This is a genomic window from Streptococcus dentiloxodontae (assembly GCF_053206925.1).
The window spans coordinates 57,672-103,563 of record NZ_JBRUHR010000005.1; the positions used below are offsets into that span (position 1 = coordinate 57,672).

Annotated in this window: 45 protein-coding genes and 3 tRNA genes (1 of these 48 running past the window's edge); 47 read left to right on the forward strand and 1 reads right to left on the reverse strand. The window is 40.9% G+C overall.

What is annotated here, in order from left to right:
- From ACVRZ8_RS04390 to ACVRZ8_RS04545, 32 genes are all read left to right on the forward strand, one after another.
- A protein-coding gene (locus tag ACVRZ8_RS04390; RefSeq protein ID WP_447448100.1) for a glutathione S-transferase C-terminal domain-containing protein crosses the window boundary here: on the forward strand, window positions 1-468 show its 3' end. It extends 582 nt beyond the left edge of the window; 468 of the gene's 1,050 nt are visible here — the last part of the coding sequence; its start codon lies beyond the left edge, outside the window; it ends in the stop codon at window positions 466-468.
- 22 nt (window positions 469-490) lie between these two features.
- The gene (locus tag ACVRZ8_RS04395) at window positions 491-1,630 is read left to right on the forward strand and encodes an amidohydrolase (RefSeq protein ID WP_447448101.1); all 1,140 of its coding nucleotides are present in this window, start codon (window positions 491-493) and stop codon (window positions 1,628-1,630) included.
- A 6-nt stretch (window positions 1,631-1,636) separates the two neighbouring features.
- Complete coding sequence (locus ACVRZ8_RS04400) at window positions 1,637-2,689, forward strand: iron-containing alcohol dehydrogenase family protein (RefSeq protein ID WP_447448102.1); 1,053 nt, start codon at window positions 1,637-1,639, stop codon at window positions 2,687-2,689.
- A 3-nt stretch (window positions 2,690-2,692) separates the two neighbouring features.
- The gene (locus ACVRZ8_RS04405; RefSeq protein ID WP_447448103.1) at window positions 2,693-3,868 is read left to right on the forward strand and encodes an aminotransferase class I/II-fold pyridoxal phosphate-dependent enzyme; all 1,176 of its coding nucleotides are present in this window, start codon (window positions 2,693-2,695) and stop codon (window positions 3,866-3,868) included.
- Window positions 3,868-5,172: an MmgE/PrpD family protein gene (locus tag ACVRZ8_RS04410; protein WP_447448104.1), complete on the forward strand. Its 1,305-nt coding sequence runs from the start codon at window positions 3,868-3,870 to the stop codon at window positions 5,170-5,172. The genes ACVRZ8_RS04405 and ACVRZ8_RS04410 overlap by 1 nt, the downstream gene beginning before the upstream one ends.
- Before the next feature lie 11 nt (window positions 5,173-5,183).
- On the forward strand, window positions 5,184-5,735 hold the full coding sequence (locus tag ACVRZ8_RS04415) for a GNAT family N-acetyltransferase (RefSeq protein WP_447448105.1): 552 nt from the start codon (window positions 5,184-5,186) through the stop codon (window positions 5,733-5,735).
- Window positions 5,725-6,414 carry an amino acid ABC transporter permease gene (locus tag ACVRZ8_RS04420; RefSeq protein ID WP_447448106.1) on the forward strand — a complete coding sequence of 230 codons (690 nt, stop codon included), beginning with the start codon at window positions 5,725-5,727 and terminating at the stop codon, window positions 6,412-6,414. Before ACVRZ8_RS04415 ends, ACVRZ8_RS04420 begins: the two co-directional genes overlap by 11 nt.
- Window positions 6,401-7,168 carry an amino acid ABC transporter ATP-binding protein gene (locus tag ACVRZ8_RS04425; protein WP_447448107.1) on the forward strand — a complete coding sequence of 256 codons (768 nt, stop codon included), beginning with the start codon at window positions 6,401-6,403 and terminating at the stop codon, window positions 7,166-7,168. Before ACVRZ8_RS04420 ends, ACVRZ8_RS04425 begins: the two co-directional genes overlap by 14 nt.
- 9 nt (window positions 7,169-7,177) lie before the next feature.
- Window positions 7,178-8,527, forward strand: coding sequence for a class-II fumarase/aspartase family protein (locus ACVRZ8_RS04430; protein ID WP_447448108.1), 1,350 nt, complete (start codon window positions 7,178-7,180; stop codon window positions 8,525-8,527).
- Between the two features lie 27 nt (window positions 8,528-8,554).
- Window positions 8,555-9,358, forward strand: coding sequence for a transporter substrate-binding domain-containing protein (locus tag ACVRZ8_RS04435; RefSeq protein ID WP_447448109.1), 804 nt, complete (start codon window positions 8,555-8,557; stop codon window positions 9,356-9,358).
- A 97-nt stretch (window positions 9,359-9,455) separates the two neighbouring features.
- The gene (locus ACVRZ8_RS04440; protein ID WP_447448110.1) at window positions 9,456-10,403 is read left to right on the forward strand and encodes a competence protein CoiA; all 948 of its coding nucleotides are present in this window, start codon (window positions 9,456-9,458) and stop codon (window positions 10,401-10,403) included.
- A gap of 16 nt (window positions 10,404-10,419) precedes the next feature.
- Window positions 10,420-12,222, forward strand: coding sequence for an oligoendopeptidase F (pepF, locus tag ACVRZ8_RS04445; RefSeq protein WP_447448111.1), 1,803 nt, complete (start codon window positions 10,420-10,422; stop codon window positions 12,220-12,222).
- Between the two features lie 118 nt (window positions 12,223-12,340).
- Window positions 12,341-13,048: an O-methyltransferase gene (locus ACVRZ8_RS04450; RefSeq protein ID WP_447448112.1), complete on the forward strand. Its 708-nt coding sequence runs from the start codon at window positions 12,341-12,343 to the stop codon at window positions 13,046-13,048.
- Window positions 13,049-13,126: 78 nt separating this feature from the next.
- Window positions 13,127-14,338: a peptidyl-prolyl cis-trans isomerase gene (locus ACVRZ8_RS04455; RefSeq protein ID WP_447448113.1), complete on the forward strand. Its 1,212-nt coding sequence runs from the start codon at window positions 13,127-13,129 to the stop codon at window positions 14,336-14,338.
- Window positions 14,339-14,598: 260 nt separating this feature from the next.
- Entirely contained in the window at window positions 14,599-15,099 is a 501-nt protein-coding gene (locus ACVRZ8_RS04460) for an LURP-one-related/scramblase family protein (protein WP_447448114.1), read from the forward strand.
- A gap of 158 nt (window positions 15,100-15,257) precedes the next feature.
- Window positions 15,258-17,876 (forward strand): alanine--tRNA ligase, encoded by a 2,619-nt coding sequence (alaS, locus tag ACVRZ8_RS04465; RefSeq protein WP_447448146.1) that lies wholly within the window; start codon window positions 15,258-15,260, stop codon window positions 17,874-17,876.
- Window positions 17,877-18,226: 350 nt separating this feature from the next.
- A complete protein-coding gene (locus tag ACVRZ8_RS04470; protein ID WP_447448115.1) occupies window positions 18,227-18,703 on the forward strand; it encodes a ferrous iron transport protein A in 477 nt (158 codons plus the stop codon).
- Window positions 18,700-20,838, forward strand: coding sequence for a ferrous iron transport protein B (feoB, locus tag ACVRZ8_RS04475; protein WP_447448116.1), 2,139 nt, complete (start codon window positions 18,700-18,702; stop codon window positions 20,836-20,838). Before ACVRZ8_RS04470 ends, feoB begins: the two co-directional genes overlap by 4 nt.
- Window positions 20,839-20,850: 12 nt before the next feature.
- Entirely contained in the window at window positions 20,851-20,997 is a 147-nt protein-coding gene (locus ACVRZ8_RS04480) for a FeoB-associated Cys-rich membrane protein (RefSeq protein ID WP_447448117.1), read from the forward strand.
- Between the two features lie 132 nt (window positions 20,998-21,129).
- Window positions 21,130-21,912: a carbon-nitrogen family hydrolase gene (locus ACVRZ8_RS04485; protein ID WP_447448118.1), complete on the forward strand. Its 783-nt coding sequence runs from the start codon at window positions 21,130-21,132 to the stop codon at window positions 21,910-21,912.
- Between the two features lie 11 nt (window positions 21,913-21,923).
- The gene (locus ACVRZ8_RS04490) at window positions 21,924-23,099 is read left to right on the forward strand and encodes a pyridoxal phosphate-dependent aminotransferase (RefSeq protein ID WP_447448119.1); all 1,176 of its coding nucleotides are present in this window, start codon (window positions 21,924-21,926) and stop codon (window positions 23,097-23,099) included.
- 197 nt (window positions 23,100-23,296) lie between these two features.
- Window positions 23,297-23,470: a hypothetical protein gene (locus tag ACVRZ8_RS04495; RefSeq protein WP_447448120.1), complete on the forward strand. Its 174-nt coding sequence runs from the start codon at window positions 23,297-23,299 to the stop codon at window positions 23,468-23,470.
- Between the two features lie 15 nt (window positions 23,471-23,485).
- Entirely contained in the window at window positions 23,486-23,698 is a 213-nt protein-coding gene (locus tag ACVRZ8_RS04500; RefSeq protein WP_447448121.1) for a helix-turn-helix transcriptional regulator, read from the forward strand.
- Window positions 23,695-24,462 carry a DUF3169 family protein gene (locus ACVRZ8_RS04505; RefSeq protein ID WP_447448122.1) on the forward strand — a complete coding sequence of 256 codons (768 nt, stop codon included), beginning with the start codon at window positions 23,695-23,697 and terminating at the stop codon, window positions 24,460-24,462. Before ACVRZ8_RS04500 ends, ACVRZ8_RS04505 begins: the two co-directional genes overlap by 4 nt.
- A 16-nt stretch (window positions 24,463-24,478) precedes the next feature.
- Complete coding sequence (locus ACVRZ8_RS04510; RefSeq protein WP_447448123.1) at window positions 24,479-24,646, forward strand: hypothetical protein; 168 nt, start codon at window positions 24,479-24,481, stop codon at window positions 24,644-24,646.
- A 71-nt stretch (window positions 24,647-24,717) separates the two neighbouring features.
- A complete protein-coding gene (locus tag ACVRZ8_RS04515) occupies window positions 24,718-25,407 on the forward strand; it encodes a CPBP family intramembrane glutamic endopeptidase (RefSeq protein ID WP_447448124.1) in 690 nt (229 codons plus the stop codon).
- 165 nt (window positions 25,408-25,572) lie between these two features.
- The gene (gene argC / locus ACVRZ8_RS04520) at window positions 25,573-26,595 is read left to right on the forward strand and encodes an N-acetyl-gamma-glutamyl-phosphate reductase (protein WP_447448125.1); all 1,023 of its coding nucleotides are present in this window, start codon (window positions 25,573-25,575) and stop codon (window positions 26,593-26,595) included.
- Window positions 26,596-26,877: 282 nt separating this feature from the next.
- Window positions 26,878-28,071, forward strand: a complete 1,194-nt coding sequence (gene argJ / locus ACVRZ8_RS04525) for a bifunctional glutamate N-acetyltransferase/amino-acid acetyltransferase ArgJ (RefSeq protein WP_447448126.1) — start codon at window positions 26,878-26,880, stop codon at window positions 28,069-28,071.
- 51 nt (window positions 28,072-28,122) lie between these two features.
- Complete coding sequence (argB, locus tag ACVRZ8_RS04530; protein WP_447448127.1) at window positions 28,123-28,854, forward strand: acetylglutamate kinase; 732 nt, start codon at window positions 28,123-28,125, stop codon at window positions 28,852-28,854.
- Window positions 28,855-28,910: 56 nt separating this feature from the next.
- Window positions 28,911-30,053 carry an acetylornithine transaminase gene (locus ACVRZ8_RS04535; protein WP_447448128.1) on the forward strand — a complete coding sequence of 381 codons (1,143 nt, stop codon included), beginning with the start codon at window positions 28,911-28,913 and terminating at the stop codon, window positions 30,051-30,053.
- Between the two features lie 140 nt (window positions 30,054-30,193).
- Window positions 30,194-30,448: a DUF1912 family protein gene (locus ACVRZ8_RS04540; protein ID WP_447448129.1), complete on the forward strand. Its 255-nt coding sequence runs from the start codon at window positions 30,194-30,196 to the stop codon at window positions 30,446-30,448.
- A 41-nt stretch (window positions 30,449-30,489) separates the two neighbouring features.
- Window positions 30,490-30,825: a helix-hairpin-helix domain-containing protein gene (locus ACVRZ8_RS04545; RefSeq protein ID WP_447448130.1), complete on the forward strand. Its 336-nt coding sequence runs from the start codon at window positions 30,490-30,492 to the stop codon at window positions 30,823-30,825.
- A 90-nt stretch (window positions 30,826-30,915) separates the two neighbouring features.
- Here the strand turns inward: ACVRZ8_RS04545 and plsY are convergent, their stop codons facing one another.
- A complete protein-coding gene (gene plsY / locus ACVRZ8_RS04550) occupies window positions 30,916-31,566 on the reverse strand; it encodes a glycerol-3-phosphate 1-O-acyltransferase PlsY (protein ID WP_447448131.1) in 651 nt (216 codons plus the stop codon).
- Window positions 31,567-31,701: 135 nt separating this feature from the next.
- Between plsY and parE the strand changes: the two genes are divergently transcribed.
- The 15 genes from parE (at window position 31,702) to ACVRZ8_RS04625 (ending at window position 45,732) form a co-directional block, all read left to right on the forward strand.
- Window positions 31,702-33,651, forward strand: coding sequence for a DNA topoisomerase IV subunit B (gene parE / locus ACVRZ8_RS04555; RefSeq protein ID WP_447448132.1), 1,950 nt, complete (start codon window positions 31,702-31,704; stop codon window positions 33,649-33,651).
- 36 nt (window positions 33,652-33,687) lie between these two features.
- Complete coding sequence (locus ACVRZ8_RS04560) at window positions 33,688-34,689, forward strand: DNA cytosine methyltransferase (RefSeq protein ID WP_447448133.1); 1,002 nt, start codon at window positions 33,688-33,690, stop codon at window positions 34,687-34,689.
- Window positions 34,686-35,501 (forward strand): Eco47II family restriction endonuclease, encoded by an 816-nt coding sequence (locus ACVRZ8_RS04565; protein WP_447448134.1) that lies wholly within the window; start codon window positions 34,686-34,688, stop codon window positions 35,499-35,501. Before ACVRZ8_RS04560 ends, ACVRZ8_RS04565 begins: the two co-directional genes overlap by 4 nt.
- Before the next feature lie 269 nt (window positions 35,502-35,770).
- Window positions 35,771-36,508, forward strand: a complete 738-nt coding sequence (locus tag ACVRZ8_RS04570; protein ID WP_447448135.1) for a DUF6261 family protein — start codon at window positions 35,771-35,773, stop codon at window positions 36,506-36,508.
- Window positions 36,509-36,511: 3 nt separating this feature from the next.
- Window positions 36,512-37,321, forward strand: coding sequence for a phosphate ABC transporter ATPase (locus tag ACVRZ8_RS04575; RefSeq protein WP_447448136.1), 810 nt, complete (start codon window positions 36,512-36,514; stop codon window positions 37,319-37,321).
- Window positions 37,322-37,336: 15 nt separating this feature from the next.
- Window positions 37,337-37,942, forward strand: a complete 606-nt coding sequence (gene fic, locus ACVRZ8_RS04580) for a protein adenylyltransferase Fic (protein WP_447448137.1) — start codon at window positions 37,337-37,339, stop codon at window positions 37,940-37,942.
- A 107-nt stretch (window positions 37,943-38,049) separates the two neighbouring features.
- On the forward strand, window positions 38,050-38,583 hold the full coding sequence (locus ACVRZ8_RS04585; RefSeq protein WP_447448138.1) for a hypothetical protein: 534 nt from the start codon (window positions 38,050-38,052) through the stop codon (window positions 38,581-38,583).
- Between the two features lie 632 nt (window positions 38,584-39,215).
- The gene (parC, locus tag ACVRZ8_RS04590; protein ID WP_447448139.1) at window positions 39,216-41,669 is read left to right on the forward strand and encodes a DNA topoisomerase IV subunit A; all 2,454 of its coding nucleotides are present in this window, start codon (window positions 39,216-39,218) and stop codon (window positions 41,667-41,669) included.
- Between the two features lie 442 nt (window positions 41,670-42,111).
- A complete protein-coding gene (locus tag ACVRZ8_RS04595; protein ID WP_447448140.1) occupies window positions 42,112-42,327 on the forward strand; it encodes a YqaE/Pmp3 family membrane protein in 216 nt (71 codons plus the stop codon).
- Window positions 42,328-42,490: 163 nt separating this feature from the next.
- Window positions 42,491-43,543 carry a branched-chain amino acid aminotransferase gene (locus ACVRZ8_RS04600; RefSeq protein WP_447448147.1) on the forward strand — a complete coding sequence of 351 codons (1,053 nt, stop codon included), beginning with the start codon at window positions 42,491-42,493 and terminating at the stop codon, window positions 43,541-43,543.
- Window positions 43,544-43,659: 116 nt separating this feature from the next.
- On the forward strand, window positions 43,660-43,890 hold the full coding sequence (locus ACVRZ8_RS04605) for a DUF2969 domain-containing protein (protein ID WP_447448141.1): 231 nt from the start codon (window positions 43,660-43,662) through the stop codon (window positions 43,888-43,890).
- Between the two features lie 51 nt (window positions 43,891-43,941).
- Window positions 43,942-44,022, forward strand: a tRNA-Tyr gene (locus tag ACVRZ8_RS04610).
- Window positions 44,023-44,181: 159 nt separating this feature from the next.
- Window positions 44,182-44,253, forward strand: a tRNA-Gln gene (locus ACVRZ8_RS04615).
- A 123-nt stretch (window positions 44,254-44,376) separates the two neighbouring features.
- Window positions 44,377-45,576 (forward strand): 30S ribosomal protein S1, encoded by a 1,200-nt coding sequence (rpsA, locus tag ACVRZ8_RS04620; protein ID WP_447448142.1) that lies wholly within the window; start codon window positions 44,377-44,379, stop codon window positions 45,574-45,576.
- 84 nt (window positions 45,577-45,660) lie between these two features.
- Window positions 45,661-45,732, forward strand: a tRNA-Arg gene (locus ACVRZ8_RS04625).
- Window positions 45,733-45,892: the final 160 nt, after the last annotated feature.

The window sequence follows — 45,892 nt, forward strand, 5'->3', positions numbered from 1 at the left end:
CCTTTTGTCAATAACGGCGTCTATCGCATGATGTTCGCCCAGTCTCTGCTTGCTTACAATGAAGCCTTTGACGATTTTTACAATACTTTAGATATTTTTGAAAAACGTTTGGCTACTAACCGATTTTTATTTGGCGATTATGTGACGGATTCTGATATTCGTTTCTTTGTGACACTGGCGCGGTTTGATACTCATTATTATCGCAATTTAGGTCCCATCAAAAACCGTATCGCAGATTATCCCAATATCTGGGCTTATGCTCGTGATTTATACGAAATTCCAGCTTTTAAAAACAATACGTATTTCCATGATATTGCGCGTGGCTGGGACAAGAAAAAAGAAAAACTATTTGTTGATTTCAATTCACGTTTTGCCGATGCTATCGATTTTGATGCGATTTGGTCGCAGCCCCAAAATCGTAAGTATTTGTCAAAAACACCAGACCAAAAGTTTTTAATTCGCAACTAAATCAAATCAAAAAGGAGCTGCTATGACACAGACATTTTACGATAAATTAGCTAAGGTCCGCCATTATATTCATGAGCGCCCAGAAGTTTCTGAACATGAATTTGAGACGACTGACTATATCAAAAATTACCTCAAAGATTTGGGGATTGAACCTCTAAACTATCCTTTGAAAACAGGCGTGATTGCTGAAATTGGCTCAGGCCAGCCTATTATTGCTTTGCGGGCTGATATTGATGCTCTGCCTATTATTGAGAAAACAGGGCTTGATTATGCTAGCAGCAATGGTGCTATGCATGCCTGTGGCCATGATTTTCATCAGACCAGCCTTCTGGGAGCTGCTGAGCTTTTAAAAGCGAAAGAAGCAGAACTGAAAGGGACGGTTCGTCTCATTTTTCAGCCAGCTGAGGAGAATTTCCAAGGTGGCTATCAGGTTATTGAGGCCGGCGGAATTGAAGGAGTGTCTGCTATTGTTGGTTATCATAACAATCCGCATTTGAAACCGGGCCAACTTGGCCTGCGTTCGGGAGCTATCATGGCGGGGGTCGAACAGTTTGAAGTGACGATTGAAGGCGTCAGCGCTCATGCAGCACGTCCTGACTTGGGAGTAGATACGGTTCTGGTCACAACGACCATCGTCAATAATTTGCAAAATATTGTGGCTCGTACCGTGTCACCATTTGAATCAGCTGTTCTATCGGTAACTCATATTGATGTTGGCAGTACTTGGAATGTGCTGCCGGCTCAAGGTTTCTTTGAAGGAACTATTCGTACTTTTGATCCGGAAATTCGCCTGTCTGTTATCGATAAGTTTATCAAGGTTGTTGAAAATACGGCTGCGCAGTTTGGCGCAAAAGTATCTATTAAGTGGGGCAATTCTCCCAAAGTCACCTTTAATGACGCTGTTATCACTCCAATTATTTTTGAGAATAGCAAATCCTTTGCTGAGGTCATTGAGACCTTACCATCAACAGGAGGGGAGGATTTTGCCGCTTATCAGGAAAAAATCCCTGGTGTCTTTGCTTTTGTTGGTTCAAACGGTGCAAAAAATGCTCCCGACTGGCACCATGACGATTTTATCGTCAAAGATGAGGCCTTGCCGGTTGCTGTCAATTATTTTGTGGAAAGCGCTGTGCGTTTATTGGCTTACTACGGAGAGGAATAAGAGGCCATGGCAAAACGTATTATTCGCATGAGTCCAGCAGAATACATTAATGAAAAAGGAATATTAAAAACCTTACCCGATTTGCTGGTTCAGCGCGGGATTCAAAATCCTGTTATTTTAACAGATGAGACGGTTTATGAGGTGATTAAACCTTATTTGCCAGATGGCTTTCTTGAAGAAAATCCTCTTGTGTTTTTTGGGGGAGCTTGTACTTTTGGTGAAATTGAACGTTTGACGGAAGTATTTCAAGGCTATGATGCCCTTTTAGCTTTTGGCGGTGGTCAATTAATTGATACTGCAAAGGTAGTGGCAGATCGGTTGGCTATTAAAACTGTTAATAGTCAGACAGTGCCATCTAATTGCGCAGCGATTACCACAAAGAGCATTATTTATTCTGATGAGCATGAGAAAATTGATAATGTTCGTCATAAAAAGGCTGTTGATTTAGTTCTTCTTGAACCTGAGATTCTTTTAAATGCTCCTTATGAGTATGTTTTATCAGGAATTGGGGATACGCTGGCTAAATTTTATGAAATACGCAGACGCCTGACAGATGACAAAGCAGGGCTTGTTTCAGTTCAAATCGGGCAGTCTTATATTGACATTTGCCGCAGAGAAATGCTGAAAGTGACCGATATTTTTAGTCTATCAGAAGAAGAAATTATCAACCTCTTTGATACTATTTTCCTTGTGGCCGCTTCGGTTGATGGCATTGCAGATAATGATGGGCGCAGTGTCCTAGCTCATGCTTTTTACAATGCTTATGTCAAGGTGAAACCTGATTATATCAAGACTCATGGCGAGGTTGTAGCTTTAGGAAGCCTGATCCAGATTATCGCAGAAGGAGATGGCTCTCAAAAACTTCGTCAGGAAATTGAAAGCTATCATGCTCAGATTGGCTTACCTTTAACCCTAAAAGAGCTAGGACTAAATAAAGAGCAAGAGATTGATGCCTTAGCAGAATACATTGCCCGTCCTTCAGATGTTCGCGTACGATCTGTTTTTCCTGATTTGACAGCAGAATACATTCGTTCTGTCTTAGAAGAAGTTAGGGGTTAAGTTATGGAAATCTTAGCCTCAAACCGTGTTAAGTCACGGCAAAAGCATTTCACGTCGCAGCAGCAGGAGCAAATTAAAATCCTGAATGCTCATGGAAAGACCGTTATTAATTTGGGGCGGGGAAATCCTGATCAGGCGACTTTTCCTGCAATTCTTGAGACCTTTAAACAGGCAGCAGATCAAGTTTCTAATCAGGGTTACCCTCCTTACGGAGGAAAAGAGTCTTTAAAACAAGCGATTATACAATTCTACCAAGATGAGTATCATGTCAGTCTTGAAAAAGATGAGGTCACTGTTTTTAGCGGCTCTTTGTCAGCCTTAACAGCTTTGCCAATGGTTTTGGTTAATCCTAAAGAGATTGTTTTGACTCCAAATCCGGCCTTTTTTGGCTATGATGCTGGCATTAAAATGGCTGAAGGAATTGCTTATCCGCTACCCTTATTAGCAGAAAATCATTTTTTGCCGCAATATGACGATATTCCAAAGGAAATTTTGGAAAAGGCCAAGCTTTTATTTCTAAATTATCCTAACAATCCGACAGGAGCAGGGGCGACAAAAGAATTTTTTGATGAGACAGTAACTTTTGCGCGTGAGAATAACATTGTGGTGGCACATGATTTTGCTTATTCAGATATTAGCTTTAAGGGAAAATCACCGAGCTTTCTCCAAAGTTCAGGTGCCAAAGAAGTTGGTATTGAGATTTATACCTTATCTAAAACATTTAATATGGCAGGTTTTCGTTTAGCTTTTGCAGTTGGAAATAAGGAAGTCATTTCCTTGCTGAAAGGTTATATTCGTGCTTCTGTCGGCGGCAGTTTTGGTGCCAGCCAAGATGCAGCGGTTTATGGTCTTTTGCATTCTCAAAAAGAACGGGATAATCTCCGCAGAATCTATAAGGAACGTAAGGCTTTGGCCTATGACCTTTTGACAAATGCTGGTTTAGAAGTTGTTGATGCAGCAGGAACTTTTTTCTTATGGGTAAAATTGCCGCAGGCAATTAAAAATGAAGCTGCTTTTGTTAATGATTTGCTGCAGGAAAAGCAGGTTGCTGTCATTCCTGGTTCTACCTTTGGAAGCTCAGGCAAGGGCTATATACGTCTCAGTTTGGTTTCTGATAAGACAGAAATCAGAGAAGGCATTAAAAAAATAATTGCTTTTATCAGGGACAAGGAGTTGTGATGACAGAAACAGAACTTTTAGTGGACAAACTGTTACAGAAAGTCAGCGACAGAAAGGAAGATCAGCAGAGTCTGTATCTGGCCAGACTGGCTTTCAGCGATTATCTAGCCTGCCTTTATAAGGGATTGACTACTGCTAAAAATAGGGCGTTTATCGAAGATTTGGCTTTAAAATCCTCTGCAAAAATAAGTTTTACGCAACTGTCGACCAGCCCTGAACGTGCTGCTTTAGCTCAGGCTTACCTCGCACATTATGATGATTTTGATGATGTTCATGCCAATTTTAGAGGCCATCCCAGTGCCGTTATCTTTTCAGCTTTGCTGGCTGTTTCTGACAGCCAGACCAGCCTAAAAGATTTATTGTGGGCTTATGTTCAAGGACTTGAACTAGCTGGGCGTTTAGGTTTGCAATTTCAGCCTCAGCATGTTCAGGCAGGCTGGCATGCGACAGCAACGATAGGAACTGTAGGAGCCGCAGCAGCTATTGGAAATCTTAAACAATTATCTCCAGATGTTTTTTCGCAGTTTTTATCCTTAGCAAGTAATCAGGCTTCAGGTTTTCTCTATCAAGAAGGAACAGATGGCAAGCCTTTGAACGCAGGATTTGCTGCAAGAAATGCTGTTACGGCTTATCAATTGGTATCGTCACAGCTGACGGCTTATGCTGATCCTTTTTCCAGTCGAAAGGGCTGGGCTCAGATTATGCTGGGAGAGTCCTTGGATATTTCAAAATTATTGAATCAATGGCTTATGCCCAGCCAAATATCCAGCCCAGGTCTATGGTTTAAATGCTATCCTTTTTGTTCAGCGGCAGCAGCGGGTTTTGAAGCCAGTCTGCTAGCTCATAAGAGCGGTATAGTTCCCGAGCAGATTTTATCGCTCACTGCCCATTTTGCACCTAATGGGGATAAGGCTCTATCGCATCATTCTCCAAAGACAGGCTTGGAAGGGAAGTTTTCCATTGAATATATCGTTTGGTTAGGTTTAAAGCAGGGAAATGTTCATCTTCATAATTTTTCTGAGAAAGCAGTTCCTGAGGAATTCAAAGATTTTCTTCCTAAGGTGACCCGAAAGTCAGATTTGGAGACGGAACGTTCTAAACGTCCTGTCTTGCTTGAAATTAAGACAAAAAATAAGACGCAGTCGTTCTTAATTGAAGATCCTAAAGGCTCTCCAGACAATCCCTTGTCTGAGCAGGAAATAATAAGCAAGGCTCATGACTTATCAAAAGGACACTTGGACGAACTTTTAGTTCAGCTAAAAAATGAAGACATGCCACTTTCAGCACTGCCCTTGCTGCTGTAGAAAGGATACGGATGACATTAGAATATTTGCAGGAAAATCAACTGATTCAGGTGACCGAACTTTTTCACCAGGCCTATGCGGAAGATGAACGTTTAGGTATTCATTTTAAGGCAGCAACTATTTCGGTTGATGAAGTTAAAAAACATCACCAAACGCAGCCTATGTTTGTGACTAACATCAATGAGACAGTTGTCTCTACCGCTTCTTTGCGGCTGCCTTGGTCCTTGAATCCAAGTCCTTTTGCACTGCCGCATTTGGGATGGGTTGCGACGCACCCAGACTACCAAAAACGTTCGTTATCTAAAGCATTAATCACTGCAATTATTAATGATTATGCTGTCAAGGTCTTAAAAGCTCCAGCCCTGACTCTTGGAACGGCAAAAGAGCATCCTTGGCTGATTCGAGCCTATGAGAAATTAGGATTTGTCTATTTGGGAGAAAAGCAGCTCTTTAGCGACCATAAAACGGTTTATATGATAAAAGTATTGGATAAGGAAGCTTTGGCTTTCGTAAAGGATAATCGTTTACAAACCTTATTGAAAGAGAGACATTATGAATTTTAACTGGGAATATTTCTTTGAATTATTTGTTCAGCTGCCGGCCTACATTCCAGTAACCATTTTTATTGCTTTGGTGTCCATGGTTTTGGCAATATTGCTGGGAGCATTTCTGACCTGGCTTCAGCTGTCAGGCAGCAAAATTTTAAAATTTCTTGCGCAGGCTTACATCTCTCTTTTTAGAGGAATGCCAACTTTAGTGCAGCTTTTCTTAATTTTTTATGGATTACCGCAATTATTCCCTGTTTTTAAAGGGATGTCAGCTTTAACGGCAGCCCTTGTTGGTTTAGGTTTAAAAGAAGCTGCTTATCTGTCTGAAATTTTCCGTGCAGCTGTTAATTCTGTAGATAAAGGACAAATTGAAGCGGGTCAGGCTTTAAATATTCCTTCTTGGAAAATTTTTCTGCACGTTATCTTACCACAAGCCACGCTGAATGCTTTACCAGCTACTGGAAATACCTTTATTAGCTTGTTAAAGGAAACTTCTCTAGCTTTCACATTAGGGATTACCGAACTGTTTGGAAATGCCAAAATGGTTGCTGGGCAGTCATTCCGTTATTTTGAGACCTATTTGGCTGTAGGGCTCCTGTACTGGTTAATGATTGTCGTTTACACTTGGCTGCAGCGTTTATTTGAGAAAGAATTAGAGGCACCTTACAGGAGGAGTTCAGATGAGTCTCATTGAAATTAAGGATTTAGATGTGGTCATTGGCCGAAAACAGGTACTGAAAAATATTAACTTGGAGATCGAAGCGGGAACAGTAACAGCTTTTGTTGGACCGAGCGGTTCGGGGAAAACAACTCTGCTGCGTACGATCAACCTTTTACAAAACCCTAGCAGAGGAAGTTTGAAAGTAGGCGATGACCGAGTCGAAGCGGATAAAATATCAAAGAGTGATATCAGAAATATCCGTCAGCATTCGACCATGGTTTTTCAGCATTTCAATCTTTTTAAGAACTACACCGTTCTTGAAAATGTTTCCCAGCCCTTGGTTTTAAATGGAAAACACAGCAAAAAGGAAGCTCTGGAAATTGCCAAAGAAGCTTTGGCTAAAGTGGGTTTAGAAGCATTTTCAGATCAATATCCGGCTACTTTGTCGGGCGGGCAGCAACAGCGTGTCGCCATTGCCAGAGCTATTGCTTTTAAACCTGAAATTATTCTTTTTGACGAACCAACATCATCACTTGACCCTGAAATGGTCGAAAGTGTTTTACAGGTTATTGCTGCCTTGGCTAAAGAAAATACTTCCATGATTTTGGTGACTCATGAAATGGATTTTGCCCGAAAAATCGCTGATCAGGCAGTTTTTATTGAAGACGGAGAAGTTTTAACAAAAGGAGATGCAAAATTATTGCTTTCTAATGACAGCAGTCATGAGCGTGTGCGCTCCTTTGTCAATTCACTGTACCGCGGTGCAGCTGAAAGTGCTGAATTATAAGGAGATTATATGACGAGTGTATTGGATTCTATTTTAATGCAGAATAATTTTTCAACTCCAGCTATGCGTGCTGTTTGGACAGATACTAATAAGATTGCTCAGCAGCTGCGTGTCGAAGCAGCTCTAGCAAAAGTGGAAGGACAATTAGGCATTATTCCTCAGGAGGCTGCAGATGCTATCGTTGAAAAGGCCAAAGCTGATCATTTTGATTTTTTGGCCTTGCAAAAAGAGAGTGCTGAAAAACGCCATTCTTTGATCGCTCTGATTCATGCTCTTCAGGATTTGGTTGGCGGTAAAAACGGTGAATTTGTGCATTATGGTGTAACAACACAAGATATTGTTGACACAGGAATTATGCTTCAAACTAAAGAAGCTTACGAAATCTTACAGGAACATAGCAAGGCTTTGATTAAGGTTCTAGCTGCATTAACGAAAAAACATCGTGAGACACTGATGATGGGACGTACGCATGGTATCCATGCCATTCCAATTACCTTTGGTTTCAAGTTGGCCATTTGGCTGGATGAATTGCTGCGAAATCAGCGTCGGTTGGATCAGCTTCTTGAAAATAAGATCTTCGTGGGCAGTATCAGCGGTGCGGTTGGTTCTTATGCTGCCTTTGATGGCAGAGGCGTGGAAATTGAAAAGGCCACTCTAAATGAACTTGGTCTTGCCACTCCCAACATCTCTTGGCAGCCAGCGCGCGATCGTTTTTCAGAATTTGCCAGCGTGCTTGGCATTTATTCTGGAACGCTTGGGAAGATTGGGCGTGAACTGTTTACTCTGATGAAAACAGAGATTGATGAAATTCATGAGCCCTTTAAAAAGGGAGAAGTTGGTTCATCAACAATGCCGCAAAAACGCAATCCTGCTTTGATTGAGGGCTTGGCAAGTCTAACTCAGCCAGTATTTAAAGATGTTGATTTAATGTTTCAGTCGCTCTTAATTGATGGCGAACGCGATGCTATTCATTGGCGCAATGAGTGGGTGGCCTTACCAGAGATTACCAGTTATTTAGATGCACAGCTGGTTAATGCGGCCTACATCTTATCTGAACTTGATGTTAATGAAAAACAAATGCTGGCTAACGTTAAAAAACAGGGCGATTTACCTTATTCAGAACGCATTATGTTTGAACTTGGTAAGGTTATTGGTAAACAGACAGCTCATGAAGTCGTCTATGAAGCAGCTATGAGTGCAATTGAAAATCAGGTGGATTTTATTGAGACACTCTATGCAAATACTATCGTCAGGGATTCTTTTGACAGAACAGAAATTGAAACTTGGGTTATCCCAGAAAATAATATTGGCGAATGCCTTGCTAAAGTTGATTATGTTCTGTCTAAAGTTAATTTATAATTATTATTGATTAAGGAGAAAGTTGTTATGAAGAAAAAAACTTTATTTGGTCTTATTGTTCTTGTTGCTCTTGTGATTGTGGCTTATTTTGGCTATCAGTCCGTTTCAGGCAATAAGGCATCGCAGTCAGGTTCGTCAGACAAGAAAGTCTTACGTGTAGCGACAACTGGGGTGAGTTTTCCCGGGTCTTACAAAGATGATAATGGCAATCTGACAGGATTTGATGTTGAAGTTGCCAAAGCTGTTGCAGATAAGATTGGCTATGATATTGAGTTTACCACTACGAGTTTTGATGGGCTCTTTGGTCTTTTAACCAGCGGAAAAGCAGATGCTGTTGCAAGCAGTATCGCTATTACTGACGAACGTAAACAATCTTATGATTTCTCATCTCCATATGCAACTTTCAAATACGGTGTTGTAGTTCAGTCAAGTTCTGATTTAACTAATATTAATGAATTGAGCGGTAAGACATTAGCCGCAACAGTCGGCTCTAATCAAATCAATGTTATTAATAACTACGATCCAAGTATCACGATTCAAACATTTGATGACCGTGAAGCAGCCCTGACAGGTGTTGTTAATGGACAGGTAGATGGCTATTCAAATGCTAAAACAATTCTTGCTGCTATTATTAAGCAGAAAAATCTTGATTTGAAAATCCTTGATGGGGAACTCGGCGAGGAAAATATTGCTATTGCCTTTAACAAGGGTCAAAATGAAGACTTAAGAAAAAAGGTTGACAAGGCACTTGCAGAACTGCAAGCAGATGGTACCATTAAAAAACTCTCAGAAAAATTCTTCTCTGGTATCGATGCCTCTTACAAAAAATAAAGATGAAAAGAGATTGGGACAAACCACGATCTCTTTTTTTCTTCTTCTATTACGAATAGTAGCAATAGGAGCTGATTAATTTTTCAAAGGAGGATTTATGTTAATCGCAAAGGATAATCAAGGGCAGTTAATTTCTGCTCTTTGTAGACCCAATCGTCAAAAGAGCTATTTTTGTCCTGCATGTCAGCAGCCTGTTCGTCTAAAGATAGGGAAGGTTATGCAGCCTCATTTTGCTCATCTTAGCTTGCAGGATTGCCATTTTTTTCATGAAAATGAATCGGCTCAGCATCTTGGGCTCAAGGCAGCGCTTTATAGCAGTCTGTCTGAGAATCATCCGGTTACTGTTGAAAAAATATTACCGAAAATTGGCCAAATTGCGGATCTTTTTGTGGGCGAAAAGCTAGCGCTGGAAATTCAATGTTCCAGACTTTCTCAGGAACGCTTGAGAGAGCGAACTCAGGCATATATTTCTGCTGGCTATCAAGTTCGCTGGCTTTTAGGAAAAGAACTCTGGCTGAATCAGCGCTTAACAGCTCTGCAAAAAGATTTTCTCTATTTTAGTCAGAATATGGGCTTTCACCTTTGGGAACTGGATTTGGAGCGCCAGCAGCTGCGCTTGAAATATTTGATTTATGAAGATCTTTTTGGAAGGTCCCACTATCTCAGCAAGTCACTTTCTTTTGCTGAGGATTTACTGACTTTTTTGCGCCTGCCTTATGAAAAACAGGCTCTGATTTCTTATGAAGTTGCCTTGCATCAAAATATTGGCCGCCGTATTCAAAGACAGCTATTAGCACGCAATCCGCGCTGGATGCACGAGCAGTCTCTTGCTTATGAAGCGGGAGATAATCTATTGGTGAAGGCAGATGCCGATTTTTACCCGCAGGTGAGACCGCCTAAGTCTAAGACGGGTTTTGCGCAAATTCAACTAGATTTGCTGCCCTTTAACACTGCTTTTGAGCAATATTATCAAGAGCAAGAGATAAAGACGGTGCAAAGACTCTATCCGCCTGCATTTTATGGTAAAATGATAAAAGACAAATGAGATAAAGGAGAAAACTATGTCTAATAATCGCAGTCATCTGGATGAAAAATATACTTGGGATTTAAGCACAATTTATGCTGCAAACGAGGATTGGGAGGCGGATTTTGAAAGTCTGTCTGCGGATTTGGAACAAGCTAAAAATTATGCTGGGCGTCTGCTGGAAACGGCACAAACACTTTTGGAGGCAACCGATCTTTACATGGCGCTTATTCGTCGTTTGGAGAAAATTTATGTTTATGCTTCCATGAAAAATGATCAGGATACAACGGTTGCTCTCTACCAAGGTTATCAAGCTAAGGCAGCTAGCCTTTATTCGCAGTTCAATGAGAATTTCGCCTTTTTTGAACCTGAATTTATGGCGCTTGATGCTGAAAAATTGGCAGAGCTGACAGCACAGGAACCTCGGTTAAAACTGTATGCTCACTATTACGAACGGCTTTTAGCAGGAAAATCACATGTGCTGTCTCAGGAAGCTGAAGAGCTTCTGGCTGGCGCAGGAGAAATCTTCTCAAGCCCTTCTGAGACATTTAGCATGTTAGATAATGCTGATATTGCTTTTCCTTGGGTATCTGATGGTCAAGGGGAGGTCATTGAGCTGACACATGGGAATTTTATAACGTTTATGGAATCTAAAGACCGTGCTGTTCGCCAAGGAGCCTATGAGGCTATGTATGGTACCTACGAACAGTATCAGCACACTTACGCCAAAACGCTGCAGTCTCAGGTTAAGGTTCATAATTATAAAGCAAAAGTACGTCATTACAGTTCAGCCCGTGAAGCTGCTCTTGCGCCTAATTTTATTCCTGAATCGGTCTATGACACCTTACTGACGACCGTCAATAAACATTTGCCACTCTTACATCGTTATATGGCTTTGCGTCAGAAAGTGCTGAAACTGGATGATCTCAAAATGTATGATGTCTATACACCTCTTTCACAAACGGATATGGCGATAACTTATGATGAGGCTTTGAAAAAAGCAGAGCAAGTTTTATCCGTGTTTGGAGAAGATTACAGTCAGCGTGTGCACCGTGCTTTTACGGAGCGCTGGATTGATGTCTATAGTAATAAGGGAAAACGTTCGGGAGCTTATTCTGGTGGTTCTTATGACACAAATGCTTTTATGCTTTTGAATTGGCAGGATACCTTGGATAATTTATTTACTCTGGTACACGAAACTGGACACAGCCTGCATTCAACCTTTACGCGTGAAACTCAGCCTTATGTTTATGGCGATTATTCTCTCTTTATTGCAGAGATTGCTTCAACGACAAATGAAAATATTCTAACAGAGACCCTTTTGAAAGAAGTCAAAGACGAAAAAAGCCGCTTTGCTATTCTCAACCATTACTTGGACGGTTTCAAGGGAACAGTCTTTCGTCAGACTCAGTTTGCAGAATTTGAGCATGCTATTCATGAGGCGGATGCTGCCGGTCAAGTGCTGACAGCAGACTTTCTCAATAGCAGCTATGCCAATCTCAATGAAAAATATTACGGACTCAAAGCTGCAGATAATCCAGAGATTCAATACGAATGGGCACGTATTCCGCATTTTTACTTTAACTATTATGTCTACCAATACGCTACTGGTTTTGCAGCAGCCAGCTATTTAGCAGATAAGATTGTCCATGGCAGTCAGAAAGACAGGGACAAATACCTAGATTACCTCAAGGCTGGCAATTCAGATTATCCTTTGGAAGTCATCAAAAAAGCAGGTGTAGATATGACTGACAGTGCCTATCTTGAAACTGCTTTTAAGGTCTTTGAAGAGCGTTTGAGTGAACTCGAAGAACTGGTAGCAAAAGGAGCGCATTTATAAACAATAATAGGGCAAAGCTTGTTAATAGCAGTGCTGACGTTACCTATTCGTCTTAAGAATAAACAAAAAAGAAGTAACTCCGACAAAAAGCTCGGAGTTTTTTGATATAATAAAAGGCATGGTTAAATCTTACAGTAAAAACGCCAATCATAACATGCGCCGTCCCATCGTTAAGGATGAGCTTGTGCATTATATGCGTACCCGTCAGCAGCAAAATGAAGGACACTTAGCGGAGTTAGAAGCTTTTGCGCATCAGGAAAATATTCCGATCATTCAACATGAAGTGGTGGCTTATTTTCGTTTTCTTATGCAGACGTTACAGCCTCAAAATATTTTAGAAATCGGTACAGCTATTGGTTTTTCTGCTCTGCTTATGGCAGAATATGCACCGGATGCTAAAATTACAACAATTGATCGCAATGAAGAAATGACAGCCTACGCCAGAGAAAATTTTGCCCGTTATGACAAACGCTGTCAGATTAATCTGCTGGAGGGGGAAGCCGCAGATATCTTGAACAACTTGAAAGACGAGTATGACTTTGTCTTTATGGATTCGGCTAAATCTAAATATATTGTCTTTTTGCCAGAGGTACTGAAGCACCTGAAAGTCGGCGGTGTCATTGTTTTTGATGATGTATTTCAGGGCGGTGATATTGCTAAACCTATTGACGAAGTCCGCCGTGGGCAGCGAACTATTTATCGCGGCTTGCAACGTCTCTTCGATGCAACTTTGGATAATCCAGGTTTGACAGCCAGTCTCATCCCCCTTAGCGATGGCCTCTTAATCTTACGAAAAAATGCGGAGCAAATTGACCTAGGTATCTGAAATATATGATTAAGCACGTTTTAAGGAATTATGTTATAATAATCAAGTTAACGACAATTTAAGGAGTAATCTAAACTAATGACAAAAGATAAGAAAGACCTCAAAGACACAGCAGAAGATACTGTTGAAAAACAAGAGGAAAAAGCTGAAGACGTTAAAGATAAAAAGGATAAATCTGAAAAAGAATCCGAAGAAAGTATTGCTATTTCAAATGAAAAGGCTAAAGAGAAAGCAAAACAGAAGGCCAAAGATAAGAAAACTAAAAAAGAGTCCTCAGGTTCTGTTTTCCAAAGCAGTGCTTTTCGCAGCATCAGTTTAGTAGCTGTTTCAGCTCTTGTTGGCGCAGGGGTTACTTATTTGGTAACCAGTTCCAAGACCACTGAAGCAACAAATTTGGTTTCTATGAAGGGTGATACTATCACAGTTTCAGACCTTTATGACCGCATCAAAACAAGTTCAAATGCACGGCAAGGCGTCTTGTCCCTAACACTTGAAAAAGTTTTTGAAAAACAATATGGCGACAAGGTTTCCAATGATGACGTTGAAAAAGCCTACAATGAAATGGCTTCAACTTATGGCGAATCTTTCTCAAGTGTCCTTTCTGCTTATGGTTATACTGAGGAAGGTTATAAGGCTCAAATTCGTCTTGAAAAACTTATTGAATACGCTACTAAAAAAGAAGCTGAAAAGTATTTGACAGATGAAAATTATAAGGCGGCATACGATAAATACAACCCTGATACAAAGGTTCAAGTTATCTCTACAACAGATGAGAATGCCGCTAAGACAATTAAGGAAGCTGCTTCAGCAGATGGGGCTGATTTTGCAACTGCAGCCAAGGATAATGGAGCAGAGTCTAAAGATTATACCATTAATTCATCTTCTACAGAACTTCCAGATCAAGTTATGTCAGCAGCTTTTAATCAAGATGCAGGAACAGTATCTGACGTTGTTTCTGTCACAAATTCTTCAAACTACTCTACAACCTATTATGTTGTGAAGACAGTGTCTAAGGAAGAAAAAAATTCAGACTGGAAAACCTATAAGGAACAATTGAAAAAGGTCATCATTAATGGGAAGACCTCAGATACTAATTTCCAAAATTCAGTTATTGCAAAAGCATTGGACAAAGCAAATGTTAAGATTGTTGATAAGAGCTACAGTTCAATCCTTGACCAATATGCTACATCGTCCAGCTCAAGTTCGTCTAGCTCATCCAGCTCAGCTGCTTCAAGCAGCGAATCCTCTTCAGAGGCTTCATCAACCGAGAGCTCAGAAGCTGCTGAATAATTTATTGTGCATGGCCTTGATTTAAAACCGAAAAAACGATAAACTAAAGGAGCTGTTTATAGCTCAGACTGAGAATAGTTGTTCATCATTATCCGATACAGAAAAATGGCGGTAGCTGCGAGCCATGGACGATAAGAATAACTTGCTGCTCAGTTTTGCAATTAAAAAATAAAATGAAGAATGACAAGTTCATTGAATGAAGGTGGTACCGCGGTTTTTCGCCCTTCTTGCAGTGGACTTGTTTTTTTGGAGAAAAAGCTATGAAGAACTTTCAGATCAAACAAAAAATGTGGTCGCTTGGTGGTAAATTTACCATTACCGATGAGGCAGGCATGCCTTCTTATGAAGTAGTGGGGAGTTTCATGCAAATTCCCAAAACATTTACCATTTACGATATGCAGGGCAAGCAGATCAGTCAAATTCAAAAGAAAACCTGGGCTCTTCTTCCTAAGTTTTATGTGAATCTATATGATGGTTCTTCGTTTTTCTTGAAAAAAGATTTGTCATTTTTTAAACCTCATTACACCATTGAAAATTTGGGGATGGAAATTCAAGGTGATTTCTGGAATATGAATTTTCGTCTCCTGCAAAATGCTCAAGAGGTTGCCAGTATCTCTCAAGAATGGCTGCGCCTGACATCAACTTATAACATCGAAGTGTATGATGATCAGTACGCAGATTTGGTTATATCACTTGTCATTGCCATTGACTATGTTAAAGCAATGGAACATAGATCTAATGCTGGCAGCAGCTCCAACTAAAATTTTATAAAAACAAAGAAAGGAAAAAGGGCAGCGAGTTTAGTCAGATTTGAACTCGGTCTAAATGCTGTGTCAAAAAGATGAATCGGTTTGTGTCAGAAGACACATCACCGATTCCCTATTTTGACTTGGCATTTTACGCCCTTAGTATCATCATTATGAAACAATTAACAAGTGCACAAGTACGTCAAATGTGGCTAGATTTCTGGAAGTCAAAAGGTCACTCAGTAGAACCATCAGCTAATTTGGTTCCTGTCAATGATCCGACTCTCTTATGGATTAATTCAGGTGTTGCGACCTTGAAAAAATATTTTGACGGATCTGTCATTCCTGAAAATCCACGTATTACCAATGCGCAAAAGGCTATTCGTACCAACGATATTGAAAATGTCGGCAAAACGGCCCGCCACCACACCATGTTTGAAATGCTGGGAAATTTCTCAGTCGGCGACTACTTTCGTGATGATGCTATCAAGTGGGGCTTTGAACTTTTGACCAGTCCAGAATGGTTTGACTTACCAGTGGACAAGCTTTACATGACCTACTATCCAGATGATAAGGATTCTTATAACCGCTGGATTGAATGCGGTGTGGATCCAAGTCACCTCATTCCGATTGAAGATAATTTCTGGGAAATTGGCGCTGGGCCTTCTGGACCAGATACAGAGATTTTCTTTGACCGTGGGGAAGATTTTGACCCAGATCATATCGGTGTGCGTCTTTTGGCAGAAGATATTGAAAATGATCGCTATATCGAAATCTGGAATATTGTGCTTTCTCAGTTCAATGCAGATCCAACTGTGCCGCGTTCTGAATACAAGGAACTGCCTCACAAAAACATTGATACGGGCGCTGGTTTAGAGCGTTTGGTTGCGGTTATGCAAGGGGCAAAAACCAATTTTGAAACAGACCTCTTCATGCCTATTATCCGTGAAATTGAAAAATTATCTGGTAAAACCTATGATCAAGATGGTGACAATATGAGCTTCAAGGTCATTGCAGACCACATTCGCTCTTTGTCATTTGCTATTGGTGATGGTGCCCTTCCGGGAAATGAAGGCCGCGGTTACGTGCTTCGCCGTCTTCTCCGCCGTGCCGTTATGCATGGCCGCCGTCTGGGTATCAATGAATCTTTCTTATATAAATTAGTACCAACGGTTGGTAAGATTATGGAATCTTATTATCCAGAAGTGCTTGAAAAACAAGCTTTTATTGAAAAGATTGTCAAGCGTGAAGAAGAAACCTTCGCTCGCACCATTGATGCGGGTTCCAGCATGTTGGATGAACTCTTAGCAAACCTCAAGGCTGCAGGCAAAGATACGCTTGAAGGAAAAAATATTTTCAAACTTTATGACACTTACGGTTTCCCAGTTGAATTGACAGAAGAATTGGCTGAGGACCAAGGTTTCAAGATTGATCATGCAGGCTTCCAAGCTGCCATGAAAGAACAGCAAGAGCGTGCGCGTGCTAATGTTGTCAAAGGTGGATCCATGGGTATGCAAAATGAAACCCTGTCAAACATTAGGGAAACATCTGTTTTCAGCTACGAAAAAGAAGCACTTGACAGCAGCTTATCTGTCATCATTGCTGACAATGAACGCACAGAAGCTGTATCTGAAGGTCAAGCCCTGCTTGTTTTCGCTCAAACACCATTCTATGCTGAAATGGGTGGACAAGTAGCAGACCACGGTGTCATCAAGAACGACAAGGGAGACACCGTTGCTCGTGTGACAGACGTTCAAAAAGCACCAAATGGTCAAGCCCTGCACACGGTTGATGTCTTGGCTAGTTTGTCAGTAGGGACAACTTATCGCTTGGAAATTGATCATGAACGCCGCAATCGGGTCATGAAAAATCACACAGCTACCCATCTTCTCCATGCAGCTCTGCACAATGTTATTGGTAATCACGCTACTCAAGCTGGTTCACTCAATGAAGTCGAATTCCTGCGTTTTGACTTTACCCACTTTGAGGCTGTTACACCAGAAGAACTCCGCCGTATTGAAGAAGAAGTCAATGAGCAAATCTGGAAGGCTGTTCCTGTGACAACCATTGAAACAGACATTGATACCGCTAAGGGTATGGGTGCCATGGCTCTCTTTGGTGAAAAATACGGTAAAAATGTGCGTGTGGTTTCGATTGGGGACTATTCTATTGAACTCTGTGGCGGTACCCATCTTAAGAATACTTCTGAAATTGGCATCTTTAAGATTGTCAAAGAAGAAGGTATCGGTTCAGGAACGCGCCGTATCTTAGCTGTGACGAGTAAGGAAGCCTTTGAAGCCTATCGTCAAGAAGAAGATGCTCTAAAAGAAATTGCAGCAACCCTTAAGGCTCCTCAAATGAATCAGGTAGCTAACAAGGTGGCTTCACTGCAAGAACAATTGCATAAACTGCAAAAGGAAAATGCTGAGCTTAAAGAAAAAGCAGCCGCAGCTGCAGCTGGCGATATCTTTAAAGATGTTAAGGAAGCAAACGGTATCCGCTACATTGCAAGCCAAGTGGAAGTTGCTGATGCTGGTGCTCTCCGTACATTTGCGGATAAGTGGAAGCAAAAAGATTACTCAGACGTGCTTGTATTGGCGGCAGCTATTGGCGAAAAAGTCAATGTCCTCGTCGCCAGCAAATCTAAAGATGTTCATGCTGGCAATTTGATTAAAGTCTTGGCACCAATCGTCTCAGGTCGTGGTGGCGGTAAACCAGACATGGCCATGGCTGGTGGTTCAGATGCTTCAGCTATTAATACTCTCTTAGATGAAGTGGCAGAGAAATTGTAAAATGACTAAAATTTTTCTAAAATGCTCAATTGTCTTTATGTCCATTGCAGCGCTTGTTCAGCTTGGTATTTTTATCTTTAATTGGATAGAGACAGGTTTTAACTGGATGCAGGGGATAATGACTCTGATTTTATTCAGTCTTGTATGGACTCTGGTCAAGGACTATTGTAAATAAAAAGAGGACAGAACATCACTGCCCCTCAAAAAGTTGGATGCTGAAAGTCTAACTTTTTTGAGACAAGGTTTAGAAGTTCTGTCTTTTTGTAATGGCTCTGTTTAGGAAGGTATTCAGAATTATCTGAAATTTATGTTATAATGGACATACTAAATAAAGTGAAGAAGGCCAAGATATGCTTATAGAGGATGCAGATTTAAAAAAACCTTATCGGATTCTTGGGATTGATTTACCCAAAGAAAGTCTCAAGCACTTGTCAAATTTAGGAGTTCAGGTGGGAGAGAATTTAGAAATTGTTACCAAAACTAAAAATTCTGCCATCATTGTGGTGAAAGGAAGCCGTTTGGCATTTGACGGTTCCATCTTGGAAAAGATAGATATTACTCCGGCTGATGAGGAGCAGGAAAGTTTGCCTCTTTCTGAACTTCCGGTAGGCAGCTTTGCTATTGTCAATGATATTTTTGCAGTTAACGAAGCGAAACGCCGTCTTATGGACATGGGAATTACCAAGAGAACCAAGCTTTACCTGCGTAAGGTAGCCCCTCTAGGTGATCCTATTGAGATTAATTTACGTGGTTATGAACTAACCCTGCGCAAATCTGAAGCACAGATGATTAGCGTGATTCACTTGGATAAGGAGGAGAAAGCGTGACCGAAATCGCCTTAATTGGAAATCCTAATAGCGGAAAGACCAGTCTTTTTAACTTGGTAACGGGAACTAATCAGCGAGTTGGGAATTGGCCTGGAGTGACTGTTGAGCGCAAGAGCGGTCAGGTTAAAAGAGACAAAAACCTGATGCTGCAAGATTTGCCAGGTATCTATTCGATGTCTCCTTACAGTCCTGAGGAGAAAGTCGCTCGTGATTATTTACTCAGCCAGCAAGCCGACAGCATTCTCAATGTGGTTGATGCAACAAATTTGGAGCGTAATCTCTATTTGACAACTCAGCTGATTGAAACCGGAATTCCTGTGACCCTTGCCCTTAACATGAGCGATGTTCTCAAGTCTCAGGGAAAGAGTATTAGTGCTGATAAGCTTTCTTATCAATTAGGTGTGCCTGTTATTGCCACCAGTGCTGTAAAAAATACTGGGGTTGATAAGGCTGTTAAAAAAGCAGGGCAGATTACACGAGCGACAGTAGATGAAGTTGCTTTTCCAGAATATGACAGTAAGCTGGAATCAGCTATTGCCCAAATTATAGAAGTTCTGGGAAGCTCTGTGCCTGAACGTTCTGCTCGTTTTTACGCAATTAAATTGTTTGAGCGTGACAGTCTGGTTCAAAAAGATATTGCACTTTCAGTCTTTCAGCGCCAAGAAATTGACGAGATTATCAAAATCACAGAGGAAGTATTCACAGATGATGCTGAATCTATCGTTGTTAATGAACGTTATGCTTTTATTGAACGGGTCTGTCAGATGGCTCAAAAGCAAGACAGCACGTTCAAGCTGACCTTGTCTGATAAAATTGACAAAATCGTAACCAATCGGCTGTTGGCCTTGCCTATTTTTGCTCTTGCTATGTTCATTGTTTATTATTTGTCCATTCAAACGGTAGGAACCATTTGGACAGATTGGGTTAATGATGTTCTCTTTGGTGAGTATATTCCTAATTGGGTGACGGGAGCTTTGGAATATTTACAGGTTCAAAATTGGCTGCAGTCCTTGATTGTAGACGGGATTATTGCTGGTGTGGGAACCGTTCTTGGTTTTCTGCCTCAGATTTTTGTTCTCTTTATCTGTTTGGGAATCCTGGAAGATATTGGTTACATGAGCCGTATTGCTTTTGTTATGGATCGTATTTTCAGACGTTTTGGCCTATCTGGAAAGTCTTTTATCCCTATGTTAATTGCCACAGGCTGTGGGGTTCCTGCCATTATGTCCAGCCGAACAATTGAAAATGAACGTGACCGTCGTATCACCATTATGACATCAACTTTCATGCCTTGTTCAGCTAAACTGGAGATTATTGCTTTGATTGCAGGAGCATTCTTTCCTAATAACCCTTTTATTGCACCTAGCACTTATTTTATGGGCTTCTTTGCCATCATTTTATCAGGAATTGCTCTTAAAAAGACCAGTTTTTTAGGAGGCTTTACTAGTCCCTTTATTATGGAGCTGCCTGCTTACCATTGGCCTAAGGCTGTATCTGTTTTACGTTATGCTTTTGGCAAAGCTCTCAGTTTTGTCAAGCGTGCAGGAACGATTATTTTCAGTTTGACTGTCCTCATCTGGTTTATGTCATCCTACAATTTTGCTTTTCAAGCAGTAGATACCGAATACAGCATTTTGGCTTTCTTAGGAAAAGCTATCGCTTGGGTCTTTGCGCCGCTTGGATTTGGTAATTGGAGAGCCACTGTTGCTGCTGTGACAGGCCTTGCTGCTAAGGAAACTGTTGTAGCAACCTTTGGAATCCTTTACAATAATAGCAGCACTTCGGGTCTGTCAGAAGCTTTAACAGCTGACTACACAGCGCTTGCAGCCTATTCATTTTTGACGTTTAATTTACTTTGTGCTCCTTGTTTTGCGTCAATCGGGGCAATCAAACGAGAGATGAATAACTTTAAATGGACGATTGGTGCAGTTGCTTTTCAGACAGGTCTTGCTTATGTGGTAAGCCTTATCATTTATCAGTTTGGTTTAGTCTTATTCTATGGACATACAGTAACCGTCTGGACAGCTGTCGCGGTAGCTCTGCTATTAACTCTTATCTACTTTATCTTTAGAAAACCGCGTCAAACCAGAGAAAAAGTTATTACGCTGGATAATTTAGCAGAAAGCAGTTTTTAGAAAGGGGAGTATATGTCAACAATCATTATTGCAGTCATTGTTCTTGCCCTAGCAGGTTTAGGGTTGCGTCATTATGTCAAAGGAAAGGGCTCTTGCGGCGATTGCGATTGCAGCTGTCCTGTCAAAGATGAAATGCACAAGGCAGACAGTATCAAATAGAAAAAATGATGTTTGGTCATCATTTTTTTGATATCGGCAGCGCTTAAGTGTTTCATGTGTTTGAGAATAACATTTAGGAACACAGCCATTATGGCAGAATTATTTAAAATCTAATACAGAAAGTAGAATCATATGCGTATTTCCCTCATTCAAATGGATATTTTACACGGTCAGCCTGAACAAAATTGTGACCGGGTTTTGGATTTTTTGGAAAAGGCTATGCTGGAAAGCCCTGATGTCATTGTCCTGCCAGAAATGTGGAATACAGGCTATGCTCTGTCTGATCTGGCAGAACTTGCAGACACAGATGGACAAAAGACACAAAAACTGCTCAGCCAATTTGCCCAAAAACACGAGGTTGCTATCGTGGGGGGATCGGTTGCTGTCGCGAAGGATAATCAGTTTTTCAATACAACTTATGTCTATGATAGAACTGGTAAGCTCCTTGTTGATTACAGCAAGGTGCATCTCTTTGGACTCATGGCAGAGGATTGTTTTTTAGCGGCTGGTCATAAAAAAAGTCAGTTTGAACTGGATGGCGTAAAAGCTGCCAGCGCTATTTGCTATGATATTCGTTTTCCAGAATGGCTGCGCACACTAATGAGCGCCGGAGCCCAGCTTCTCTTTGTGGTGGCGCAGTGGCCTGAATCGCGCATTCAGCAGTGGGAAATTCTGCTCAGGGCGCGTGCGGTGGAAAACCAAGCCTTCGTAGTAGCTGTCAATCGTGTTGGAGACGGACCCGATGATCACTTTAACGGGCATTCAATGATTATCGATCCCTTGGGCAATATCATCTTGCAGGCAAGAGACGATGAGGAAGGCGTTTTTACCGCAAACATTGATCTCTCCCAAACAGCTGCAGTACGTGGCAGCATCCCTGTCTTTGAAGACAGAAGACCAGAACTCTATCACTAAAGGAGGCCGCTATGCAATTTGAAGAATCTCACATTTTAAAAGACCTTCCCAGCCAATTTTTTGCAGGTCTGGTGGCCAAGGTCAATGCCAAGATAGCTCAAGGCGCTGATGTTATTAATCTCGGTCAGGGCAATCCCGATCAGCCGACTTATGATTTTATCGTAGAGGCTTTAAGAGAGTCAGCTCAAAAGCCGGCTTCTCATAAATACTCACAGTTCAGAGGAAATCCTAATTTCAAAGCTGCCGCAGCTGCATTTTATCAGAAAAAATACGGCGTAGAGCTGGACAGTGAAACAGAAATTTGTGTCCTAGGCGGTGCCAAGATAGGCCTTGTCGAGTTGCCCCTAGCCTTGATGAACCCTGGTGAGCTCTTACTTTTGCCAGATCCTGGCTATCCGGATTATTTGTCAGGAGTTTCCTTGGCTCAGGTGGATTATGAAACCTTCGCGCTTTTACCAGAAAATAACTTTCGGCCAGATCTTTCTGCCATCCCTGAAGAAACAGCCCGCCGCGCCAAATTTATCTACCTCAATTATCCCAACAATCCGACAGGAGCCGTTGCGACGGTCGACTTTTATAAGCAAGTTGTGGCTTGGGCTAAAAAGTATAATGTCGGTGTCATTAGTGATTTTGCCTACGGCGCTCTAGGATACAGCGGCTTTGAAAATCCAAGTTTCTTGTCTGTCCCTGGTGCCAAGGAAGTCGGCATTGAGCTCTACACCTTTTCCAAAACCTTTAACATGGCCGGCTGGCGGTTAGCCTTTGCTGCTGGCAATGCTGACATGATCGAGGCTCTCAATCTCTTGCAGGACCATCTTTTTGTCAGTGTTTTTCCAGCTATTCAGGATGCAGGCGTTGCAGCTTTGTTGGACACCCGCGCAAGCGCGAAGATAGCAGAGCTAAATCGCATCTACGACCAAAGACGAGAAGCTTTTGTCACAGCCGCAGCTAAAATTGGCTGGCAGGCTTTTCCCTCAAAAGGATCTTTCTATGCTTGGATGCCTGTTCCTAAAGGCTATAACAGTGAAAGTTTTGCGGAGCTTTTGCTTGATCGGGCTCATGTAGCGGTCGCTCCGGGCAAGGGTTTTGGAGCAGGCGGAGATAGCTATGTCAGAATAGGACTTCTTGTTGAACCTGAGCGCCTCATTGAAGCTGTTAAGCGGGTTGAGGATCTGCAGTTATTTTGATGAGTTACAAAAAGTCAATACCTCTCTGCGGTTTTCGAAAGTTAATCCATGGCAATCAGCCGTTCTAAGTTAAATTTACCTATCTGAGATCATTTGGTCTCAGATTTTTTTGACAAAAATCATATCATTTTTGACCATTATCGTTGTCAAAAATAATATGATATGTTACACTATAAGTGGAAAAGGAGGACGGAAATATGAAAACAGAACAAATCATTAAAATTTCGGCTGCTTTGTTTGTTGCTGGTTTTCTTTTCGGAGTTTACTTTGGTTCAGACGGCAAAAGCAGTCCCTTGATGTTCCTTGCTTTACTGCCTAGTCTCTTTCTTCTGCTTTTTGGAAACAACGAGGAAAATAAAGATGAAGAATGAGGAGGTTTTCGTTTTATGCCAGAATTAAAAAATCGGCTTAAGGAACTAAGAGCCAGAGATGGTGTTAATCAGACTCAGCTAGCTAAATTAGCAGGCATTTCCAGACAGACTGTCAGCCTAATTGAGCGTAATGAATACACCCCTTCGGTTGTTATCGCTATGAAAATCGCTCAGGTTTTTAAAGAACCTGTTGAAAATGTCTTTCGTTTAGAGGAGGAAGAAGTATGAAGAAAGTGAAAAAACAAAACGGCATGATAGCGAGAATTCTAAAGCAGCTGCTCCTTGGCGGTGCTATAGGAGCAGTCCTCGGTTTTGCAGTCTTCTTTGGTATGGGCGTATTCAATATTCCTGAAGAAGGATTCCCTTTTTCACAAGAATCTGTTACTAATTTTTTTGTAATTGTTTTAAGGGGTGTGTACTTGATTGCTATGATCGTATCAATTATATACATTATTTCTGTTCGGAAAAACTATAAAATATACCAAACAATGAACGATGATGATTCAGAAGAGCTCTACCGTGTTATGAATCGTAAACATTCTTATGCAATCCTTTTTGATAATATCGCGATTGTTTTTGCTATGCTAAGTATGGCTTTATCTTATAAATTTACTTTTGATAGTGATAGTGTCCAAGCTTTTTTTCCAATCTTTGATTTTGTCTTCTTGATAATCTTTTCTTTTCTTCAGTCTTATATTTTTAAAGTTTATAATCGCATTCGCGGTATTAAAATGCCTCTAGTACCCACTGTAAAAGAACTAAAAAACAACATCATGCAAATGGACGAAGCAGAGCTGGAAGCTAATTACGAAATGTCTTTTGATATTGTCATGACCCTTAACAATATTATCCTGCCCGCTATCTACGTCGGTCTCTTTTTCTTGTCAATTATTCTTCAGAAAACTGAATTAGTAGGAATGCTAGTAGCTGGCGTTATCCATCTGTACATTTTGATTATGAATTTTAAGATGACTAATAAATACTATAGATAGACTGGAGGAAGAAAGCATGAAAATCATTTTGACCAGTCCAAATGTTCTAAGTTTCGTTTTGTCTTCCCTGTCTTGGGATGCTGTTATATTATTGCAGGGAGAAAATTATTTGGCAATGCCTGTCGAATGGGGAACAGGCTTGCTTTATCTGATTTTTGTTTTGGCTGTTATTGTATATGGGTAAAGATTTTACTGTATTTTAGCCGTAAATTTAAGAAAATAAAAAGATACTATAAATGAAATGGAGGACATAAAATGACATTTATCCTTAATAGCTTAAAAATATTTGGCTTGCTGATTTTATCGTTGATTTGTAATACCATCTCAATACTTCTTTTACAACATCAGGATGAGCTCTCGCTGAGTGTCAAATGGGGATTTGGTTTAGCTTATATAATTTTTATTGCCTTGGTGCTGTATTTCTTGTGGAAAGCGCATAAAAAGCATGAACCAAAAGAGGTAAGCGCTCAAAAGATGACTTCAAGAGATGTTGGAATTGATTTTCTCTTTTTCCTAGCGGCTAGAGCTGTTGCTATTATAGGGACTTTAGCCATTTGGTGGCTGTCTGGAAAAGCAAAGACAGCTAATGATGAAGAACTGCAAAGCATGGCGAATTTATTTAAACACGGATTTTTGCTCTATCCCCTTTTATACGTGGCCCTTGTTGGAGTAATAGGTCCCATTATAGAAGAATTATCTTACCGTGCCTTTCCAGATCATCTTTGGTTTAAGTACAGCCATAAAGTTTTAGCTGGTATCATTACCACAGCGATTTTTGCTCTGCCGCATTCAAGCACTGTCTTAGAGTTTCTTCTTTATGCGGGGCTTGGTACTGTCTTTTATTTGGCTTACCAACGTAGGGGCAATATCAAAGATTCAATATTAGTGCATATTTTTAATAATCTTCCTTTTGTTATCACTTTGCTAGTCAGTATTTTTTGGTAACAGTTCTATATAAAAATAAGATTGAGACTTATGATGTATCAGTCTTATTTTTTTCTTTTCGATAATATTTATGCAAATAATAGCAATTTTATTCTATTTTTCTCTTGACTTATGTATAAAAATACAGTAAACTATATTTTATATTTATTCAAGGAGTTGTATAAAATGAAAATCTCAATTGTTGGTATAACAGGTTACAGTGGTTTAGAACTTGTTAAAATTTTGAATAATCATAAAAAAATTGAAATAGTCTCTATCCATGCGACTAAAGAAATTGGCCGACGATTGTCTGAACTTTACCCATATCTTTTAGGTATTTGTGATTTGAAAATTGAAAATTTTGATGCACAGGCCATCATGAACCAGTCAGATTTAGTTTTCTTTGCGACTCCAAGCGGTATTGCCAGTCAGTTGGCTCAACCTTTTGTTGAAGCAGGTTTTCCTGTCATTGATTTATCAGGAGATCATCGATTGCCGGCAGCTTGTTATGAAAAATGGTATAAAAAGACACCAGCGGCAAAAAGCAGTTTGAATAAGTTTACCTATGGATTAGCTGAGTTTGCTGACCTAACTGGAAAAAAATTTATTGCCAATCCTGGTTGCTATGCTACAGCAGCAGAGCTGGCACTTATTCCGCTTGTTAAGGCGCAGGCTATTGAACTTAACAGTATCATTGTTGATGCCAAATCCGGCTTGACTGGTGCAGGAAAAGCACTGAGCGATTCCAGTCATTTTGTCAACGTGCACGATAATTATGTGACCTACAAGCTAAATCACCATCAGCATATCCCAGAGATTGTGCAAGAATTAAAGCTCTTTGATGACAATCTGGAATATTTCCAATTCTCAACTTCACTCTTGCCGGTCAATCGTGGGATTATGGCTACCGTTTATGCTAAGTTAAAAACAGGAGTCAGTGAAGCAGACATAGCAGCAGCTTTTGAACAGGCTTACGCCAATAAGCCTTTTGTCCGTCTTCAGAAGGAACTGCCTGAGCTGCATAATGTTATCGGTTCAAATTTTACGGACATCGGCTTTGCGTATAATGAAAAAACAAATGTGCTGACGGTCATCTCAGTTATTGATAACTTGATTAAGGGTGCAGCAGGACAGGCTGTGCAAAATCTCAATCTTATGCAAGGCTGGGCTGAAACAGAAGGATTCCCAATGGCACCAAATTACTTATAATTTTAGAATCTGCTATAAAAGGGCAGCAGAAATGGCATCAACTTTAAAAATATAAAACGAAAGGGAAAAATAGAATTTCTAAAAACGATTTTCATGAGCAATCTCAGCTTCCTCTTAAAATCAAAAGGAGGACAAAAAACGCAATATTTGAGCTAGCTGGAGTTTTTCTGACTTATAAGCATGGAAAGTTCGACCAGCTGGAGAGAAATCAGCCTTAAAAACACAGCATATGAGATGGCTCTCTTACTTTCAATCGTTTTCCCGGAATTCTTGGTATTAATTATGAAAATCATTGACGGAACGATTGCCAGTCCTCTAGGCTTTTCAGCTGATGGCTTGCATGCCGGTTTCAAAAAGAGAAAGATGGATTTTGGCTGGATTGTCTCTGAAAAGCCAGCCAGTGTGGCAGGTGTTTACACCACCAATAAAGTCATTGCTGCTCCGCTTATTGTCACCAAAAACGCAGTAGACAAGGCTCAAAAAATGAAAGCTGTGGTGGTGAATTCTGGTGTCGCCAATTCCTGTACGGGTGTTCAGGGCATAGAAGATGCTCAGACGATGCAGCAGTGGACAGCCGAAAAGCTAGGTGTTGAGCCGGATTTGGTTGGAGTAGCCTCAACAGGTATTATCGGCGAATTGCTGCCAATGGATACTTTGAAAAATGGTTTGGATAAAATCGTGGTTAATGGCAATGCAGATGACTTTGCTCAAGCTATTTTGACGACAGATACTTGCACAAAAACAGTTGCGGTGACAGAAACCTTCGGACGTGATGTGGTAACGATGGCCGGAGTGGCCAAAGGCTCGGGAATGATTCATCCTAATATGGCAACCATGCTGGCTTTCATTACTTGTGATGCCAACATAGCAAGCAGCACCCTCCAATTGGCTCTCAGTCAAAATACAGAAAAAACCTTCAATCAAATTACGGTTGATGGCGATACTTCTACCAATGATATGGTGCTTGTTTTATCCAATGGCTGTACACTCAACCAAGAGATCCTGCCAGACACGCCGGAGTTTGAAAAGTTTTCAGCTATGCTCAATTTCGTCATGCAGGAATTGGCTAAAAAGATTGCTAAGGATGGCGAAGGAGCTACCAAACTCATTCAGGTAGATGTCACCGGCGCTCCCGATTCCTTGGAAGCTCGCATGCTGGCCAAATCCGTTGTTGGTTCAAGTCTTGTTAAAACAGCTATATTTGGCGAAGATCCTAATTGGGGGAGGATTTTGGCAGCGATTGGCTACGCAGGTGTTGATATTCCAGTGGATAATATTGACATTAGACTTGATGGTCTTCCAGTCATGCTGGCTTCAAGTCCTGTTGATTTTGATGATGAAGAAATGAAAGATGTTATGCAGAATGATACCATTACCATTACCGTTGATCTCCACGCTGGCAATCAAAAAGGAACAGCTTGGGGGTGCGATCTGTCCTATGATTATGTTAAGATTAATGCTCTTTATCATACCTAATAAAGGCTTATGCAAGGGCTAACAGCTGACAGGCTGAATGAAAGGAAACTTATGTCAACTATTATCGTGATTAAAATTGGCGGGCTAGCCAGCCAAAAGCTGTCTCATGATTTTGTGAACCAGCTTAAGGACTGGCAAGCAGCTGGTCAACAGATTGTTATTGTACATGGCGGTGGCTTTGCCATTACAGAGACCTTGGAAGCTGCTGGTGTTGTCACAAGGAAAGTCAATGGTCTGCGCGTGACAGCCAAGGAGGATATGAACTTAATCAGTTACGCTCTGCTTGATCTCGTTGGTAAGGGAATTCTTGAAACTTTATCTGAAGCGGAGCTTGAAGCAAAACAGATTGATTTGCAGTCAACGGTTGAAGCAGTTTTTCTGGATCAGGCTGTTTACGGTTATGTTGGTCAAGTGAGTAAACTAAACCCTGAGGCGATCAAAGACAGTCTGAATCAAGGACAGATTCCTGTTTTAGCATCGCTGGGCTATTCAACTGAAGAGGAATTGTTGAATATTAACGCTGATTACTTGGCCACTGCAGTGGCAGTTGAGCTGGCAGCTTCAAAACTTATTCTCATGACAGATGTCAAAGGGGTTTTGGAAAATAATCGGGTACTAGCTCAGCTATCGACCAAAGATGCCGCTGAAAAAATAGCAGTTGGTGTTATAAGAGATGGCATGATACCTAAGATTGAATCAGCAGTTAAAACTGTAGAAGCAGGTGTCCAGCAAGTTGTGATAGGTGACAGTCTGACAGCAGGAACTAGCATTATACGAGAATAAAAGAGAAAGGAAACAGAGAGAAGGACATCCTTTGCTTTCTGTTTTTGGTATGTAACATGTCAAAATTATTTAGTAACTATAAAAGAGCTGCTGTTGAATTTGTCAAAGCTGATGGTAATTTTTTGATTGATACTAAGGGCAAGCGCTATTTGGATTTTTCAACAGGGATAGGGGTGACTAATTTAGGATTTCACCCACAAGTGACGGCTGCACTGCACCATCAAGCGGATGACATTTGGCATACGCCTAATCTCTACCAAAACAGCCTTCAAGAAGAAGTTGCAGAAAAGTTAATTGGCGATAAAGATTTTCTGGCTTTTTTTTGCAACAGCGGTGCAGAAGCCAACGAAGCTGCCATTAAAATTGCACGTAAAGCAACTGGCAAGCAGGAGATTATTACCTTTATCAATTCTTTTCACGGCAGAACTTTTGGTTCGATGTCGGCAACAGGCCAAGATAAAATCAAAGAAGGTTTTGGAGACACTGTACCGCATTTCAGCTATGCTGTTTTCAATGATATTGACAGTGTTAAAGAGCTGGTCAGTAATCAAACAGCAGCGGTGATGTTAGAGCTGGTTCAGGGAGAATCTGGTGTTCAGCCTGCCGATAAGACTTTTGTTGAACAGCTGGCGGTCTATTGTAAAGAGCAGAAAATCCTGCTGATTGTAGATGAAGTTCAGACAGGCATGGGCCGAACAGGAAAACTTTTTTCTTTTGAACATTACGGTATTGAGCCTGATATTTTCACGCTTGCTAAAGGTCTTGGAAATGGCGTGCCAGTTGGTGCCATGCTGGCTAAATCTAAATTAGGAGAAGCCTTTTCTTATGGCAGCCATGGTTCAACCTTTGGCGGTAATAAACTGGCAATGAGTGCTGCTTCAGCTACATTAGATGTCATGACTGCTTCAGGATTTCTGGATACAGCTTTAGAACATGGACACTATCTTCAAAATCAGCTTTCCCAGGCTCTTTTGGGAAATTCTAGCGTAACACAAGTACGCGGTCTTGGTTATATGATTGGAATTGAAACTAATAAAAATCTGTCCAAAGTAGTTCAAGCAGCGCGCGATAAGGGGTTAATTGTTCTAACTGCAGGAGTTAATGTTATTCGGTTGCTGCCGCCTCTGACTCTGACCAAGGAGCAAATTGATAAGGGGGTTGCTATCCTCAAAGAAGTCTTTGAAGAGACTGAGGATTAGTTTTTCGCTCTTATACTATGGTCAAGTACAGAAATTTTTGGTATAATGGTTAGCATTGTAAGGCTAGAAGCATTACAGCTACGCTAAAGTAGTGGAAATAAGAAGCCGGCGCAAGCTGGTTTTTTGATGAAAAGGAAGCTATGAATTACGAACAGGAATTTCTCAAAGATTTTGAAGAGTGGATTAATACGCAAATTATTGTCAACCAAGGAGCTGTTAAAGCCAGCCAGCAAGTCTGGGAAGAAGAACAGGATGAACGTGCTCGTGATGCTGTGCTTCGCTATGAGGCTAAGTTAGATGCTTATACTTTCTTACAAGGTAAGTTTGCTAATTATCAGGCGGGCAAAAAATTTCATGATTTCCCAGATGATTTATTGGGAAAACGGGATTATTAATCACAGCAGAGAAAGGAAGAGGGCATAACCCCAACATCGTTATGGCAAAACAAAAAAATAGAAAAAAAGCATTTAAACTTGGACTGAAGCGAAAAGGTGTGTTGAAAACTACGGTCGCACAGACTTCATCTGCTCCTAAACCAGCAGCTAAAAAAACTGCGGCTAAGCAGGTGAAATTAAGCTTGGAGGAATTTTCAGCCCTTCCAGCTTTGGCTGAGATTCGTGCCAATTTAATTGAAACATTTTACGAAGCAGGCTTTGCTTCAGCTTCAGACTTTGCTAATGTTAGTGAAAAAGAAGTTTTGGCGCTCAAGGGTGTCGGACCTGCAACTGTTAAAAAACTCAAAGAAAATGGCGTAACTTTTAAAGCTGAGTAAATGAAATCCGTTAGAGTTAATCTAACGGATTTTTTGGTATTCAAATTAAGATTATAAATGAACAAAGAGACAGCAGCCTATTATTTTATATCAGCTCTCACTTTTATTTGGTACCTGCTTAGAAAGATTGAGGCCGAAAGGAACTAAATTTTCTGTTTTGGCTTTAATACGCTGCATATTGTCCTTATGACGAATGATAATGAATCCTGCGATGATAATAATTAAGGCATCAAAGAGAAGATCGTAATCTGTCAAAATAAAATCAATCAACGGAAAGACAAGCACACTAATGATGGCAACAAATGAAGCAACTACACTAGATAGGGAAATCATACTAAAGAGATAAAGCATGATGAAAAAAACAGCCAGCAAGAAAATGAGAAATACAGGCGCAAATCCCAGCAGAATCCCAGCAGATGTCGCCACAGCCTTGCCACCCTTGAAACCTGCAAAAATTGGGAAAATATGTCCTAAAATAGCCATAAATCCAAAAATGAGAGGTGATATGCTGTCAATGCCCAACCAGATAGGCAGAAGAACGGCCAATGTTCCTTTGAGAATGTCTATTGCTAAAACGACAATACCTGCTCTAATCCCAAGAATCCGAAAGGTATTGGTTGTCCCAGTATTTCCAGAGCCATGTTCACGCAAGTTGGTATGATAAAAAAGCTTTCCAATCCAAAGACCTGTTGGAATGGAACCTAATAAATAGCCTATAAGAAGTAAACTTAAAATTTTCATGAGAATATTATAGCATAAAGTTCTAATGAATCCAAAGCTATCAAGGCTTAAGCTCTGCTATTTTCAAAAAAATTTTGCAAAAATGGCAAAAAACAAGTAAGATAGATGAGATGAAAAATTTGGAGGCAAGTTTTTTTGGCTAAACAAGAAATTACAATTAATAACTACAATGACGATGCCATTCAGGTTCTGGAAGGCCTAGATGCAGTTCGCAAACGTCCGGGAATGTATATCGGATCAACTGATGCGACAGGCCTTCACCATCTGGTTTGGGAAATTGTAGATAATGCGGTAGATGAAGCTCTATCAGGATTTGGTGATCGGATTGAAGTGACAATCAATCGTGACGGTTCAGTCAGTGTAGCTGACAGCGGCCGCGGAATGCCAACCGGAAAGCATGCCATGGGCATTCCCACTGTTGAGGTTATTTTTACCGTTCTTCATGCTGGCGGTAAGTTTGGTCAAGGTGGTTATAAGACCTCTGGTGGTCTTCACGGGGTAGGCTCTTCTGTAGTCAATGCCCTGTCCAGTTGGCTGGAAGTCGAGATTACCCGCGGCGGCACCATTTACAGGCAGCGTTTTGAAAATGGCGGGAAACCTGTTACGACACTTGAGAAAATTGGCAAAGCTCCTAAATCAAAATCAGGGACCAAAGTCACTTTCATGCCGGATGCTACTATTTTTTCAACAACCGATTTCAAGTTTAATACCATTTCTGAACGCCTCAAAGAATCAGCCTTTCTCTTAAAAAATGTCACTCTGTCTCTGACGGATTTGCGTCCGGATGAGCCTTTACATGAGTCATTTCATTATGAAAATGGTGTTCAGGACTTTGTTGCTTACTTAAATGAAGATAAAGAAACTCTGACACCTGTTATTTCCATTGAAGGAGAGCAGCAGGATTTCCAATTGGAAGTGGCTCTGCAGTACAATGATGGCTTTTCTGACAACATCCTCTCCTTTGTCAATAACGTCCGTACCAAAGATGGCGGAACGCATGAAACAGGTTTAAAAACAGCCCTAACCAAGGCTATGAATGACTACGCCAGAAAGACAGGCCTTTTGAAGGACAAAGATAAAAACCTCGAAGGTTCCGACTACCGCGAGGGTCTGTCAGCTGTCATCTCGCTTCTGGTTCCGGAGGAGCACCTGCAGTTTGAAGGACAGACCAAGGACAAGCTGGGCAGTCCTCTGGCTCGACCGATTGTGGATGGTCTTGTGTCTGAAAAGTTAACTTTCTTTCTCTTGGAAAATGGTGAACTGGCATCCAACTTGATTCGTAAGGCTATTAAGGCAAGAGATGCGCGTGAAGCAGCCAGAAAGGCTAGAGACGAGTCGCGTAACGGCAAGAAAAACAAGAAAGACAAGGGTCTTCTCTCAGGTAAACTAACCCCAGCCCAATCCAAAAATGCAAAAAAAAATGAGCTCTATCTGGTCGAAGGGGATTCTGCCGGCGGTTCAGCCAAGCAAGGCCGTGACCGCAAGTTTCAGGCTATTTTACCCTTGCGCGGGAAAGTGCTTAATACTGAGAAAGCCAAGATGACAGACATCATCAAAAATGAAGAGATCAATACCATGATTTACACGATTGGAGCAGGAGTTGGTGCTGATTTCAACTTGGCTGATATCAACTATGACAAGATTATTATCATGACCGATGCTGATACCGATGGCGCCCATATTCAAACGCTTTTGCTGACCTTTTTCTACCGCTACATGCGTCCTTTGGTTGAAGCAGGCCATGTCTATATCGCTCTGCCGCCATTGTACAAAATGAGTAAGGGCAAAGGTAAAAAAGAAGAAGTTGAGTACGCTTGGACAGACGGTGAGTTAGAAGATTTGCGCCGGAAATTTGGCAAGGGTGCCACCCTGCAACGTTACAAAGGTCTCGGTGAAATGAATGCCGACCAGCTCTGGGAAACCACCATGGATCCTGAAACCCGTACCCTGATTCGCGTTACCATTGAAGATCTAGCCCGTGCCGAACGCCGCGTCTCTGTCCTCATGGGCGACAAGGCCGCCCCCCGCCGCCAGTGGATTGAGGATAATGTCAAGTTTACCTTGGAGGAGAGCACGGTGTTTTAAAGTTTATTTCTTAGAAATAACTTAAAGGAGTAATGATTGAAAGTAATTGAATTATTTGCAGGTGCTGGTGGTCTGGCACTTGGAATAGAAAAAGCTGGTTTTGAAGCTATTGGTTTAGTGGAATTTGATAAATCAGCAGCTGATACCTTAAAGCATAATAGACCTCACTGGAATGTTATCCATGATGATATTGCTAATATCTCCCCCTTAGATTTGGAAGAAGTTTTTAATATTAAACGTAGGGACTTGGATTTGCTTAGTGGAGGCGCTCCCTGTCAATCTTTCTCTTACGCTGGTAAGAGACTAGGTCTTGAAGATGCGCGTGGAACTTTGTTTTACCATTATGCAGTTTTCCTAGACAAGTTACAGCCTAAAATGTTTCTTTTTGAAAATGTTAGAGGTCTTGTCTCACACGATAAAGGAAAGACTTTCCGTACTATCATGGAAATTTTTGAGGCTGAGGGTTATACCGTTAAATGGAAAGTCTTAAATGCTTGGGACTATGGTGTCGCTCAAAAACGCGAGCGTATGATTATGGTCGGCATTAGAAATGACCTCGTTAATAAAATTTCTTTTGAATATCCTGAACCTCATGACTATAAACCTGTACTTAGAGACGTTTTGCTAGATTGTCCGTCAAGTGCTGGAACACAGTATTCAGACTATAAACGGAAACTTTTTGAATTAGTGCCTCCTGGTGGCTACTGGCGTGATATTCCAGAGGATATCGCAAAAGAATACATGAAATCAACATGGGATATGGCTGGTGGGAGAACGGGAATTCTAAGGCGCATGAGTTTAGATGAACCTTCTCTCACAGTTTTGACATCACCAACTCAAAAGCAGACAGAGCGTTGTCACCCACTAGAAGCAAGACCCTTTACTATACGCGAGAATGCTCGTATTCAAAGTTTTCCAGATGATTGGGAATTTCAAGGTGGTATAGGAAATCAATATAAGCAAGTAGGTAATGCAGTCCCTGTCAATCTTGCTTATGAAGTTGGATTAAAAATAAAAGAAAGTTTGGAAATGCTATGACTTGGACATTAGATTTTATTAGTGAAGAAGATTTTTATCAGCATGTGCAAGCAACAATTGATAAATATGGTAAGAAGTTAAAGTCCTTTGACTTGAAAAGGTTTAATAAAAACATTGTAGACCCTATTAAATTGATTTTTGACAAGTCTGTTTACCGTAGTTCTTGGGATGAAATCATTAGCAATGAAATTTTCCGCCAACGCGACAAGTCAAACAATAATGATATCGGTTATTTCCATCAAACTATTTTTCAGTACATGACAAACTGCCGTGTTCCTGATAATGGTCAAGAGGGTGGCTGGGATGTCATTTATGAAAATCCAGAAGGCATTAAATTACCAGATGGTTCTAAAGTGAGCAAAATTTATGTTGAAATGAAAAACAAGCATAATACTATGAATTCTGCTTCATCTGGCAAGACTTTTATCAAAATGCAAAATCAATTGTTAAAAGATGATGATTGCGCCTGTTTTTTAGTTGAAGCCATCGCAAAATCTTCTCAAAATATTAAATGGGAACCTAAAGTAGACGGTCAAAAGATGGGTCATAAACTCATTAGACGTGTTAGTCTTGATCAGTTTTATGCTCTGGTAACTGGTCAGCAAGATGCTTTTCACCAAATGTGCATGGTCTTACCTCAAGTGATTGAAAAAGCCGTTGCAGAATTGGGAACATCAACTATTCCACACGACACAGTTTTTGAAGAAATTATTGTCAACGCAGAACAAAATCAAAAAGTTGATGGTGATTTAGCCGTAGCTATGGCCATTTATATGCTAGGTTTCTCAACTTACCTTGGTTTTGATGCCTAATTTCCACAAAAGCATTCGTCCGAGTTTCGGACAAGTCGTCACATAAATGAAATAGCTCATCCGAATTTCGGACAAGCTCCCGCACAATAAAAACAGTCCGTCCGAGCTTCGGACGAGCTGTCGCTAAAAAGAAATGGGAAGTCCGAGTCTCAGACAAGTCACCATATCTATGAAACCCTCTGTCCGCATTTCGGACTGACTGCCCTATATTTAATCTGTCTTCTTATCAGACATTCTAGATGCTACAGCCAAAAGGAAGGAATCTTAACATGAAACAATATCAAGTAACCAGTCTCGATACCAAAAGCTTAGAGTTATCATCATTCTCAGAATTGATGGAAGAAAGCTATGATGCTATCTCAGCATTTGTAAAAGCCAATAAAATTGACAGTGCCTATAATACTAGAATAGCTAAGTTTGAAGAACTTTTAGCTAACCTACAAGGAGGGGTACATCAGTCAAGAATGAGTAAAAATGCAAGTGCACTAGAGACTGCTGATAAAATTCGAGATGATGCTTTAGCAACAGTAATCAAGTTAATAAATGCTGTTTCTCGTGTGACTATTCCAGAATTTCAGAACGCTTACCAATCTTTGTCCGAACTCTTAAGGAACTATAAGGGAATTGCAAGAGCTAATTACGAAAAAGAGTCTGAAAGCATTAATCATTTGTTAAATCAGCTACGCTCGGAACACTATCAATCTGCTCTTGAAACATTAAACTTGGGAACTCACGTAGATGCACTGGCGACTGCTCAAGCTAAATTTGAAAAAGCCTATAAAGAACGCTTGCAAGAGCAAGCTTCCAAATCACCAAGCCAAACCAAAGCCTTGCGCACAGAACTGACTGAACTCTACAACTTCCTTGTTGATTTCACAGCTATCAATGCCTATGCTTATCCTGAGAAAACTCATTTTGCAGACCTCCGTGATCAATTCAATGCCATCCGCAAACGCTACAAGAAACGTAAGGTTGTGAAGAAAGCAGAAGTAGCGCAAGAGGAGTAGTCTATGAGACTAGAAATATGGGATGAGAGGTATAGCCTTCAATGGGATGGCACCTATCATCTTGCTTTGTTTGATTATCCTAAACTTCATAATTGGGAACTGGAGAAGATAGCAACTTTTCTAGCTTATGAAAAGCTACACGGCAGGGAAACTGAAATAGTGAGTAAAGATAAGGCGGTTTGTGATCAGCTTGCGACTTTGCCTAGTCTGTCAGTTGATGATTTTCCCTTTACTCCCTCCAGTAAGATAGTGGCATCTACCTATGATGCACAAGGTCATTGTGTTTATTCAGATTTTCTAAGTCATACTTGCACGGCGCAAACAGCTCAAGAGATTTTTAAAAGCGATTATTTATTGTCAGCAGTTCAGGCTTTCAAGAAAACACCTCAAGAACTGGTGCAAGACAGTCGAAATGCGGCTGGTGATCCAGAAGATTATTTTGACTATGTCATGCTCGCATGGTCGAATACGACTTCTGGATATCGGCTGGCTATGGAGAGATTGCTTGGAAGAATGCCGACTGATGATGAACTAGGGAAAGATTTTATTCCTGGTGTGAGTTTTCACTTTAGGTATGACGATATGATTACAGCTGACGGGTATGTCTTTGATGGTTATCACCCTGCAAAAATTAAGGATAGCCTTGATTTAGAAAACTTATTTGCTTGTATTATTCCAGCCAATGAAAAAATAAATTTCGAAAAGATCATTCCAAAAAAGTTTCTCTCGAAAGTCTATTATTTGGACTATCAGCAAGAAGGATTGATGAGATGGTCTGATAAAGTATATGACTTTGTTAAGCATTTATCTTAATGAAAGGAGCCTGCCATGACACTTGACAATAAACTTGGCTTGACCGACTCGCTTGACCTCGCCAAGGCTGAGGAGAAAATCAGTAAGAGCCGTGCTAAAGAGCTTTTTGAAGAAAACCTCCTTGCTGATAAGGCTGCTGGGACTTTTGCGACCTTAGCTTTTATTCATCAGTTTCTTTTTGAGGAGATTTACGATTTTGCTGGTCAGGTTCGCACGATCAATTTGGCTAAAGGCAATTTTCGCTTTGCTCCTGTCATGTACTTGGCAGCTTCCTTGGAGCATATTGACAGCATGCCACAGGCTAGCTTTGAGCAGATTATTGAAAAATATGTGGAGATGAACATTGCCCATCCTTTTCGTGAAGGTAATGGTCGAAGTATGAGACTTTGGCTAGACCATTTGTTAAAAGAAAAACTAGGGCAGGTGATTGATTGGTCACAGGTGGATAAGGAAGATTACCTGCTTGCCATGGAGCGCAGCCCCATCCGCGATACTGAAATCAAACAAGTCCTCAAGCAAGCCCTCACCAGCCAAATCAATGACCGCGAACTCTACATGAAAGGCATTGATCACAGCTATTCCTACGAAGGCTACACTCTCTATCAGACAGAGGAGCTTTAGGTAGTTAAAGGTTGTTCTATAGGTTTTAACCTAGTCATGAGAATGATACTTTGCTAGTATATCCATGATACCTGAGACAAAATCTTTCTTAACAAAAGGAGACCGTAATGGAGACGTTTCGAACCATCATAATTGCAACTTTCCCTTGGTTGCCGGCATCGGTCATCTTGTTAGCGATTCCCCTCGCTTATGTCACAAGAGGATGGCCGCAAAAAACGGGAAAACTGAGGCTCTGGCTTTACCCAGTGACTTGGACCCTTGCCTTATTTCTACTGATGGGAAAGTTTCCTGAGGTTCTCTCTAAAAATAGCACCCTATTGGAAATACTGTGGCAGATTATTTGGTTTTTGTTTTTTATCGTCTGGACGGTCTTTCCCTTAGTTATTGCAGCCCTCCTCTATACGCTAGCTAAAGTCTGGTTCTTTCACAAAGGTCACCCTAGCAAGCTGACCAAGTACCTCGTACTTGCTCTTTTTTGCCCCTTTATCTTCCTGATGGTTTTTTATGGCCTAATCAGTAGCGACATAGCAGGTGGACTAATCCCAAAGATACTGGAATATTGTTTCTATGCTAGCATCTACTTACCAACTATTATCGCCATGTTTATCACCAAAGAAGTCAAAAGTAAAGCAGATGGCTGATTGTTCTGTGATATAGTCTTTTAGTTTATCTTTTATTACTTCGTTAGCTCACTTTGCCGTACTTTTTCTAAGGCAGAACTGTCAGAAAAAATTAGGCATTTACAAAAAAATCACTAACGGATTTAAAATTTGGTAGTGGTCAACCTATATTGCATATGTAAAACCGATAAATAAGCTCCGCCATTGCGAACGCAGTGAGCATAAGCCTCGAAAGAGGGCTACCCGATACTCTCCGCCGTGGTGAAAAGAGTGACGTAGTCACTCGGGGAAAGGTCAAAAGACTTTAGACTTTTGACTTAGTCATGGAACGACGTAGTCGGTCGCTGACGACCCCACCACTCAAGGAGAGTATCAAAGAACAAAAAGAAAATTACCCTTTTAATCTAACGAAAGGAATTGAACACGGGACTAAATTCCTAGGAAAAAAGATAAATCTTCCTAGATGCTGAAGCATCTTCGTCAGATTTCCTATTTTTCTACGGAATTTTTCGGCGAGCTGAATGTCCCTTTGTATTTTATGAAAGGAGTTGAATTCGCCCTAAAGTCTTTGTCAAAAAGATAAGTCGTCTAGGAAATCAGGATTTCCTGCCGACTTCCTATTTTGACTGAGACTTTTGCGGGCTTAATATCCTATGTCCAATATTCAAAACATGTCCCTTGAGGACATCATGGGAGAGCGCTTTGGCCGCTACTCCAAATACATCATTCAAGAACGCGCGCTTCCTGACATTCGTGACGGACTCAAGCCTGTACAGCGCCGCATTCTTTATTCTATGAATAAAGACGGCAATACCCATGACAAGGGCTATCGTAAGTCGGCCAAGTCTGTCGGCAATATTATGGGGAATTTTCACCCGCACGGGGATTCCTCTATTTATGATGCCATGGTGCGCATGTCGCAAGATTGGAAGAATCGTGAGATCCTTGTTGAAATGCACGGGAACAATGGTTCTATGGACGGAGATCCACCGGCTGCCATGCGTTATACTGAGGCTCGCCTCTCAGAAATTGCTGGTTACTTGCTTCAAGATATTGACAAGGACACAGTACCTTGGGCTTGGAACTTCGACGATACGGAGAAAGAGCCAACGGTTCTGCCAGCGGCCTTTCCAAACCTTCTAGTTAATGGTGCTACAGGGATTTCCGCAGGTTATGCGACGGATATTCCGCCTCACAATTTGGCCGAGGTTATTGATGCAACGGTTTATCTCATTGACCATCCTTCGGCTAAATTGGATAAGCTGATGGAATTTTTGCCAGGACCAGATTTCCCGACAGGAGCGATTGTCCAAGGAGCAGATGAAATTCGCAAAGCTTATGAAACGGGCAAGGGGCGCGTAGCTGTTCGTTCGCGTACAGAAATAGAAGCACTTAGAGGCGGCAAAGAACAGATCATTGTCACTGAAATTCCTTATGAGGTTAATAAAGCTGTGCTGGTTAAGCGAATTGACGATATCCGTGTCAATAATAAGGTACCTGGCATGGCTGAAGTCCGTGATGAATCTGACCGAGATGGTCTGCGCATTGCCATTGAACTCAAAAAAGATGCTGATGCTCAGGTTATTTTGAATTACCTCTTCAAGTATACCGATTTGCAAATCAACTATAACTTTAATATGGTGGCCATTGACAATTTCACGCCGCGTCAAGTCGGTCTTCAAAAGATTCTGTCCAGCTACATTGCCCACCGTCGTGACATTATTGTTGCGCGCTCCAAGTTTGATAAGGCCAAGGCTGAGAAGCGTCTGCATATTGTTGAAGGCTTGATTCGTGTGATTTCTATCCTAGATGAGGTTATCGCTTTGATTCGGGCTTCGGAAAATAAGGCTGACGCTAAAGAAAACCTCAAGGTCAGCTATGATTTTTCAGAAGAACAGGCAGAAGCCATTGTGACCTTGCAGCTTTACCGTCTGACAAACACTGATATTGTCACCCTTGAAAATGAAGAGACAGCTCTTCGTGAACAAATTGCAACACTGACAGCAATTATTGGTGATGAGCGTACGATGTTTAATCTCATGAAACGTGAGCTGCGTGAGGTTAAAAAACGCTTTGCGGATGCCCGTCGTTCAGAATTACAAGCCAAAACGCAGGCTATTGAGATTGACACCGCTAGCTTGATTGTAGAAGAAGAGACCTATGTCAGCGTGACCAAAGGCGGCTATATCAAACGCACCAGCCCACGTTCTTACAATGCCTCAACTGTTGAAGAACTCGGTAAACGTGAGGATGATGATTCTATCCTTATTCAAGCAGCTAAAACAACACAGCATCTTCTCATTTTCACTAACTTTGGGAATGTCATCTATCGGCCTATCCATGAAGTGACAGATATTCGCTGGAAAGAAATTGGTGAGCATCTGTCGCAAACCATTACAAATTTTGCGACCAATGAAGAAGTGATTTATGCTGAGGTTATTGATGACTTTACCCCAGAAACTTATTTTGCAGTGACTAAGCTTGGACAGATAAAGCGTTTTGAACGTAAAGAATTTGAACCATGGCGCAGCTATAAGACCAAGTCTGTTAAATATGCTAAGCTTAAAACAGAAGAGGATCGTGTTGTTGCCATATCACCGATTCTTATGGATGATGTTATGCTAGTTACCTACAATGGTTACGCCCTGCGCTTTAACATCCAAGAAGTGCCAATCGTCGGAGCAAAAGCTGCAGGAGTTAAAGCCATCAACCTCAAGTCAGGTGACACCATCCAATCAGCTTTCATTGCCAACACAGAAAGTTTCTATCTGCTGACGCAGCGTGGCAGTCTTAAACGCGTAGCAACTGCTGAAATACCGCCAGCTAAGCGAGCAGGCCGAGGCCTCCAAGTCCTTCGCGAGCTTAAAAATAAACCGCATCGTGTCTTTATGGCCGGTTCTGTCTTGGCTGGAAATAGCAGTGCAGAGCTTGATTTATTCAGCACAGAAAGCCAAGAAAAAGAGCAAATTCTGAGGGTTGTCTCTGATACTGGTGAAATTATTGAAAAAAATCTATCTGAACTTGGCTTATCAGAACGCAACAGCAATGGCAGCTTTATTTCGGATAGTATCTCAGATCATGCTGTTTTTGCAGCCAAAATAAAATAAATACGATTTTACTTCTCTATGTAAAGGCTCATAGCTTTCACATAGAGTTTTTTATAATGAGGTAAAAGAAAATCCCCAACAAAGTTTCGCGGATAAACTTACAGTTATATTATATATATGTGACAATTAAATAACGCAAAACTACCTGCTAACTGGTTTCCCTGTCATTAATAAAAACAATTAGGAAAAATATGTTAATCTAAAGCATAACAATAATTATTTGAAAAAGCGCAAAACAACATTAGATACAAGGATTTTAAGCTTGATTCTCCATTTTTCAGATTAATCAATTGTTCAAATGAAAAGACCTATTGGCTCCAAAATTGTATTTAGCTTGTTTCAGAGTTTTGGTTGATGATGCTTCTTATTCCTATTATTATAGGATTTACAAGATTTATATTTTGTGTTAATATAAATTGTATTAATGAAGGAGGTTAACATATTGGCAAATAATAAATTTTTAATGATTGCCCTATCAATTATTCTTCCGCCACTTGCAGTTTATATTGCTAGCGAGGGAAATGATAGACAGGTCTTTCGTACAATTATCTCGCTTATCCTTACTATTTTCTTCTGGGCACCAGGGATTTTTTACGCATATGATATTGTAACAGATTCTAAATTTATCTATCCTCAGATTGATAAATTGACAAAATAAAATGAGACGAAATTTCGTCTCATTTTTATATCTTGTCAGAGATTTAAAATCTGTTTAGTATTCAAAAAAACAACAATTAAAGGAAGATCTCGCTCTGTAGAAAGAATTGTCAGAATTTTGAAATAATACTTGAAAATTGTGTGAAAAAGGACTATACTAGAAAATACCTAGTAACAGAAAAGAGGAAACCAATATGACAGCAGATTTAGACTGGGAGAACCTTGGATTTGAGTATCGTAAATTGCCTTTTCGCTATATCTCTTATTATAAAGATGGAAAATGGGACGAAGGCAAACTGACCGAAGATGCGACCTTGCATATTTCGGAGGCAGCACCGTCACTTCACTATGGGCAGCAAGCTTTTGAAGGCTTAAAAGCTTATCGTACCAAAGACGGTTCTGTACAATTATTCCGCCCAGATCAAAATGCAGAGCGTTTGCAACGTACAGCAGATCGTTTGTTGATGCCTCAGGTACCTACAGAAAAATTCATAGATGCAGCCAAACAAGTGGTTCGTGCCAATGAAGAATATGTTCCGCCGTATGGAACAGGTGCGACACTTTATCTTCGTCCGCTTTTGATTGGTGTTGGTGATATTATAGGTGTTCATCCAGCGGATGAGTATATTTTCACAATCTTTGCTATGCCAGTTGGCAACTACTTCAAGGGAGGTCTGGCACCAACTAATTTCTTGATTCAAGATGATTATGACCGTGCTGCACCGCATGGAACAGGTGCTGCCAAGGTTGGCGGTAACTATGCGGCTAGCTTGCTTCCTGGTAAGGTTGCTAAAGACCATGAATTTTCAGATGTTATTTACCTTGACCCAGCAACTCATACTAAGATCGAAGAAGTGGGGTCAGCCAATTTCTTCGGAATAACAGCCGATAATGAATTTATTACACCGCTTAGCCCATCAATTTTGCCATCTATTACTAAGTATTCTCTCTTATATTTGGCAAAAAATCGTTTTGGTTTAAAGGCTATTGAGGGAGATGTACGGGTAGACGAATTGGATAAATTCGTTGAAGCCGGTGCTTGTGGTACTGCTGCAGTTATCTCACCTATAGGCGGAGTACAACACGGGGATGACTTCCATGTCTTTTATAGCGAAACAGAAGTTGGTCCTGTCACACGTAAACTGTATGATGAATTAACAGGCATTCAGTTTGGCGATGTTGAAGCGCCGGAAGGCTGGATTGTTAAAGTGGACTAATCGTCTTTACTTAAGGCTTGCTCTTGCAAGCTTTTTTGAATTCTTGTAAAATAGGGACATCAGTATAAAGAAAGGGTAAATTGAGGTCGGCTTAGCAGACCTTGATTGTTAAACGAATGAGTCGAAAAGATAAAAAGATCGAAATTCAGCTGCAAGAAGCTAAAGTGACAGTTAATAATAGTAAGATAGAAGGTTTTGAACTGACTATCGGCAAGAAGCTCATTGGGCAAATTGCTGAGATTGATGAAAAGTTTGCTGTGCTAAAAAATGGAGAGGTTCATATTTTTCAAAAAACATTGGACGCAGCTGTTGAATCTGTTATTGAAAACTACAATCTAAATCATTAAGATGAAGCTTGCTTTCATTAGGGAATTATGATACAATGGTCACTGTTGCTTGGAGAGGTAGCGAAGAGGCTAAACGCGGCGGACTGTAAATCCGCTCCTTCGGGTTCGGGGGTTCGAATCCCTCCCTCTCCATACTCAGGATACAAAGATCGTTTAAAATCTGTATAAAAATAGGGATAGGAAGCTGACCGAGACATTGGCGATAATGCTAGGAAGTTTCCCTTTTCACTAGGATTTTAGGTCGTACACAACTTAGTTTTGCTAATTTTCTTGAGTTTGGATTATTTATATTGGGGTATAGCCAAGCGGTAAGGCAAGGGACTTTGACTCCCTCATGCGTTGGTTCGAATCCAGCTACCCCAGTCAAAGGTATCGGGTTTTACTCGACACCGTTAATGTCAGCTATTGTCTTTGCGGGTACCCTTGAAAAATATATTGTTATCAAAAGCCAGAATAGGCTGGCTTTTGTCGGAGGATCTTTTTAGAATGAATGAATTTGAAGAATTGCTAAATAGTGTTAGCGAAGTTAACCAAGGTGACGTTGTTACTGCAGAAGTCATCTCTGTTGATAGTGACCAAGCAAACGTTGTCATCGAAGGAACAGGTATTGAAGGCGTTTTGACACGTCGTGAATTAACAAACGATCGTGAAGCAGATGTCAGCGAGCTTGTTAAAGTTGGCGATACACTTGAAGTGCTTGTTCTTCGTCAAGTAGTGGGTAAAGACACTGATACCGTTACATATCTTGTTTCTAAAAAACGTTTAGAAGCTCGTAAAGCTTGGGATAAACTTGTCGGCCGTGAAGAAGAAGTTGTTACTGTCAAAGGAACTCGTGCTGTTAAGGGTGGATTGTCAGTAGAATTTGAAGGCCTTCGCGGTTTCATTCCTGCCTCAATGATTGACACACGTTTTGTTCGCAATACAGAACAATTTGTTGGTCAGGAATTTGAAGCTAAAATTAAAGAGGTCAATGCTGCTGAAAATCGTTTCATCCTTTCACGTCGTGAAGTTGTTGAAGCAGCTGCAGCCGCAGCTCGTAAGGAAGTCTTCTCTAAACTTGAAGTAGGCTCAATTGTAACTGGTAAAGTTGCACGATTGACTAGTTTTGGTGCTTTCATTGATCTTGGTGGTGTTGACGGTCTTGTTCACGTGACAGAATTGTCTCATGAACGCAATGTTTCACCTAAATCAGTTGTTTCTGTTGGTGAAGAGGTAGATGTTAAAGTTCTTGCTATTGATGAAGAGGAAGGACGCGTATCACTTTCACTTAAAGCAACAACCCCTGGACCGTGGGATGGCGTTGAGCAAAAACTTGCTGCTGGCGATGTTATTGAAGGTAAAGTGAAACGTTTGACTGATTTTGGTGCTTTTGTTGAAGTGCTGCCAGGAATTGATGGTCTTGTCCACATTTCACAAATTTCACACAAACGTGTTGAAAATCCTAAAGATGTTCTTTCAGTCGGTCAAGATGTTAAGGTTAAGGTTCTTGATGTCAATGCGGAGGCAGAACGTGTTTCATTGTCAATCAAAGCGCTTGAGGAACGTCCTGCTAATGCTGATGGCAATGGTGAGAAACGTCAATCACGTCCGCGCCGTCCAAAACGTCAAGAAAAACGTGATTTCGAGTTACCAGAAACTCAAACTGGATTCTCAATGGCAGATCTTTTCGGAGATATTGAATTGTAATTTAAAAAAGGCCTACTTTATTAGGTCTTTTTTATGTTTTGGGGAGAAATTTTAGCCGAAATGTGGTATAATACACTTTTGTGAGCACCCTTAGTGTAATGGATATCACGTAAGATTCCGGTTCTTGAGATAGGGGTTCGATTCCCTTAGGGTGCAGCAGAGGCTGGGACAGAGGTTCCGCCTCTTTTTCGGCTCTTTGTCAACTGTAGTGGGTGACTTATAACTAAGCACGAGAGAGAATCAGATTGGTTCTCTCTCTTTGCATGTTCAAAGCGATAAGAATTTTAGTTTTAAAGTTTTTGAAGTTTCGAAAGCC

Bases quoted from the DNA above. Each gene is read 5' to 3' on its own strand.
- parC (WP_447448139.1), top strand. From the start codon at position 39,216: ATGTCCAATATTCAAAACATGTCCCTTGAGGACATCATGGGAGAGCGC.
- ACVRZ8_RS04480 (WP_447448117.1), top strand. From the start codon at position 20,851: ATGTCAACAATCATTATTGCAGTCATTGTTCTTGCCCTAGCAGGTTTA.
- ACVRZ8_RS04485 (WP_447448118.1), top strand. From the start codon at position 21,130: ATGCGTATTTCCCTCATTCAAATGGATATTTTACACGGTCAGCCTGAA.
- ACVRZ8_RS04405 (WP_447448103.1), top strand. From the start codon at position 2,693: ATGGAAATCTTAGCCTCAAACCGTGTTAAGTCACGGCAAAAGCATTTC.
- ACVRZ8_RS04460 (WP_447448114.1), top strand. From the start codon at position 14,599: ATGAAGAACTTTCAGATCAAACAAAAAATGTGGTCGCTTGGTGGTAAA.
- ACVRZ8_RS04505 (WP_447448122.1), top strand. From the start codon at position 23,695: ATGAAGAAAGTGAAAAAACAAAACGGCATGATAGCGAGAATTCTAAAG.
- ACVRZ8_RS04565 (WP_447448134.1), top strand. From the start codon at position 34,686: ATGACTTGGACATTAGATTTTATTAGTGAAGAAGATTTTTATCAGCAT.
- ACVRZ8_RS04515 (WP_447448124.1), top strand. From the start codon at position 24,718: ATGACATTTATCCTTAATAGCTTAAAAATATTTGGCTTGCTGATTTTA.
- ACVRZ8_RS04455 (WP_447448113.1), top strand. From the start codon at position 13,127: ATGACAAAAGATAAGAAAGACCTCAAAGACACAGCAGAAGATACTGTT.
- ACVRZ8_RS04495 (WP_447448120.1), top strand. From the start codon at position 23,297: ATGAAAACAGAACAAATCATTAAAATTTCGGCTGCTTTGTTTGTTGCT.
- ACVRZ8_RS04570 (WP_447448135.1), top strand. From the start codon at position 35,771: ATGAAACAATATCAAGTAACCAGTCTCGATACCAAAAGCTTAGAGTTA.
- ACVRZ8_RS04540 (WP_447448129.1), top strand. From the start codon at position 30,194: ATGAATTACGAACAGGAATTTCTCAAAGATTTTGAAGAGTGGATTAAT.
- ACVRZ8_RS04435 (WP_447448109.1), top strand. From the start codon at position 8,555: ATGAAGAAAAAAACTTTATTTGGTCTTATTGTTCTTGTTGCTCTTGTG.
- ACVRZ8_RS04575 (WP_447448136.1), top strand. From the start codon at position 36,512: ATGAGACTAGAAATATGGGATGAGAGGTATAGCCTTCAATGGGATGGC.
- ACVRZ8_RS04400 (WP_447448102.1), top strand. From the start codon at position 1,637: ATGGCAAAACGTATTATTCGCATGAGTCCAGCAGAATACATTAATGAA.
- rpsA (WP_447448142.1), top strand. From the start codon at position 44,377: ATGAATGAATTTGAAGAATTGCTAAATAGTGTTAGCGAAGTTAACCAA.
- argB (WP_447448127.1), top strand. From the start codon at position 28,123: ATGTCAACTATTATCGTGATTAAAATTGGCGGGCTAGCCAGCCAAAAG.
- ACVRZ8_RS04510 (WP_447448123.1), top strand. From the start codon at position 24,479: ATGAAAATCATTTTGACCAGTCCAAATGTTCTAAGTTTCGTTTTGTCT.
- ACVRZ8_RS04420 (WP_447448106.1), top strand. From the start codon at position 5,725: ATGAATTTTAACTGGGAATATTTCTTTGAATTATTTGTTCAGCTGCCG.
- ACVRZ8_RS04410 (WP_447448104.1), top strand. From the start codon at position 3,868: ATGACAGAAACAGAACTTTTAGTGGACAAACTGTTACAGAAAGTCAGC.
- ACVRZ8_RS04425 (WP_447448107.1), top strand. From the start codon at position 6,401: ATGAGTCTCATTGAAATTAAGGATTTAGATGTGGTCATTGGCCGAAAA.
- ACVRZ8_RS04490 (WP_447448119.1), top strand. From the start codon at position 21,924: ATGCAATTTGAAGAATCTCACATTTTAAAAGACCTTCCCAGCCAATTT.
- ACVRZ8_RS04415 (WP_447448105.1), top strand. From the start codon at position 5,184: ATGACATTAGAATATTTGCAGGAAAATCAACTGATTCAGGTGACCGAA.
- pepF (WP_447448111.1), top strand. From the start codon at position 10,420: ATGTCTAATAATCGCAGTCATCTGGATGAAAAATATACTTGGGATTTA.
- ACVRZ8_RS04500 (WP_447448121.1), top strand. From the start codon at position 23,486: ATGCCAGAATTAAAAAATCGGCTTAAGGAACTAAGAGCCAGAGATGGT.
- plsY (WP_447448131.1), bottom strand. From the start codon at position 31,566: ATGAAAATTTTAAGTTTACTTCTTATAGGCTATTTATTAGGTTCCATT.
- ACVRZ8_RS04395 (WP_447448101.1), top strand. From the start codon at position 491: ATGACACAGACATTTTACGATAAATTAGCTAAGGTCCGCCATTATATT.
- alaS (WP_447448146.1), top strand. From the start codon at position 15,258: ATGAAACAATTAACAAGTGCACAAGTACGTCAAATGTGGCTAGATTTC.
- ACVRZ8_RS04535 (WP_447448128.1), top strand. From the start codon at position 28,911: ATGTCAAAATTATTTAGTAACTATAAAAGAGCTGCTGTTGAATTTGTC.
- ACVRZ8_RS04605 (WP_447448141.1), top strand. From the start codon at position 43,660: ATGAGTCGAAAAGATAAAAAGATCGAAATTCAGCTGCAAGAAGCTAAA.
- ACVRZ8_RS04450 (WP_447448112.1), top strand. From the start codon at position 12,341: ATGGTTAAATCTTACAGTAAAAACGCCAATCATAACATGCGCCGTCCC.
- ACVRZ8_RS04430 (WP_447448108.1), top strand. From the start codon at position 7,178: ATGACGAGTGTATTGGATTCTATTTTAATGCAGAATAATTTTTCAACT.
- ACVRZ8_RS04470 (WP_447448115.1), top strand. From the start codon at position 18,227: ATGCTTATAGAGGATGCAGATTTAAAAAAACCTTATCGGATTCTTGGG.
- ACVRZ8_RS04440 (WP_447448110.1), top strand. From the start codon at position 9,456: ATGTTAATCGCAAAGGATAATCAAGGGCAGTTAATTTCTGCTCTTTGT.
- ACVRZ8_RS04545 (WP_447448130.1), top strand. From the start codon at position 30,490: ATGGCAAAACAAAAAAATAGAAAAAAAGCATTTAAACTTGGACTGAAG.
- fic (WP_447448137.1), top strand. From the start codon at position 37,337: ATGACACTTGACAATAAACTTGGCTTGACCGACTCGCTTGACCTCGCC.
- argC (WP_447448125.1), top strand. From the start codon at position 25,573: ATGAAAATCTCAATTGTTGGTATAACAGGTTACAGTGGTTTAGAACTT.
- ACVRZ8_RS04585 (WP_447448138.1), top strand. From the start codon at position 38,050: ATGGAGACGTTTCGAACCATCATAATTGCAACTTTCCCTTGGTTGCCG.
- argJ (WP_447448126.1), top strand. From the start codon at position 26,878: ATGAAAATCATTGACGGAACGATTGCCAGTCCTCTAGGCTTTTCAGCT.